Source organism: Streptomyces sp. NPDC055189 (assembly GCF_053606765.1).
Genome location: NZ_JBSGSG010000023.1, coordinates 59,316 through 104,247 on the forward strand (window position 1 = coordinate 59,316; position 44,932 = coordinate 104,247).

The 44,932-nt window shown below is 71.1% G+C and carries 37 protein-coding genes, 1 tRNA gene and 1 pseudogene; 23 read left to right on the plus strand and 16 right to left on the minus strand.

Annotation, left to right across the window (positions count from 1 at the left end; translation table 11 throughout):
• Positions 1–177: 177 nt before the first annotated feature.
• The 3 genes from ACWFR3_RS19085 to ACWFR3_RS19095 all read right to left on the minus strand — a co-directional run bounded on the left by ACWFR3_RS19085 (position 178) and on the right by ACWFR3_RS19095 (position 2,491).
• Positions 178–465, minus strand: coding sequence for a DUF4190 domain-containing protein (locus ACWFR3_RS19085; protein WP_453735758.1), 288 nt, complete (start codon positions 463–465; stop codon positions 178–180).
• Between the two features lie 123 nt (positions 466–588).
• Positions 589–1,830: a glycosyltransferase gene (locus tag ACWFR3_RS19090; RefSeq protein ID WP_453735759.1), complete on the minus strand. Its 1,242-nt coding sequence runs from the start codon at positions 1,828–1,830 to the stop codon at positions 589–591.
• Between the two features lie 28 nt (positions 1,831–1,858).
• Positions 1,859–2,491 (minus strand): TetR/AcrR family transcriptional regulator, encoded by a 633-nt coding sequence (locus tag ACWFR3_RS19095; RefSeq protein ID WP_453735760.1) that lies wholly within the window; start codon positions 2,489–2,491, stop codon positions 1,859–1,861.
• An 82-nt stretch (positions 2,492–2,573) separates the two neighbouring features.
• Between ACWFR3_RS19095 and ACWFR3_RS19100 the strand changes: the two genes are divergently transcribed.
• From ACWFR3_RS19100 to ACWFR3_RS19120, 5 genes and pseudogenes are all read left to right on the plus strand, one after another.
• The gene (locus ACWFR3_RS19100; RefSeq protein ID WP_453735761.1) at positions 2,574–3,650 is read left to right on the plus strand and encodes a saccharopine dehydrogenase NADP-binding domain-containing protein; all 1,077 of its coding nucleotides are present in this window, start codon (positions 2,574–2,576) and stop codon (positions 3,648–3,650) included.
• A gap of 2 nt (positions 3,651–3,652) precedes the next feature.
• Positions 3,653–4,030 (plus strand): annotated as a pseudogene (locus ACWFR3_RS19105) (NAD(P)H-binding protein); the annotation flags it as partial.
• 169 nt (positions 4,031–4,199) lie between these two features.
• The gene (locus ACWFR3_RS19110; protein WP_453735762.1) at positions 4,200–4,532 is read left to right on the plus strand and encodes a hypothetical protein; all 333 of its coding nucleotides are present in this window, start codon (positions 4,200–4,202) and stop codon (positions 4,530–4,532) included.
• Between the two features lie 135 nt (positions 4,533–4,667).
• Complete coding sequence (locus ACWFR3_RS19115) at positions 4,668–5,402, plus strand: SDR family oxidoreductase (protein ID WP_453735763.1); 735 nt, start codon at positions 4,668–4,670, stop codon at positions 5,400–5,402.
• Between the two features lie 387 nt (positions 5,403–5,789).
• The gene (locus tag ACWFR3_RS19120) at positions 5,790–6,344 is read left to right on the plus strand and encodes a GNAT family N-acetyltransferase (protein ID WP_453735764.1); all 555 of its coding nucleotides are present in this window, start codon (positions 5,790–5,792) and stop codon (positions 6,342–6,344) included.
• 44 nt (positions 6,345–6,388) lie between these two features.
• On the opposite strand, the gene ACWFR3_RS19125 is transcribed toward ACWFR3_RS19120, so the two are convergent.
• Positions 6,389–7,918 carry an amino acid permease gene (locus ACWFR3_RS19125; RefSeq protein ID WP_453735765.1) on the minus strand — a complete coding sequence of 510 codons (1,530 nt, stop codon included), beginning with the start codon at positions 7,916–7,918 and terminating at the stop codon, positions 6,389–6,391.
• Positions 7,919–8,024: 106 nt separating this feature from the next.
• Positions 8,025–9,017, minus strand: a complete 993-nt coding sequence (locus tag ACWFR3_RS19130) for a hypothetical protein (protein ID WP_453735766.1) — start codon at positions 9,015–9,017, stop codon at positions 8,025–8,027.
• 244 nt (positions 9,018–9,261) lie between these two features.
• On the opposite strand from ACWFR3_RS19130, the gene ACWFR3_RS19135 reads away from it, so the two are divergent.
• The 6 genes from ACWFR3_RS19135 to ACWFR3_RS19160 all read left to right on the plus strand — a co-directional run bounded on the left by ACWFR3_RS19135 (position 9,262) and on the right by ACWFR3_RS19160 (position 17,314).
• Positions 9,262–10,731, plus strand: coding sequence for an FGGY family carbohydrate kinase (locus tag ACWFR3_RS19135; RefSeq protein WP_453735767.1), 1,470 nt, complete (start codon positions 9,262–9,264; stop codon positions 10,729–10,731).
• Complete coding sequence (locus ACWFR3_RS19140) at positions 10,728–12,173, plus strand: FAD-dependent oxidoreductase (protein WP_453735768.1); 1,446 nt, start codon at positions 10,728–10,730, stop codon at positions 12,171–12,173. Before ACWFR3_RS19135 ends, ACWFR3_RS19140 begins: the two co-directional genes overlap by 4 nt.
• Positions 12,170–13,405, plus strand: coding sequence for an FAD-dependent oxidoreductase (locus tag ACWFR3_RS19145; RefSeq protein WP_453735769.1), 1,236 nt, complete (start codon positions 12,170–12,172; stop codon positions 13,403–13,405). Before ACWFR3_RS19140 ends, ACWFR3_RS19145 begins: the two co-directional genes overlap by 4 nt.
• A 269-nt stretch (positions 13,406–13,674) precedes the next feature.
• Positions 13,675–14,862: a thiolase family protein gene (locus tag ACWFR3_RS19150; RefSeq protein ID WP_453735770.1), complete on the plus strand. Its 1,188-nt coding sequence runs from the start codon at positions 13,675–13,677 to the stop codon at positions 14,860–14,862.
• An 80-nt stretch (positions 14,863–14,942) separates the two neighbouring features.
• A complete protein-coding gene (locus ACWFR3_RS19155) occupies positions 14,943–16,460 on the plus strand; it encodes a long-chain-fatty-acid--CoA ligase (protein WP_453735771.1) in 1,518 nt (505 codons plus the stop codon).
• Positions 16,461–16,537: 77 nt separating this feature from the next.
• Positions 16,538–17,314 (plus strand): sulfite exporter TauE/SafE family protein, encoded by a 777-nt coding sequence (locus ACWFR3_RS19160; RefSeq protein WP_453735772.1) that lies wholly within the window; start codon positions 16,538–16,540, stop codon positions 17,312–17,314.
• 30 nt (positions 17,315–17,344) lie between these two features.
• Here the strand turns inward: ACWFR3_RS19160 and ACWFR3_RS19165 are convergent, their stop codons facing one another.
• The 3 genes from ACWFR3_RS19165 to ACWFR3_RS19175 form a co-directional block, all read right to left on the minus strand.
• Entirely contained in the window at positions 17,345–19,429 is a 2,085-nt protein-coding gene (locus ACWFR3_RS19165; protein ID WP_453735773.1) for an MDR family MFS transporter, read from the minus strand.
• Positions 19,430–19,522: 93 nt separating this feature from the next.
• Positions 19,523–20,314, minus strand: coding sequence for a precorrin-6A synthase (deacetylating) (gene cobF / locus ACWFR3_RS19170; RefSeq protein WP_453735774.1), 792 nt, complete (start codon positions 20,312–20,314; stop codon positions 19,523–19,525).
• Positions 20,315–20,411: 97 nt separating this feature from the next.
• A complete protein-coding gene (locus tag ACWFR3_RS19175) occupies positions 20,412–20,924 on the minus strand; it encodes a DUF309 domain-containing protein (RefSeq protein WP_453735775.1) in 513 nt (170 codons plus the stop codon).
• Between the two features lie 108 nt (positions 20,925–21,032).
• Between ACWFR3_RS19175 and ACWFR3_RS19180 the strand changes: the two genes are divergently transcribed.
• Positions 21,033–21,106 (plus strand) — tRNA-Pro (locus ACWFR3_RS19180).
• A gap of 158 nt (positions 21,107–21,264) precedes the next feature.
• Here ACWFR3_RS19180 and ACWFR3_RS19185 read toward each other — a convergent pair.
• Positions 21,265–22,875, minus strand: coding sequence for an MBL fold metallo-hydrolase (locus ACWFR3_RS19185; protein ID WP_453735776.1), 1,611 nt, complete (start codon positions 22,873–22,875; stop codon positions 21,265–21,267).
• Between the two features lie 489 nt (positions 22,876–23,364).
• Between ACWFR3_RS19185 and ACWFR3_RS19190 the strand changes: the two genes are divergently transcribed.
• Together ACWFR3_RS19190 and ACWFR3_RS19195 are read left to right on the plus strand one after the other, a co-directional pair.
• Positions 23,365–24,030, plus strand: a complete 666-nt coding sequence (locus tag ACWFR3_RS19190) for a Pr6Pr family membrane protein (protein ID WP_453735777.1) — start codon at positions 23,365–23,367, stop codon at positions 24,028–24,030.
• A 241-nt stretch (positions 24,031–24,271) separates the two neighbouring features.
• Positions 24,272–25,573: a hypothetical protein gene (locus tag ACWFR3_RS19195; protein WP_453735778.1), complete on the plus strand. Its 1,302-nt coding sequence runs from the start codon at positions 24,272–24,274 to the stop codon at positions 25,571–25,573.
• A gap of 34 nt (positions 25,574–25,607) precedes the next feature.
• Here the strand turns inward: ACWFR3_RS19195 and ACWFR3_RS19200 are convergent, their stop codons facing one another.
• Positions 25,608–26,252, minus strand: a complete 645-nt coding sequence (locus tag ACWFR3_RS19200) for a TetR/AcrR family transcriptional regulator (protein WP_453735779.1) — start codon at positions 26,250–26,252, stop codon at positions 25,608–25,610.
• 296 nt (positions 26,253–26,548) lie between these two features.
• Positions 26,549–26,821, minus strand: coding sequence for a hypothetical protein (locus ACWFR3_RS19205; RefSeq protein WP_453735780.1), 273 nt, complete (start codon positions 26,819–26,821; stop codon positions 26,549–26,551).
• 237 nt (positions 26,822–27,058) lie between these two features.
• Between ACWFR3_RS19205 and ACWFR3_RS19210 the strand changes: the two genes are divergently transcribed.
• Both ACWFR3_RS19210 and ACWFR3_RS19215 read left to right on the plus strand, forming a co-directional pair.
• Entirely contained in the window at positions 27,059–27,427 is a 369-nt protein-coding gene (locus ACWFR3_RS19210; RefSeq protein WP_453735781.1) for a hypothetical protein, read from the plus strand.
• A gap of 20 nt (positions 27,428–27,447) precedes the next feature.
• The gene (locus tag ACWFR3_RS19215; RefSeq protein ID WP_453735782.1) at positions 27,448–28,122 is read left to right on the plus strand and encodes a class I SAM-dependent methyltransferase; all 675 of its coding nucleotides are present in this window, start codon (positions 27,448–27,450) and stop codon (positions 28,120–28,122) included.
• A gap of 61 nt (positions 28,123–28,183) precedes the next feature.
• Here ACWFR3_RS19215 and ACWFR3_RS19220 read toward each other — a convergent pair whose 3' ends face one another.
• The 3 genes from ACWFR3_RS19220 to ACWFR3_RS19230 all read right to left on the minus strand — a co-directional run bounded on the left by ACWFR3_RS19220 (position 28,184) and on the right by ACWFR3_RS19230 (position 33,193).
• Positions 28,184–28,936, minus strand: a complete 753-nt coding sequence (locus ACWFR3_RS19220) for a VOC family protein (protein ID WP_453735783.1) — start codon at positions 28,934–28,936, stop codon at positions 28,184–28,186.
• Positions 28,937–29,028: 92 nt separating this feature from the next.
• Positions 29,029–30,936 carry a sulfatase-like hydrolase/transferase gene (locus ACWFR3_RS19225; protein WP_453735784.1) on the minus strand — a complete coding sequence of 636 codons (1,908 nt, stop codon included), beginning with the start codon at positions 30,934–30,936 and terminating at the stop codon, positions 29,029–29,031.
• A gap of 49 nt (positions 30,937–30,985) precedes the next feature.
• Positions 30,986–33,193 (minus strand): sulfatase-like hydrolase/transferase, encoded by a 2,208-nt coding sequence (locus ACWFR3_RS19230; protein ID WP_453735785.1) that lies wholly within the window; start codon positions 33,191–33,193, stop codon positions 30,986–30,988.
• 116 nt (positions 33,194–33,309) lie between these two features.
• On the opposite strand from ACWFR3_RS19230, the gene ACWFR3_RS19235 reads away from it, so the two are divergent.
• The 3 genes from ACWFR3_RS19235 (at position 33,310) to ACWFR3_RS19245 (ending at position 35,436) form a co-directional block, all read left to right on the plus strand.
• Positions 33,310–34,290: a formylglycine-generating enzyme family protein gene (locus tag ACWFR3_RS19235; RefSeq protein ID WP_453735786.1), complete on the plus strand. Its 981-nt coding sequence runs from the start codon at positions 33,310–33,312 to the stop codon at positions 34,288–34,290.
• Positions 34,291–34,380: 90 nt separating this feature from the next.
• Positions 34,381–35,028 (plus strand): TetR/AcrR family transcriptional regulator, encoded by a 648-nt coding sequence (locus ACWFR3_RS19240; RefSeq protein ID WP_453735787.1) that lies wholly within the window; start codon positions 34,381–34,383, stop codon positions 35,026–35,028.
• 42 nt (positions 35,029–35,070) lie between these two features.
• A complete protein-coding gene (locus ACWFR3_RS19245; protein WP_453735788.1) occupies positions 35,071–35,436 on the plus strand; it encodes a VOC family protein in 366 nt (121 codons plus the stop codon).
• Positions 35,437–35,457: 21 nt separating this feature from the next.
• Here the strand turns inward: ACWFR3_RS19245 and ACWFR3_RS19250 are convergent, their stop codons facing one another.
• Complete coding sequence (locus ACWFR3_RS19250; RefSeq protein ID WP_453735789.1) at positions 35,458–36,375, minus strand: hypothetical protein; 918 nt, start codon at positions 36,373–36,375, stop codon at positions 35,458–35,460.
• A 67-nt stretch (positions 36,376–36,442) separates the two neighbouring features.
• On the minus strand, positions 36,443–37,639 hold the full coding sequence (locus ACWFR3_RS19255; protein WP_453735790.1) for a mannose-binding protein: 1,197 nt from the start codon (positions 37,637–37,639) through the stop codon (positions 36,443–36,445).
• A gap of 537 nt (positions 37,640–38,176) precedes the next feature.
• On the opposite strand from ACWFR3_RS19255, the gene ACWFR3_RS19260 reads away from it, so the two are divergent.
• The 4 genes from ACWFR3_RS19260 to ACWFR3_RS19275 all read left to right on the plus strand — a co-directional run bounded on the left by ACWFR3_RS19260 (position 38,177) and on the right by ACWFR3_RS19275 (position 44,864).
• Positions 38,177–38,935, plus strand: coding sequence for a type VII secretion system-associated protein (locus ACWFR3_RS19260; protein WP_453735799.1), 759 nt, complete (start codon positions 38,177–38,179; stop codon positions 38,933–38,935).
• Entirely contained in the window at positions 38,932–40,146 is a 1,215-nt protein-coding gene (locus ACWFR3_RS19265) for a ricin-type beta-trefoil lectin domain protein (protein ID WP_453735791.1), read from the plus strand. The genes ACWFR3_RS19260 and ACWFR3_RS19265 overlap by 4 nt, the downstream gene beginning before the upstream one ends.
• Positions 40,147–40,302: 156 nt before the next feature.
• A complete protein-coding gene (locus ACWFR3_RS19270) occupies positions 40,303–43,620 on the plus strand; it encodes a right-handed parallel beta-helix repeat-containing protein (protein ID WP_453735792.1) in 3,318 nt (1,105 codons plus the stop codon).
• Entirely contained in the window at positions 43,617–44,864 is a 1,248-nt protein-coding gene (locus ACWFR3_RS19275) for a S8 family serine peptidase (RefSeq protein WP_453735793.1), read from the plus strand. The genes ACWFR3_RS19270 and ACWFR3_RS19275 overlap by 4 nt, the downstream gene beginning before the upstream one ends.
• Positions 44,865–44,932: the final 68 nt, after the last annotated feature.

The following is a 44,932-nucleotide window of genomic DNA, read 5'->3' on the forward strand; positions in this document are numbered from 1 at the left end:
GCGCGCGATTTGTGTTTTTCCACCCAGTAACGCTTAATTCGGTCGGGGGAAATTCCAATCAACAAGCTGCGGTGGCCGCCCCCCACACGCGGGTGGGTAATGCGCGTGCCGCGATTTCCCCACCGGTGAAACCTCCCGACCCGCCCTTACTTCTCTTCGTGCCGACCGCTCTTCGCGTCAACCGCCGACGTACCAGGTGAATCCGCCGGAAGAAGCGGCGATGGCCATCAGCACGATGAACAGGATGACGTCGACGATGCCCAGGATGACGGCCGCCTTGGCCATGCCCCCGTTGCCCTTGACCGCCTTCTGACGCAGGGCGACAGCACCGAAGATGATCGCGAGCGGTCCAAGGATGATGTTGAGGAAGAACACCCCGACGATGCCGCATACGAGACCGGCTACTGCGAAGCCATTCGTCCTGGAGGCGGAAGAAGCCGCTGACGAACTACCGAAAGCCGACATGATCACACTCCTTGGAGATCGCTTTTCAGCCTTACGTGACGCAACTCCGAGTGCCCCGGCATTCAGTACGTAATCAGCGGACCGGATTTGTCGTTGCGGATTCACACGGGGGCGATACCCGGATCACCCGAGTTTTTCGATCACCGCGAGGACCTGGCGCATGCCGTCCTCCCTGGCCAGGGTCGCGGAGATGTCACGGGCGCGGGCGCGCAGGGCGGGGCTGTGGACGGCATCGGTGAGCGCCGAAGAAAGGCGCTCGGCGGTGAGGCGCTGGTAGCGCAGCGGACGCGGCGCGACGCCCAGGCCATGCAGTCGGGCGGCCCAGAAGTGCTGGTCCAGTTGGACCGGGACCGGAACGGAGGGGACCCCGGCGCGCAGCCCGGCCGCGGTGGTGCCCGCGCCGGCGTGGTGGATGACCGCGGCGGTCCTGGGGAACAGCCAGGCGTGCGGCACTTCCTGCACGGTGATCAGGTCGTCGTTCTCGGCGTGCAGGCCGCTCCAGCCGGCCTGGATGATTCCGCGCACCTTCGCGCGGCGCATGGCGTCGGCTAGCAGGGTGCTCAGCCGCTGTGCGTCGGCGGTGACGCAGCTACCGAAGCCGGCGAAGACCGGGGGCGGGCCCGCGTCGAGGAAGTCGAGTAGCCGCGGCTCGGGCTTCCAGCCCGGCGGGGTCCGCGGCCACCAGTAGCCGCAGACCTCGTGCCCTTCGGGCCAGTCCGCAGGGCGCGGGACGACGCGCGGGCTGAATCCGTGCAGGACGCTCCGTCCGGGCGGCAGGCCCAGCATGCCGCCGAACCTCCGCCGCGGCAGCCCCAGTTCGCGGCGCAGCCCGGTGACGGAGGGGGCGAAGATGCGGTCGCTGCCGGCCCACAGGGCATAGCCGGCAAGGCGGTTGCCGTGCGACCCGAACGAGCGGGCGCCCGTCACCATCGGCGGAAAGGCGCGCGTGGGCCGCACCGGCTGGAGGTAGACGCCGATGCTCGGCAGCCGCAGTGCCTCGCCGAGCACCGCGCACACCGGGTCCGTGACCGTGGAACTCAGCACGACATCGGTGCCTTGCCGCACGGCGTCCGCGACGCCCCGGGTAAGACGGGGCATGAACGCCCGCGCCATACGCGCCACTCGCGCCATCTCCACGGGCGGACTCGTCGCCCTGGCCAGACCCTGGCCGCCCTGCGAGGCCAGCTCCTGGCGCGGATCGACGGGCAGGGCGCGGAACCCGAGACCGTGGGCGGTCACCTCCTGCTCGAAGCGCTCATGGGTGGCCAGGGCCACCTCGTGACCCGCGGAGCGCAGCCGCACGCCGAGTCCGGTGTACGGAGCGACATCGCCCCAGCTGCCTGCCGTAACGATCAGTACTCGCACCGCGACAGGATGTCAGACGGCGGCGGCCTCAGGGCCCCTCCGACGCGGCGAGCGCCGAGAGAAGGCGGTCGGCCTCAGCCGTCACCGAAGCGAGCGCGGACGCGGGGTGGGGTGAGCGGGCGAGCAGCATGCCCGCCTCGCACAGTGCGCCGAACATCAGCTGGCAGCGCACGTTCAGGTCCCCCTCGCCGATGTGGCCCGCGGCCGCCGCGGCGCGCATGCCGCCCGTGAGGACCCGCAGCGTATGGGCGTACTCGATCTCGCGGACGGTCTCCCAGCCGAGGACCGCGGGCGCGTCAAGGAGCACGATCCGGCGGAATCCGGGGTCGAGGCAGTGCTCCAGGAAACGGTGGCAGCCGCGCCGCAGCGCGGACCAGGCGTCGGCCTTCTCGGCCGCGGCGCGCTCCAACTCCGCGGCGATCTCCTCCTGCTCGCGGACGAAGACCGCGTGGAAGAGGGCCGCCTTGCCCTCGAAGTGGTGATAGGCCGCGCCCTTGGTGACTCCGGCTGCGGCCGCCACGGCGACGATCGAGGTCGTCGCGTACCCGTCCCGGCCGAAGAGCCGCTGTGCGGCGGCGATCAGCTGCGCGGTGGTCGCGTCGGAGCGTTCCGCCTGCGTACGGCGGGCAGTTGGTCGCGCTGACGGGCCTTGCGGGATCACGGTCGGCTCCTCTTGACGAACATACTCAGGGTACGTAGGTTCCGCACCAGTTGCATACCTTCGGTATGAAAGCGAGTTGAGCATGACAAAGCCGCTCTTCGCAATCTACGGAGCCTACGGCCACACCGGGCAACTCGTTGCCCGCGAACTCCTCGCCAGAGAAGCGCAGTTACTGCTGGTCGGCCGCGATGCCGAGGCGCTGGAAGCGATGGCTGACGATCTCGGTGATCTCGGCGACCTCGGTGAACCCGGTGAACCCGGTGCGGGGGAGCGGGTACGCACCCGCACGGCCCCCGTGGACGACGCCGAGGCGCTGCGCGAGGTGATGACCGAGGCCGACGTCCTCATCCAGTGCGCGGGCCCCTTCGCCGTCACCGGCGCACCCCTCGCCACCGCCGCCGCGGAAGCGGGCTGCCACTACATCGACCACGCCCTCGAACCCCACCACGTAAAAGGGGTCTTCGACACCGCGCAGGCCACGGCCCAGCGCACCGGCACCGTCATGATCCCGAGTCTCAGCTTCTACGGCGGCCTGGGCGACCTTCTGGCGGGGGCGGTCTCTGACGGCATCGCGGACATCGACCGGATCGTCGTCGCGTACGCCGTGAACGGCTGGCGGCTGACCACCGGCGCCAAGAACACGGCGACCCTCCTCTTCGCGGCCACCGAACGTCTCACCTTCAGCGACGGCGCCCTGCACGCGGGCTACATCGAACCCCGCAACGCCGTCTTCCCCTTCCCGCCGCCGCTCGGACCGCGCACGATGATCGCGCCGTTCCCGTCCAGCGAGGTCGTGACGGTGCCCCGCCACGTCCCCGTACGCAACATCGACCTGATGCTGAGCACCAGCACCTTCGAGGCCAAGGACGCCTTCGAGAGCGAGAACATCGGCGCGCAGGAGCGGGCGGCGACCGACTTCACCATCGCCGTGCAGGCGATGTGGGAAGGGGGCAGCGTGGCAGGACAGTTGAGCGGCCACGACCTGTGGCGGGCCGCGGCGCTCGCCTCGGTGGAGGCGGCGGTGCGGATCGCCGAGGGGAGGGGCCCGGCGAAGGCCGGGGTCCTCGCACCCGGTGAGGCGTTCGCGGCGGAGCCGTTCCTGCGGGCACTGGAGCGGCGGGGCGCGTTCACGCTCACGCTGCGGGGCGGGGAGGAGTGAGGATGCCTACGGACGAACCGGTCCTCGTCACCGGAGCAGCGGGCGGACAGCAGGGTTCCACCGGCCGCCACGTGGTGCGGCTGCTTCTTGAGCGCGGTCAGGCCGTACGCGCCTTCGTGCGCACCGACGACGACCGGGCCGCCGAACTGCGGGGGATGGGCGCGGAAGTGGTCGTCGGCGACCTCCGTGAGATCACGGACGTGAGCGCGGCGGTGCGGGGCGTGCGGCGTGCCTTCTTCACCTACCCGGTGACCGACGGCCTGCTGGAGGCGACCGGCGCGTTCGCGGCGGCGGCCCGGCGGGAGGGGCTCGAGCGTGTCGTCGAGGTGTCGCAGCTGGCGGCGGCGCCGGATGCGGGGACACCCCGGATGCGGCAGCACTGGGTCTCCGAGGAGGTCTTCGACTGGGCGGGGATCGGGGCGGTGCATCTGCGGGCCGGGGTCTTCTTCGAGAACCTGGACTTCCTGGTACGGGCGGGCGCCGGCCGCGAGCTCGCGATGCCGCTGGGGTCCCTGGACACGGTGCTTCCGCTGATCGCGGGGGGAGGACGTGGCCCGCGTGGGGGCCGGTCTCCTCGCGGATCCCGTGCCGCCGTGCCCCGATCCCGTGGTGCTCCTGACGGGGCAGGTGCTTTCCGTCGCCGGGATCGTGGAGACGTTCGGCGGCGGCCTGAAGTACGTGGACGTCTCGCCGCAGGACTGGCGGGAGCGGGCGATGTCCCTGTACGGGGACGCGCACGTGGTGGCCCACCTGGACAAACTGTGGGAACTGTTCCGCCTGATCGGTGCGCATCACGAGCTGTATCAGGTGACGGAGGCGATCGAGCGGTTCGGGGGGAGGGGGCCGGGGACGCTGGCGGAGTTCGTGCGGGGGAGGAGCTGAGCGCGTTCAGCCCGTCCTGCGCCACAGAGCCACGGCCCGCGCGCCGGCGGGTTTCCGGGAAGGGACGGGGTTGGGGAATGATCGATCAAACGGCAACCCCGTCCACCCCGTCCCACCCCTCCGGAGGAGCAACACGTGAACCACCCCGTCACAGTCGTAACCGGCGGCAGCCGCGGCATCGGCGCGGCCATCTCCACCCGCCTCGCCGCGGACGGCCACCACATCGCCCTCGGCTACCACTCCGACGCGGACGCCGCGGAAAAGGCGGCCGCGGAAGTCCGCGCGACAGGCGCGGAGTGCGTCACCGTCCGCATGGACACCGCCGACGAGGCGGACGTCGACCGCCTCTTCGAGACCGCCGCCGCGGAACTCGGCCCGGTCACGGGCCTGGTGAACAACGCCGGGATCGGCGCCCCGGTGGGCCCCCTCGCGGAAGCCGACCCCACAGCCATGCGCCGCGCCCTTGACGTGAACGTACTGGGCTACCTCCTCTGCGCCCGCCGCGCGGTCCGTGACATGACACGAACTGGCACCGGCGGCGGCATCGTGAACATCTCCTCCGCGGCGGCGACCCTCGGCGCCCCCGGCGAGTACGTCCACTACGCCGCAGCCAAGGGAGCCGTCGACACGATGACGATCGGCCTGTCGAAGGAGGTCGCGGCGGACGGCATCCGCGTCAACGCCGTAGCCCCCGGCGTGATCTGGACCGAGTTCCACGCCGACCCCCAGCGCCCGGCGAAGCAGGCCGCGGGCATTCCCCTGGGACGCTCGGGCCAGCCGCAGGAGATCGCGGCGGCCGTCTCCTGGCTGCTCTCGGAGGAGGCTTCTTACGCGACGGGCACGATCCTACGCGTCGCGGGCGGAAGGTGAACCGATCGCCGGGTGGAAGGTGAGCTGATCGCCGGGTGGAGGCCAGGACGATCGCCGGGTGGAAGGTGAGCTGATCGCCGGGTGGAGGGCAGGAGGATCGCCGCGCGGAAGGTGAGCCGACCGCGGGGTGCAGGGCAGGACGATCGCCGGGTGGAAGGTGAGCTGATCGCCGGGTGCGGGGCAGGACGACCGCCGGGCGCAGGGCAAGCCAACCGCCGGGCGCAAGGCGAGCCAACCGCCCGGTGCAAGGCAAAAAAGCCGCCGGACGCAAAGCCAGCCGACCGCCTGACGCAAAGCCAGACCACCGCCGGGCGCAAAGCCAGACCACCGCCGCACAATGGTGCGCGGACCCGCACGCGCGCCGGCCGAAGTCCTTACGCTAGGCGCATGATCACCGAATCCGCCCGCATCACCCCGGACGTCGTCATGCGCCCCGCAACCCTTGAGGACGCGGGCGGTCTCGCCCGCGCCCGGCTGCGCAGCCGCGCCCACCTGGAGCCATGGGAGCCCACCAGACCCGAGGACTACTTCACCACGCAGGCGCAGGCCGCCCGGCTCCGGGCCCAGCTGGAGGACTGCCGGGCCGGGCGGACGGCGCTGTGGGTGCTCGACCGCGAAGGGGACATCGTCGGCTCGGTCACCCTGAGCGCCATCGTGCTCGGCCCCTTGCGCAGCGGAAACCTCGGTTACTGGATCGACGTGGACCACGCCGGTCGGGGCCTGGGCACCGCCGCGGTGACGTACGCCTGCGCGGCGGCCGACGCCGAGCTCGGCCTGCACCGCATCGAGGCGGGCACCCTCCTGGACAACGTGCCCTCGCAGCGGGTCCTGGCCAAGTGCGGCTTCGAGGAGTTCGGTGTCGCGCCGGAGTTCCTGCACATCAACGGCGCCTGGCGCGACCACCGGCTCTTCCAGCGGATCCTCAACGACCGCACCCCGTAACGAGGTTACGGGGTCCGGTCGTACGAATGGGCCTTGCCGGCCTGCTAGATGATGTCCTCCGCGATCTCCGCCTGCTCCCGCTCCGACCCGTACGCCGACGGCGTGCTGTAGGAGCGCCGGGCCACGAACCACCACACCGTGGCGAGGGTAAGGACCACGGCGAGCGCGATCGACGCGTAGTTCATCGAGTCGACCGTCACCGGCGAGACCTGGGGCAGGCAGAACAGGACCGTCACGAACGCCACCCAGATCACCGCGATCCAGCCGACGGGCTTGCTCCAGCGGCCCAGGTTCCACGGACCCTTCTCGAAGCGGTCACCCGCCCGGAGCCGCAGGAAGATCGGGATGGCGTACGCGGGCGTGATCCCGATGACGTTGATGGCGGTCACGGCCGTGTACGCGGTCGTCGAGTACAGGGACGGCAGGGCGATCACCGCGGCGAGACCGACCGACAGCCAGACCGCCGGCACCGGCACCTGGGTGCGCGAGCTGACCTTGCGCCACACCTTCGAGCCGGGCAGCGCGTTGTCGCGGCTGAAGGCGAACACCATGCGGCTGGCCGCGGCGGTCTCGGCGTTGCCGCAGAACAGCTGCGCCACGATCACGATGAGCAGCAGGGCCGTGGCGCCGGACTCGCCGATCGCGTCGATCATGATCTGGGCCGGCGGCACACCGGTCTCGGTGGCCTGGGTGCCCGCGTAGTCCTGGATCGCGAACGTCAGACCGGCGAGCAGGATGAAACCGGCGATCCACGACGCCCAGATGGCACGCACGATGCCGCGCGCCGCGGTCACCGAGGCGTTGGAGGTCTCCTCCGACAGGTGCGCGGAGGCGTCGTACCCGCAGAAGGTGTACTGCGCGAGGAGCAGACCGATCGCCGTGACGTAGAGCGGGTTGTCCCACCCGGTGTCGTTGACGAACTCACCGAAGACGAACCCCGGCGACTGGTGGTGGTCCGGCACGATCGCCAGGACGCCCACGATCACGGCGACACCGGCCACGTGCCACCACACGCTGATGGAGTTGAGCAGACTCACCAGGCGCACGTTGAACAGGTTGAGGACCGCGTGCAGGAGCAGGATGCACAGGAAGATCACAAAGGTCTTCTCGGGCGTGGGCGTGAACCCGAACTTGAGATTCAGGAACGCCCCGGTAAAGAGCGCGGCGCCGTAGTCGATGCCCGCTATCGCACCGAGCAGGCCGAGCAGGTTCAGCCAGCCCGTGTACCAGCCCCAGCGGCGCCCGCCGAGCCGGTCGGCCATGTAGTAGAGCGCTCCCGACGTCGGGTAGGCGCTGGTGACCTCGGCGAGTGCCATGCCCACGAAGAGCACGAAGAGGCCGACGCCCGCCCAGCCCCAGAGCATCACGGCCGGGCCGCCGGTGCCGAGCCCGAAGCCGTAGAGGGTCATGCAGCCGGAGAGGATGGAGATGACGGAGAAGCTGATGGCGAAGTTGCCGAAGCCGCCCATCCGGCGGGCGAGGACCGGCTGGTAGCCGAGTTCCCTGAGCCTCTGTTCCTCGTCGGGCAGCGGAGCTTTGGCCGATGCGGGGCTCGACCAGGTGGTGCGGGACACGGATGTACCTCCGTCGGGAGCGGTCGTACGGGGAGCGGTCGTGCGGTCGAGCGGGTGGTGCCGATTCAGCGGGTGGTGCCGGTCGGGGAGGCCGTGGCCAACGGGCTCAGCCCGAATCTCGTACGGCCGTCAGACAGCGCGTCCGTGCCTGCATGAATGACTCGGCCGCCGCGTCCGCGTCACCGGGCGAGCGGGTGCGGTACGTCCACGGAGCCACGGTGTAGAAGGGGTCGAGCACCTCGAACACCCGCCCGGCGTCCTGGAACTGGTGGGCGCCCCACAATGCGTGGGCCAGGTAGTTGAGGTCGAGGAGCGAGGTCGCCGCGGGCAGCGCGTGCTCGAACCACAGGTGCAGCGCGCGCAGCGCGGAGCGGGTCGCGTCCTCCCCTATCCAGTGCAGGTCCAGGGCGTGCTCGCTGCCGCCGTCCTTGCGGTACCGCTCGACACGCACATACAGCGGCAGTACGTGCAGTGCCGAGCCCGCGTGCGCCGAACCGGACGCCCAGTGGGCGAAGTTGACCGCTTCGGTGAGCGGGCCGCCGGGGCGGCGCGTGTAGGCGAACTGCAGCATCCGGTGGTAGGCCTCGCGGTTGCCCGGGTCGCGCTTGTCGGCCTCGGCCAGGAGGTGCCAGGGGCCGGGGAACAGCATCGGCTCGGGGGCGGGCACCCGGTGCTCGTCCCACCGCTGTCCCTTGTCGAGCTGGGCGAGGGCGAGCAGGCAGACCCAGGGCACGGGGTCCTCGGGAGAGGCGTCGATGGCGGCTCCGCACGCGGCTGCCGCCTCGCGCCACAACTCGTTGGTGTGGCGGTGCCCGGCGCGATGGGCGCGCAGGGTCCGCTCGACCAGGACCCTGGTGTGCAGAACGGATGCCGCGGCGCTGTGCGGCTCCTCGGCCTGCCAGGCCCTGACCACGTCCGAACCGGCGACGGCGGCCGCCAGGATCTGCGTGCGTTGCGTCCATAGACCCCAGTCGGGCGTGGAGTCGAGCAGGTTGCGCGTCGACACCCAGCGACCCGTCTTCAGGTCCTGGAGCACGGCGCGCAACTGATCGTCGTGGCCCGCCGGGTGGTATACGGGGCGGCCTGACGGATTGGGCATGAATCCTCTGTGGGGGAGGAGAGGGCGGAGGGCAGAGTGTGTGAACTGGCCTTTGACGAGATGATGTTGTTCGGCGGTCAGTGTAGATCTGGAACTACCGTTTTCTGGCCAGTTCTTGGATCTTTTGAGATTGACTTGAGCTCAACTCGGCGCGCCGGTTGGCAATTTGAGAAATAGTCAAGACGGTATCGGCCCGAGATGGGGGCTCTTGACGCATTCCCGGCCGCTGTAGCAGGCTTCCGCGGTGATCACGAATGGCATAGGACCGCGCGGCGAGGCAGTCCTCGCCATCGACCAGGGCACCTCCGGCACGAAGGCTCTCGTCCTCTGCCCGGAACGCGGAGTGATCGGTTCCGGCGTCGCGCCCGTACGCCCGCGCCACCTCCCCGGAGGCCTGGTGGAGGTCGACCCGGAGGCCCTGTTCGCCTCGGTCGTCGACGCCGGACGCCGCGCCCTCGCCGACGCGGGGGAGCCGGTCGCCGCGGTCGGTCTCGCCAACCAGGGAGAGACGGTGCTCGCCTGGGACCCCGTGTCCGGCCGCCCGCTCACCGAGGCGATCGTGTGGCAGGACCGGCGCGCGGAGCCGCTGTGCACGGAACTCGCGCCGTACTCGGAAGAGCTCAGGCACCTGACGGGGCTGCCCCTCGACCCCTACTTCGCCGCGCCCAAGATGGCGTGGATCCGCCGCCACCTCACCCGGGAAGGCGTCGTCACCACCAGCGACGCCTGGCTGGTCCACCGGCTCACCGGCGAGTTCGTCACCGACGCCGCGACCGCCGGGCGCACCCAGCTCCTCGACCTGGACGACGTCACATGGTCACGGCGCGCGCTCGACATCTTCGGCCTCGCCGACGAGCGGCTGCCGCGTGTCGTGGACGCGGCGGGCCCGGTCGGCACGACGAAAGCCTTCGGCCCCGGACTCCCGCTGACCGGCCTCCTCGTCGACCAGCAGGCCGCGCTGCTCGCCCAGGACGTGACCGAGCCCGGCACCGCCAAGTGCACCTACGGCACCGGCGCGTTCCTGCTCGCCCAGACCGGCTCCCGCCCGCGCCGGGGCGACTCCGGCCTGGTCAGCTGTGTCGCCTGGCGCCTGGCGGGGGAGAGCAGCTACTGCCTCGACGGGCAGGTCTACACCGCCGCCTCCGCCGTCCGCTGGCTCACGGACCTCGGCGTCATCGAAGGGGCGGCGGACCTCGACCTGGTGGGGTCGTCCGTACCCGACGCGGGCGGCGTCACCTTCGTCCCCGCGCTCGCCGGGCTCGCGGCGCCCTGGTGGCGCGGTGACCTGCGCGGCTCGATCACCGGCCTGGGGCTCGACACATCCCCCGGCCACCTCGTCCGCGCCCTGTGCGAGGGCATCGCGGCCCAGGTCGCCTCGCTCGCCGACGCCGTGGCCGCCGACCTGGGCGAGCCCCTGACGAGCCTGCGCGTCGACGGAGGCCTGACCCGCTCGGCCCTCCTGATGCAGACCCAGGCGGATCTGCTCCAGATCCCCGTTGAGGTATCGGCGCTGCCCGACGTCACCGCCCTCGGCGTGGGCGCCGTCGCCCGCATGGGCCTCGACGAGAAGCTCACGGTGCGGGAGGCGGTCCCCCGGTGGCGGCCCGCCGCCGTGTACGAGCCGAAGATCGACGCCAATCGGGCCGCCGAGCGCCTCGGCGGCTTCCGCTCGGCGGTCGACGCCCTCCTCGACCGCGCGACCGTACCGTCATGACCGTCACCACCAAGGGCCCGCTGCCCTCCGAGCCCTATGACGTGACCGTCGTCGGGGCCGGTGTGGTCGGCTGCGCCATCGCCCGCGAACTGGCCGGACACCATCCCCTGCGCGTCGCCCTGGTCGAAGCGTCCGGCGATGTAGGCGACGGCACGTCCAAGGCCAACACCGCCATCCTGCACACCGGTTTCGACGCCGTGCCGGGTTCCCTGGAGGCCCGTCTCGTACGAGAGGGCCGCCGCCTGCTCGCCGCGTACGCCATGGAGTCGGGTATCCCCGTCGAACCGGTCGGGGCACTCCTTGTCGCCTGGGACGAAGAGCAACTGGCCGCCCTGCCGGCCCTGTTGAAGAAGGCGGAGGCCAACGACTACCACGAGGCCCGGATCATCGGCGCCGACGAGGTCCGTTCCCGCGAACCGCACCTGGGCGAAGGCGCCCTGGGCGCGCTCGAAGTCCCCGGCGAGTCCATCATCTGCCCCTGGACGACGACACTCGCGTACGCCACCCAAGCCGTGCGCGCGGGCGTGGACCTGCACCTCAACTGCAAGGTGGAGGGCGCGGCGTCACCTACGTCACCGGACGGCGACGACCACCACGAACTGACCACGCCCCGCGGTGTCCTGCGCACCCGCCACCTCATCAACGCCGCGGGCCTGCACGCGGACGCGCTCGACCAACTCCTCCTCGGAGGGGGCAAGTTCACGGTCACCCCGCGCCGCGGCCAGCTCATCGTCTTCGACAAGCTCGCCCGCGACCTGGTCCGTCACATCCTCCTTCCGGTGCCGACGGCGCTCGGCAAGGGCGTCCTCGTGGCTCCCACCGTGTACGGCAACGTCCTCCTAGGCCCCACAGCCGAGGAACTGGACGACAAGAGGGCGACGGACACGACACAGGACGGCCTGGAGGGACTGCGCGACAAGGGCCGGCGCATCCTGCCCGCCCTCCTCGACGAGGAAGTCACCGCGGTCTACGCCGGGCTGCGGGCGGCGACGGAGCACGACGACTACCAGATCCACGGCGCACCGGAGAAGCGGTACATCACCGTCGGCGGCATCCGGTCCACGGGCCTCACCGCGTCGATGGCGATCGCGGAGCACGTCGTCGGACTGCTCGCCGACGCCGCGGGCCCCGACCTGGACCTGACGGTGCCCGGGAACCTGGAGCCCGTGCGCATGCCGAATCTCGGCGAATCGTTCCCGCGCCCCTACCAGCGCGCCGACCTCATCGCGACCGACTCCGCGTACGGCAGCATCGTCTGCCACTGCGAGCGCGTGACCCGCGGAGAGATCAGGGACGCCCTCATCAGCACGGTCCCGCCAGGCTCGCTCGACGGCCTGCGGCGCCGGACCCGGGCGCGGGGCGGGCGATGTCAGGGGTTCTACTGCGGGGCGGCCGTACGTGAACTCTTCGAAGGCTGGGGCGAGTCGGGGGCGGCGCGATGAGGCGGCAACGGCATGTGGACGTCCTGGTCGTCGGCGCGGGCCCCGCGGGACTCGCCGCCGCCGCAGGGCTCTCCGCATCGGGCGCGGGCACCGTGGAGGTCCTCGAACGGGAGGCGCGGGCAGGCGGAGTGCCGCGCCACTGCCACCACCGGGGATTCGGGCGCTGGGGGGTGACAGGACCGCAGTACGCGGAGGGCCTCGTCGAAGCCGCGCTCGGCGCCGGAGCGGCGGTACGAACCGGGGTGACCGCCACCGGATGGGACGGCCCGCTCACCCTGGACACGACGGGACCACACGGCCTGGAGCGGATCACCGCCCGCGCCGTGGTCCTGGCCACGGGCGCGCGGGAAAGGCCGCGGACGGCACGACTCGTGCCGGGCACGCGACCGGCGGGCGTGTTCACCACCGGGGAACTGCAGCAGGCGATCCACGTCTACGGGCAGGAGATCGGGAGCCGGGCACTCGTCGTGGGGGCGGAGCCGGTCAGCTACGAGGCGCTGTCCGCGCTGCGGCGCGCGGGGGTGCGGGTCACCGCGCTCGTCACCGAGGAGACGCGGGCCCAGGTCGGCCGGGCGCGGGCGGCGGCGGCCCGGCTCGGGGTCGCCAGGGTGCCGCTGGTGACCGGGGCGGTGGTGGCCGAACTCCTGGGACGCGGGCGGCTCTCGGGGGTGCGGCTGCGGCACCGCGACGGGCGGCAGGGGGTACTCGCCTGCGACACGGTGGTGTTCACCGGGAACTTCGTACCCGACCACGAACTGGCGCGCCGCGGAGGCGTACTCCTCGACCCCGGAACACGAGGCCCCGCGGTGGACGGCTCCTTCCGCACGGCCACCCCTGGTGTCTTCGCGGCGGGCAGCGGAGTCCACGCGGTGGAGCCGGCGCGGGTGGCCGCGGGGGAGGGCGAGCGGGTCGCTGAGTCGGTACGGGCGTGGCTGGAGGGCAGGGGATGGCCTTCGGACGCCGTACCGCTACTGGCCGACTCCCCCCTGAGCTGGGTGGCCCCGAACCGCCTCGCACCGGGCGCTCCGGAGCCCCGCTTCATCCTGCGCACGACGCAACCGCTGACCCGCCCGGTCCTGGAGGTAACCCAGGACGGCCGGACCCTGCACCGCCAGCGGGTACGACGGAGGGTCATGCCCAACCAGGGGTTGTATCTGGCGGGGGGCTGGGCGGGGAGCGTGGACGCGGAGGGCGGTGCGGTGCGGGTGGCTGTGGGCCAGGGGCACGCGTGACCTGTGGTGGTTCAGCCCGTCCGGTGGTGGTTCAGCCCGTCCGGCGTTTGAGGACGAACTCGGCGAAGCCGGTGACAACGGCAACCAAGACCCCGAGGCCCCCGCGCCGGCGGGTTTTCGGGAAGGGGCGGGGTTGGGGAAAAAGACCACCCTTCCGCCCAGCGCAAGCGCCCCGTACACTCCAAAACTAGCAGTGCTAATTAACGTCAGTACCAACGTCAAGCGCGCCCCACCCCAAACGCTGACCGCAAACGATCCGGAGCCGTATCGTGCGCCCAGTCCACTTCGCCGCAGCCCGCCGCACCCCCATCGGCAAACTCCGCGGCACCCTCTCCACCGTCCGCCCGGACGACCTCGCCGCCACGGTCGTACGCGGCCTCCTCGCAGGCACCCCCGCGCTGGACCCCGCCCGGATCGACGACATCTACTGGGGCGCCGCCAACCAGGCGGGCGAGGACAACCGCAACGTGGCTCGCATGGCCGCCCTCCTCGCCGGCCTCCCCGAATCCGTCCCCGGCGCCACCGTGAACCGGCTCTGCGCCTCCGGCATGGAAGCCGTCACCGCAGCCGCCCGCACCATCGCCTCCGGCGAAGCCGACATCGTCCTGGCGGGCGGCTCCGAGTCGATGAGCCGCGCCCCCTTCGTCATGCCCCGCCCCGACGAAGCGCTGCCCCACAAAATGGAGACCGTGGACACCCGCCTCGGGTGGCGCCTGGTCAACCCCGCGATGAAGGACCTGCACGGCGTCCTCGCGATGGGAGAGACCGCCGAAGAAGTAGCGGAGCGCTACGGCGTCACCCGCGAGCGCCAGGACAATTTCGCCCTCCGAAGCCACCAGCGCGCCACGGAGGCCCGCAAGAACGGCCATTTCGACGACGAGATCCTCCCCGTCACACGGCCCGACGGCACCACGGTGGACCTCGACGAATGCATCCGCGAGGACACCTCGTACGAGAAGCTCAGCGGTCTGCGCCCCGTCTTCCGCAAGGACGGCACCGTCACCGCGGGCAACGCGTCGCCGATGAACGACGGCGCGGCCGGACTCCTCCTCGTCAGCGAGGAAGCCCTGAACGACCTCGGCCTCGAATCCCTGGGCCGGTACGTCGCCGGCGCCTCCGCCGGTGTGTACCCGGACGTCATGGGCATCGGCCCCGTCCCCGCCACCCGCAAGGCGCTGGCCCGCGTCGGCTGGACGATCGCGGATCTTGAGGAGGCCGAGTTCAACGAGGCGTTCGCGGCCCAGGCGCTCGCCTGCGTCGACGCCCTCGGCATCGACCCGGAGCTGGTGAACCCGACCGGCGGCGCCATCGCCATCGGCCACCCCCTCGGCTGCTCGGGCGCCCGCATCCTCACCACCCTCCTGCACCGCATGCGCCGCACCGGCGCGGCCCGCGGCCTCGCCACGATGTGCGTGGGCGTCGGCCAGGGCAGCGCGCTGCTCGTCGAACGCGGCTGACAAAAAGCGCGTAAAGCGCGTAAAGCCCAAAAAGTACAAAAAGCACAAAGCAAGGAACGCACGGAAACGGAGCACCACCCATGGCCACGCTGTCCCTCGCCGCGATCCTCGCCGAGCCCGCCCGCCGCCGTCCGGACCACACCGCCCTTGTCGAGGGCGAACTGCGGCTCACCTTCGGTGAGTTGTGGCAGCAGGCCCGCGCACAGGCGGCGGCGCTCGTGGACCTCGGGGTCAGGCCGGGGGACAGGGTGGCCCTGATGGCACCCAACACCGCCGAGTTCCCGCGCGCCTACTACGCGATCCTCGCCGCGGGCGGCGTCGTCGTCCCCGTACACCTCCTGCTCTCCGCCGAAGAGGTCGAGCACGTCCTGCGGGACAGCGGCGCCACCCTGCTTCTCTGCCACCCCGCGCAGGCCGCGACGGGCAAGGCCGCTGCCGCTGCCACCAACGTAAGGATGCTGACCCTCGGCGGAGACGGCGAGCTCGAAACCCTGGCGCACACGGCCCAACCGCTCCCCGGCTATGTCTCACGTGACGCCGACGACCCCGCCGTCGTCTTCTACACCAGCGGCACCACCGGCGTCCCCAAGGGCGCCGTGCTCAGCCACCTCAACCTGGTGATGAACGCGACGGTCTGTGCCTTCGACGCCCACGACGTGCACCGCGACGACATCGCACTCGGCGCGCTGCCGCTCTTCCACGCGTTCGGCCAGACGGTCTCCATGAACGCCACCTGGCGCGCGGGCGCGACGCTCGTGCTGCTGCCGCGCTTCGACGCGGCGCGGGCCGTCGAACTGATGGCGGCGGAGGGCGTCAACACCTTCCACGGGGTGCCGACGATGTACGTGAACCTCGTGGCCGCGGCGACCGCCGCCGCCGAGCTGCCCGAGCTGCGGCTCGCGGTCTCCGGCGGCGCCTCGCTGCCCGTGGCCGTACTGGAGCGCTTCGAGGAGGCCTTCGGCGTACCGGTCTACGAGGGCTACGGGCTCTCCGAGACCTCGCCCACCGCCTCCGTCAACCAGCCGGTCTTCGGCACCAGGGCGGGCACCATCGGCCACCCGCTGTGGGGCGTCGACGTGGAGATCGCCCGCTCCGACGTCGAGGGCCGGATCGAGCTCCTGCCCGCCGGTGAGCTGGGCGAGGTCGTGGTCCGCGGCCACAACGTCTTCTCCGGCTATCTGGGGCGCCCGGAGGCCACCGCCGAGGCCGTCGTAGAGGGCTGGTTCCGCACCGGCGACCTCGGCACCAAGGACGCCGACGGGTTCCTGGCCATCGTCGACCGCAAGAAGGACGTCATCATCCGCGGCGGCTTCAACGTCTACCCGCGCGAGGTCGAGGAGGTGCTCATGCGCCACCCGGACATCGCGCACGTCGCCGTGATCGGCCTGCCCGACGACGTGCACGGCGAGGAGATCTGCGCCGTCGTCGTCGCATCGCCCGGCTCTACGCCCGACCCCTCGCAGATCACCGAGTGGTCCAAGGAACACCTGGGCCGCCACAAGTACCCGCGCCGCGTGGAGCTCACCGGCGAGCTGCCGCTCGGCCCCAGCATGAAGGTCCTCAAGAGGGAGCTGCGCGTCACGTACAGCGGGACCTGACCCGTTCGACCCGGGCGTCCAGGATGTGGCCGCCCCTGACGGCGCGCAGATAGTTGGGCCTAGCATCTGTTCCCGGCATGGACATATCTCTCGACGCAACTCTCGACGTATCTCTCTGGGAATTCGTCGCGCTCGCCGCGGCCGCGCTGCTCGTCGGCTTCTCGAAGACCGCCGTCAGCGGGGCCAACACGGTCTCCCTCGCCGTCTTCGCCGCGGTCCTGCCGGCCCGCGAGTCCACCGGTGTCCTGCTGCCCATCCTCATCGCGGGCGACGTACTGGCCGTCCTCACCTACCGCAGACACGCCCACTGGCCCACGCTGTGGCGCCTGTTCCCCGCCGTCGCGGGCGGCGTGGTGGTGGGCACGGTCTTCCTGATGTGGGCCGACGACGCCGCCGTACGTACGTCGATCGGGGCGATCCTCCTGCTGATGGCGGCGGTCACGGTGTGGCGCCGCCGGGCCGCGGGGGAGGAGCCGGAACCCTCGCGATCCTCGCGCGGCGCCCGGCTGAAGGCCCCCTCGTACGGCGTGCTCGGCGGCTTCACCACGATGGTCGCCAATGCGGGCGGCCCGGTGATGTCGATGTATCTGCTGTCCGCGGGCTTCCGGAAGCTGAGCTTCCTGGGCACGTCGGCGTGGTTCTTCCTCATCGTCAACACGTCCAAGGTGCCGTTCAGCGTGGGCCTCGGCCTGATCGACCGGCGCTCGCTGCTGCTCGACGCGGCGCTCGTGCTCTTCGTCGTGCCGGGCGCCCTCATCGGCAAGGCGGCCGTGCACCGCATCAACCAGCGTCTCTTCGAGCAGCTGGTGATCGGAGCCACGGTCCTGGGCGGCCTCCAGCTGCTCCTGCGCTGAAGCTGAGGTTGTGGCCGGGACGCGGCCGGCCTAGGCCTTGCTCAACGGAACAGGCTGCCTCGCCTCGGGCGCCAGACCATGCTCCAGATCTTCGACGAGAAGTCGCTTGGCGATCGCGTCCACGGCCTTGACCAGATCCTGGTCCGCCGGCCGGCCGCTGTCCTTCTCCACCTGCTCGCCCAGCCACTTCGACCACGCCTTGCCGATCACGTCGGCCTCGCGTGCACCGGCCGGGGTGTGCGAGAAGAGCAGGCCGGAGCGGGTGAGGAAGCCCTCCTCGACCATGCGGTCGAAGACCGGCACCAGGACTTCGGACGGCAGCTGACGCCGCGCCGCGATCAGGCCGAGACTCGCGTGACCGACCATCCGGTCGAAGAGCGAGACCTGCATGACGGCCCACGCCCCGGCGATGTCGAGCCGGGTGTCGGAATCGCGGATGACACGGCGAGCGGTGTCCATACCGGTACTGCGGATGATGTTGCCGACCGCCAGTTCGAGCACCCGGTCCGGGCTGCCGCCCGACGACGGTGACGCGAAGCCCTCGCCCATGTCGGAAGAGCTCATCCGCGCACTGTCCCGCAGCCGCACCTGCTTGAGGAAGAGCGCCACCACGAACCCGAGCAGCGCCACGGGCACCGTCCACAGGAACACCGTGTGCAGCGTGTCGGCGTACGCCTTGATGACGGGCGCGGCCGCTTCCGGTGGCAGGCCGTGCAGCCCTTGCGGACTCTGCGCGGCCTTGGCCGCCACGGCGGGATCCACGCCCCCGGCCTTGGCCGCCGCGGCGACGCCGTCCGCCAGATTCGGCTTGAGGGTGTTGGCGTAGATGGTCCCGAACACGGCGGTGCCGAAGGAGCTGCCGAGCGTACGGAAGAAGGTGACCCCGGAGGTCGCCGTGCCCAGGTCCGCATAGACGACGGTGTTCTGCACGGCGATCGTCAGGACCTGCATGCAGAGCCCGATACCGGTGCCCAGCACGAACATGTACAGCGACTCCAGCCAGGTGCTGGTCTCAGCACCCATGAGGGACAGCAGATAGAGCCCGAGCGCCATGACCAACGCACCCACGATGGGAAAGATCCGGTACTGCCCGGTCTTGCTCACCACATTGCCGCTGAAGATCGACGCGATGAGCAGCCCGATCACCATGGGCAGCGTCCGTACGCCCGAGATGGTGGCCGAGTCCCCGTCCACGTACTGCAGATAGGTCGGCAGGAACGTCATCGCGCCCAGCATCGCGAAGCCCACGATGAAGCTGAGGATCGAGCAGACCGTGAAGACGGGATTGGCGAACAGGCGCATCGGCAGCATCGGTTCGGCGGCCCGCGTCTCGACCACGCAGAACAGCGCGAGGGAGATCGCACCGCCGACGAGCAGCGCGATGATGGTGCCCGACCCCCACGCGTACTGGTTGCCGCCCCAACTCGTGGCCAGGATGAGCGCGCTGGCGCCGATCGCGACGAACGCGATGCCGAGATAGTCGATGACGGGCCGCACCGCCGACTTCACGACGGGGATGTTCCGCGCCGCGGCGATCACCACGACGATCGCGATGGGCACGTTGACGTAGAAGGCCCAGCGCCAGGTCAGATGGTCCGTGAAGAGCCCGCCGAGCAGCGGCCCGATGACGGTGGACACCCCGAACACGGCACCGATCGCACCCTGGTACTTGCCGCGCTCGCGCAGCGGGATGACATCGGCGATCAACGCCATCGAGGTCACCATGAGACCGCCCGCGCCGATGCCCTGCAGGGCGCGCCAGGCGATGAGCAGCGTCATGTTCGTCGACAGACCGCACAGGAACGAGCCGGTGATGAAGACGATCGCCGAAACCTGAAAGACGATCTTCCGCCCGAAGAGATCGCCGAACTTCCCGACGAGCACCGTGGCGACGGTCTCCGCGAGCAGATACGACGTCACCACCCACGACATGTGCTCGGCGCCGCCCAGATCCGCCACGATCGTGGGCAGCGCGGTGCCCACGATGGTCTGGTCGAGAGCGGCGAGCAGCATGCCCAGCATGATCGTCACGAAGACGATGTTCCGGCGGCGCTTGTCGAGGACGGGCGGCCCCTGAGCTGGGGCCTCGGCGGCGGGCTCGGCGGTGGTGGTCACACGGTCACCCTCACACCGCGTGTGTGCCTGTGCATGCGGGGCCGGTCCGGTCCGGTGAAAGCGATCCACTCATACGTTCACCTGTTCACGCACTCACTCCGGGTTGCGGCGCAGAAGATAGGTGTCCATGATCCATCCCTTGCGCTCGCGCGCCTCGGCCCGCAGGGCCTCGATGCGGGGCGCGGCCTCGTCGAGCGGCCCGGAGACGAGGATTTCGTCGGCGGTCCCGATATAGGCCCCCCAATAGATGTACATGTCACCCCCGTCCCCGTTCTCGCTTTGGTACCGCAGGAACGCCTGCCGGGCATCAAGCATGACCACGACATCATCGACACCCTCGGGAAAACCCTCGTCGGCGAGGCGGCGCCCGGTGGTGATCTGGACGGGACGACCGACGCGGCTCAGCCCGGTGCGGTGCCGCGCGGCGAGCGAGGAGACACTGCTGATACCGGGCACGACGTCGTACGAAAAGGCCACCGCACCCCGCCCCAGCACCTCCTCCAGAACCCCGATGGTGCCGTCGTACAGCGAGGGATCGCCCCACACGAGGAAGGCGCCGCTCTCGTCCTCGCCAAGCTCGTCGGCGATCAGCCGCTCATAGATCTCCGCACGACGGCTGCGCCAGTCCCCGACGGCGGGGGAGTAGTCCGCACCGCCCGCCTTCCGGTCCCGCGCGGGGTCCCGCGCCTCGACCACGCGGTAGGCGCCGTCGGCAGCGGCCCGGTGCTCGTCGAGGAGATCCCGCCGCAGCCGGACGAGATCGTCCTTCTCCTCGCCCTTGTCGAGAATGAAGAACACGTCGGTGCTCTTGAGAGCCTTGACGGCCTGCAGGGTCAACTGGTCGGGATCGCCGGCGCCGATACCGATGACATGAATTTCGCGCACACCGAAAGTCTGCCGTACGGGCGCGGCGAGGATTCTGGCGGCGCCCAGCGAAGTGATGCGCTCCCCATGCCAGACGCCACCATGACAGACACCGCCACTACCGCGCCGCTCCCCGCAGCCGGGGGGCGTGCTGGGCCGCATCCACAGTCGGACCGTCCTCTTCCAAGAACTCCGCCAACTGCCGCGCCCACTCCACAAGTCCATCCACATCGATCCCGTACGGCCGCTCCCCCCACTTCCCCTGGCCGATCGCGCCGGCCCCCCTGAGCAGCAGCCGCGCCCCGCCCGTGAGGTTGCCGCGGGCCGAGTGGGTCAGCCCAACGGCAAGCTGCGCGAGCCCTTTCCACAGGTCACGCTCGTCATCGGGCCCCGACTTCCAGGCGTCCTCGAAGACCTCGTGCGCATGAAAGGGCCGCCCCGCGTCGAGCAGGGCCTGCGCCTGAGCGACCGTCTCCCCGGGCGTACGCGTGACCCCTTCGGGCTGCCGCTCCACCCCCTCGGTCCCGTACGGCAACGGCCGCCCGAGCCCGTCCCGCGGCCGCGCATTGCGGGCCCGCCCCTCGGCGTCACGGTCACGGCCACGGTCATCGGGTCGAGGTGCGGTGCTCATAAGCCGATTGTCCCTCTCCGGACGTCCGCCGGGGGGCGCGGACCACTCCCGAACGTGCGGTAAAGTTCTGTCTGCGCGATCACGCAGAACACCGCGGGACACGCGCACCGGGACGTGGCGCAGCTTGGTAGCGCACTTGACTGGGGGTCAAGGGGTCGCAGGTTCAAATCCTGTCGTCCCGACGGAAACGTCGCAGGTAGGGGCCATCTTCGGATGGCCCCTACTTCGTTTTTTTGGGAGCAATTCTGGGAGCGACGTCAACCTGTGAGGTGGGCTTGTTGGGCTGCGCAACTGCCGGTCGGATGGGCGGTGACGGGCACCCACAGGGTGTCAGAGCGGGTTACCCGACCGGGTTGGCGGCAGCGGCCAAGTCGGCGATGTTCTGTGGGAAGCGGGTCAGGATCGAGCCGGGCTTCAGGACGTCGGCGGCGGCGGTGAGCAGAGCGTTTCGCAAGCGGCAGTGGGTGGCGAGGTAGCCGAGCTGGGTGAGGGCGTTGGACTGGAGGGCGCGGGCCTGCTGTTCGGTCTTGGAGTTGATGGCGAGGGGGATGGAGGCGGCGGAGATGATCGGGTCGAGGAGCAGGGCCGCCTGAGAGTAGTCGGGGGTGGTGGAGTCGTAGGCACGCTGGGCGGCCTCGATGGCCTTGGAGGCCCCGCCCCGGGTGAGGAGGGTGGCCTTGGCGGTTACGGCGAGCTGGGCGGTGCCCGGGTCGGTGCCGGCCAGACGTGCCCAGACCTCGCGGACGGTACGGGCCGGGGTGTCGGCGTAACCGGGGGTGGACAGCAGCGCCGCCGCCGCGCCGGCGTCGGGTACGGCACTGGCGGCGTCGCGGTGTGCGGTCAGCCACTGCCGCACCCGGTCCTTGGACTGGTCGGAGTACCAGACGGGTGCTCCGTAGGCGGACGATCCGAGATCGGAGTCTGCAGCGAAGGCGGTGAGTGTGGCGTCCAGGAAGGCGGCGCGGGCCCGGCTGGGGCCGCCGAGCAGCCCGGGGCCCGCGAGGTGGACGAGGCGGTGTTCGGGCAGGTAGAGGTTCAGCTCGGCGGGGGAGGCGTGTCCGCTCGCGGGCTGCAGCACCAGCTTCACGCCGTCGATCTCCACGGCGTACAAGCCCTCTCGCCAGGGGATGCTCGCCCAGGCGGGCCACTTGTCCCGGGCGGTGGCCGCGGGCAGGAGGCCGCCGACCGTGTCAGTGGGGGGCACGAAGGCCGGGTCGCCGAGGGAGACGGTCCGCCCCAGGTCTGAATCGACCAGCCCGACCGGGCTCGTCTCCAGACGGGTGCCGTACGCGTAGTCGACCAGGCGGGCGGTGCGCGCCCCCTGGGTGATCTGCCGCAGCAGCGCGTCCGCGAGTAACCCCTCGGGTGCGTACACCCTCAGATCTTTGGGGAGCGTGTCGCCCGCCTCCGCGAACAGCCCGCGCACGCCGCCGAAGTGGTCCACCCCGCTCTGGGTGTAGATCACCGCCTTCACCGGCAGGGCCGGACGACCCCGGCTTGCCTCGACGGTGTCGCGGTAGCGCTTCAGCGCCGCCCGGGCGGTCTCGTAGGAGCCGAGCGCATCGATCACCACCAAGCCGCTCGCCCCGGTCACGATGGTCATGTTGGCCAGGTCGTAGCCGCGCACCTGGTGCACCTGGCTCTGCTGATTGGTGATGACCTCGAACACGCCCGCGGAGGAGTTCAACTGGCCCTGCCGCCACACCGGTGCCGCGACCGAGTCGGGAGCCGGGCCCCCGTCTGCCAGGAAGTCGAAGGCGGCGAAGTCCCACACCTTCGTGCCGCTCTTGCTGCCCCGGGACTCCAGAGCCTGCTCGACCGGCGGCGCGATCAATTGCCGCGTGGCCTCCGTGAAGAGCCTTTCGGTGTCGGGCAGCTCGGCCCCGCCCTGGTTCACGCGCGTGACGTACGCGCTCGGCTCCAGGGGCTCGACGTACTCATCCGCGGTCATCGTGCGCCTCCTCGGAACGGGGAACGCCGCACGCCCCTGATACTGCGCACGGCGGCCACCGACGCTAGGCACGCCTCCACAGGCGCACAACAACACCACGAACGAGGTGACCTGAACCCATCACCGCACCGTATCCGCGGGCAACCCGGGCATCCCCAGCTCCTGTCGAGCCCCGGCTCCGGAGCCCGCCCCATTCGCGCCCGTGATCGGCTGGCCGAAACCCCGGCTCCGTACGGGCACCCGCAGCAAAGCGACGGCAGGCGAAGGCTGCGTGAAGCCCGGGTGCGGGACGCCCTGGTGATCGCAGAGCCCGGGTTCAGCCGGGCGAAGTCTCCACCGCTTTGGATAGCGCGGGTCTTGGCGCTGCAAGCGGGGGCAACGCGTGGGTGGTGTTGTACTGACCCGATGGAACAAAAGGCTCAAAAAGGAGTAGATGCGTACAGTGGGATCTCGTCCGGCGAGAGTCGGGAGACACGTTCTGGATGCCTGATGGCGTCGAGGGCGTGGCACGGCGTTCTGGCCGCGGTGATCATTGCGGCGCTGGCGACGCAGATTGTTCTGCTGGTCTCGGGCGGAGCGGATGCCAACTCGGGCCGGGTGGACCCGGAGTCCAGCGTCGCCTCACGTCTGGTGCGGGCGTTCTCCTTCTTCACGGTGGATTCGAATGTGCTGGTCGCGGTCGCGTGCGTGGGGCTGGTGCTTGATCCGGGCCGGGAAGGCCGGGTCTGGCGGGTGCTGCGGTTGACGTCGCTGCTCGGCATTCTGATCACGGGGCTGGTATTCGTGACCGTGCTGGCCTCGAAGGTGCATGTGTCGGGTGCGGCGCTTTGGTGCACGATCGCGTTCCACTACGTGGCGCCGCCGGCGACATTGGCGGGCTGGCTCCTGTTCGGCCCGCGAAGGCAGACCGATCGGCGCACGCTCGTGTGCTCGTTCGCCTGGCCGTTGGCGTGGATCGGCTACACCCTGGTGCGCGGGGCAACGACAGGCTGGTACCCGTACCCGTTTCTCGACGTCGGTGACCTGGGTTACCCGGTGGTCTTGCGGAACGTCGCCGCAGTGCTGGTGATCGGCGCGGTGCTCGCGCTGACCCTGCGGTGGATTGACCGTCACTTGCCTGCGCAGCGTGCTGTCACGACGGGAGGAGGCGCGTGAGCGCCGCATCGCCGTCACGCCTTTGTGCAAGCATTCTCGACATATCTGTGCAGCTCAGGGGCCTATGGTTGCGTAGATCATTGACGTAACGCTAAACGCTGTCTAGATTCGCGCCACCGTCGGACCGGCTGCAGGCCGGCCCCCGTCCTCCATGCTGGGAGTGTTCATGCCCACCTTCCGATCGTGGCCTGCAGGCCGTCGCAGCGTGGTCGCTCTCGCTGTCACCGTGCTAGGGGGTGCTTTGCTGACCTCCACGGCCGCAGGTTCCGAGCCGCCTTCCGGCAACCCGCGCCACCAGACGCCGGACTCCTCGTGTTTTTGGACCGGCCCGTTCACCTCGGACGTCGACAAGTTCAACTTCGCCTACCTGGACACCAAGGCCCTGTACTGGGCCAGCCACTACTCGCTTCCCGACGGTGCGAAGCTCTCCCTGGACGGGCGCTACGCACACGCCCGCTATCAGTCCCTTAACTCCTACGACGCCACCACCGCGGCACCACTGACCGCGCTCAACGACCAGCAGATCAAGCCGGACCGCGGCTCACGCAACCCGTTCCTGACGGGGGCAAACCGCAACTTCCCCAAACGTTCCTGGACCGTCGAGGTCTCTCCCAAGGCCCCGCCGTCCGACCCGGCCCGGGCGGCACCGAACACCCTCTACGGCGGACAGCCCGGAAGTACCGAGCAGTCGCTGATCTACCGCGTGTACGTGCCCGATCGTGGCAGGGACGCGACGGGTGGGGTGGGCCTGCCCGACCCGGTCCTGACCCTGGCCGACGGCAAGCAGCTGCGCGGGAAGGCGCTGTGCGACGCCATCGACCCGGGGCAAGGCCCGTTGGGGCCGCGGGTCACGCCCATCGACCAGTACCTGGCCGACTACGAGCAGCCGGACAAGCCGGCCGGTTTCCCCGCCGAGAACCCCGTCGAATGGCACACCTCTTACACGACGGCTTGGCTGCGTCAGTGCGAGTACCACGACCGGTGCACCCCGGCGCCGCCCCGCGGCGGCGGGCAGTACCCGAACATCGACAACTCCTACGTCTCCACCCGCCTGAACCGCAAGCTGGGGCCGGTCGTGGTGATGCGTGCCAAGATGCCGACCACGCCCGCCACCCATGACGGCGAGCACCGCATGACGTCCGGGCAGCTGCGCTACTGGTCGATGTGCACCTACGAGGCATGGAGCTCGAAAGTCGACGGACCACAGAGCTGCCTGTACGACGAGCGGATGCACACCGACCGCAAGGGCTACTTCACCGTGGTCGTCTCCCGGCCCCGGGACCGCCCCCGCAACGCGACCACGGCGTGCGGCGTCAATTGGCTCCCGTGGCCCGCGAAGGGGGACGGAGCCGGTCACCCGGACGACGCGCTGGTGCTGATGCGGAACATGCTGCCCGCCGACACCTTTACCCAGACCCCGAAGAACACCCGCACCGGCGACGACGAAGCCAAGGTCATGGGCTCCTACCTGCCCACCGGCATTCACATGAGCACCCGCCAAGCCCAACAGCAGCTGGGCTGCAGCACGGACAGCAGTCACTGACCCTCCGAACGCGCTCACCTCGCACGCGAGTAACTCAGGGCTGCTGCTCCGCATCCGCGGAAACCGCATCCGCAGAAACCGCATCCGCGGAAGCCGGATCCGCAGCAGCAGCCCCAGAGCCGTCCAGGCTCGCGCACATCCGCTCCAGGAGCTGCTCGAAGCGTGCGTCCAGCTCACGCACCGGCAGGCCGAACTCCCTGGCCAGAGCATTGCGGGACGTCACGTACCCGTAGTTGACCGACTTCAGGAACGTATGCAGGGCGACCGGGTCCGCATCCGCGGCGACATGGCCGGTCTCGATGTCCTCCCGCAGCCGTTCCTGCGTGACCTCCAGCTGTGGCATCACGGTCAGGTCGGGATCCTTGTCGAGCAGCAGCAACACGACGAGCCGGACCGTGGAAGCGTGCCGCACACACCCGCGCACCGACCGGGTGACACGGTGGGCGAACCGGGCCGGCCCCTTCTTGACCAGCAGCTGCGAGCGGCGCGGTTCCGCCTGGCGGGACAGAGCGGCGCGCAGCAGCTCCCGGCGAGAGCCGAAATAGTGGTAGACCAGCCCCCGGTTCACTCCCGCGACGTCTGCGACCTCCCGCAGATTCAGCCCGGCCAGAACCCCGTCTCGCTCGATCAGTTGCAGGGCTGCCTGCTCCAGCAGCCTCGCCGTAGCATCCGCGTCCATCGCAGCCCGGCTCCCGCCGCCCCGGCCGCCGACACTGATCTGATCAGCCTGTTGGTCCGTCTCGCGGCCCACGTCTAGCCTCCGCATCCTCACACCTGCAGCGCTGGTGACCCTACTGCGCCGGCATCATCCGCACCCGCGTCAGGGTGCAGACCGGCGTACGGGTTGCGCCGTCCCGCGCGTACGGCCGCGCTCCTCGTGTCGGGAGCACGGTTTCGGGGAGCACGACGAAAAGGGCCCGCTCCTGGCGGGCCCCCTTCGGGGTGGTGCTGGGTGTTCAGCCGGCGACTGGTGGGTCAGTCGTCGAAGCCGCCTTCGCCGTGACCGGCGCCCTTGGTGATGCCGGCCGGGCCGCCGAGGTTCTCGTAGGCGAAGCCGGCCTTCCAGCCCATGTCGTCGTCGCCTGAGCGGTAGCCGGCGCCCTCGGTGATGCCGGCGGGGCCGCCGAGGTTCTCGTAGGCGTAGCCGCCGTGCCAGCCCTCGTCGTCGTTGGCGAGGGCGGTGCCGCTGGCGCCCAACACGGCACCGGCGGCGAGAGCGGTGGCGGCCAGGGCGGTACGAATACGCATGGGGTCCCTTTCAGGTACGCGATCATGGGGGTGTGTCCGGGTCCTCCCCTTTTCGTCCACTGCACAGACGTGCCCAGCCGCATTTCACCCGTACAGCGGCACCAATAATCGGTAGTAATAACAAGCCCATCGGCTCGTCCGCGCATCCGACTCCAGAGCCAGCTCGCCCGGCTCCGTCAGCGAAAGTTGGCTTGCCCGGAACCCCGGAACGGAGCGGCAGGAGGGCAGGATGGCCTCATGACAAAGCTGTCCGTACGGTCGGTCCGTCGTGCTTCCTCCGGTTCGACGCTGTCGTTGTGGTCGCAGGATTCTGTGTTGTCGATCGGATCAGTGGGTTCGGTGCTGTCCGTGGGCTCCGTCGGTTCGGCCTTGTCGGTCGGTTCGATCGGAAGTGCCCTTTCGGTCGGCTCGATCGGGTCCTCCCTGTCGCTGATCTCGACCGGGTCGTGGCTGAGCACGGGGTCGTTGTTCTCCGCCCAGTCGCGGTGGTCGGTTCTGTCGTGGCGTGCCTCCGGCGGCTTCCTGGCCGCGGGGGCGGCCGGAGCAGCGGCCGGAGGTGTCCTGATGCTGGCCCGGGTGCTGCACAAGGGCGAAGGCGGGCGCTGAACAGCCGGGAGGAGGGGCGCATGCCCAGTACCGTCATCGAGCGTGACGCCGCGTTCAACCGCAAGGCCTGGGACACGCTCACCACCACCCGAACCGCCCAAGTGCCCGTTCTGTACTGGCACTTTCGCGATGCGCCCGGGCCCGGTGTCGAGCTCCTGGGCCGGCTGGAGGGCGCGACGGTCGCCGAGTTGGGGTGCGGTACCGGTCAGCACCTCGCCCATCTCGCCGCGTACGGTCTCGTCCGCGGGATCGGCAACGATGTCTCGCCCGTGCGCATCCGTCAGGCCGCCACGCAGCATGCCGTTCACGAGACGTTGGAGTGGTGGCTGGGGGACGCCGTGCGTATCGCCCCGCACCTGCCGCCGCTGGATGCCGTGTTCTCGGTGTTCGGCGGCCTCTGGTTCGCCGATCCCCACCAACTCCTGCCCGCCCTCCACCAGCGGCTCAAGCCCGGCGGGCGGCTCGTCTTCTCGTGCATGACCCGTGCTCCCGGCGCCCCCGAAGGGCGTCGCCAGATGGTCGTCTACACCCCGGCCACCGGACGCGTTCCCGTCGTGCGGTGGATGTATTCGATCCAGGGCTGGCTGCGGGTCTTGGCCGAGCACGGGTACCGCGTCGGGACGGTCGATCAATCCCCTGACCCGCGCAACCAGCAGGTCCGCAGCACGGTGTTCGCCGCCCGTACCGTCCGGTGATCGCGGCGATGGTACTACCGTGTGGAAGCCGGGGCGCCGCGTCTGAAGTCGAGGCTTCGCGTCAGGATGTGCGGCGGGGGGCGAGGACGCAGAACTCGTGGTCTTCCGGGTCGGTCAGGCACTTCCACGGGACGTCGCCCTGGCCGAGGTCGAGGTCGTGGGCGCCGAGGGCGCGCAGCCGGGACACCTCCGCCTCTTGATCGTCGTCGGTGTACGGCATCAGGTCGACATGGACACGGTCCGGCACGGTCTTCGCGTCGGGTGTGCGGAGGAACTCGATGTACGGGCCGACGTCCTTGGCGGAGCGGAGCCGGGCGTGATCGTCGGTGACCTCGTGCACCGTCCAGTCCGTTGCCCCGCCCCAGAAGCGGGCCATGGCACGTGGCTCCGCGCAGTCGATCACCACCGCGGCGATCGGGCCGGTGTCCCTGTACATCTCGCGGGGTTCCAGCACGCAGAACTCGTTGCCCTCCGGGTCGGCGAGGACCGTCCACGGCGCGTCGCCCTGGCCGATGTCGACGGGCGTCGCGCCGTGTGCCTTCAGGCGGGCGACCAGCTCCGCCTGATGGTCTGTCGAGGTGGTGGCGAGGTCGATGTGTGTACGGTTCTTGGCCGGTGTCTTGGCTTCCTGGACGGTGACGACGTCGATGCGGACGGCGGCCGGGTCGGGCCAGACGAAGTCGCCGCCGGGTTCGACGTTGGTCATGCCGGGCCCTTCGCCGGCAACGCCCCAGCCGAGGGCTTCCGCCCAGAATTGGCCGACCAGCGCGTCGTCGAGTGCCTTCATGTTCACGTTTACCGGTCGCAGTGCCATGTCCGTGACCTTATGCACCCTGGTACGGCATCCGCAGCTTCCGTCATCGAAGGGAGATCAACTGGCTCGGTACCGGCAAGGGGCCGGCGGAGTCAGCCCGAGGGCACCGGTTCGAAGACCGGTGACGACGGGGTGTACGTCCCGTCGAGCACGAACCTCAGGTAGCGGCCCGCGTTGTGCAGGTACTCGTCTTTGCTGGTGGCGGCCGCCTCGATCGCCGCACGGGCCGGGCGGGCGAGTTCGGGGTCGATGAAGGTGAGGGCGTTGATGGCTTGAAGGCGGACCCGGGCGTTGGGGTGTTCGGTGAGGGTGCGGCTCAGGAAGCGGATGGCTTCGGTGGCGTGGTGTCCGTGGTGGATGAGTGTCTCGGCGGTGCTGATCCGGACCTGGGGGGAGTCGTCCCTGCGCAGGGTGCGGGTCAGGTGGGGGAGTGCGGGGGCGGCGGCCCGGCCGAGGATCAGCAGGCCCTGCGCGGCCCAGTACCGTACGACCTCGTTGTCGTCGGCCAACTCCTGTATGAAGTGGGGGAGATGACGCCTCTGGCGTTCAATGGCGTGACCCGCCAGACGCATCACGCGGCGCAGGGGGTAGGCCCCGGCGCGGCGGCTCTCCTGCCAGCCTTCCAGGGGGCTGCCCTCGGGGATGAAGCCGTTGTCGTGGACGGTGATGATGTGCCCGTCCAGGGCGTGCGAGAGGCGGGCCAGGGTGCGGGCGTGGGCCGGATCGGCGGCCAGGTTGTGGATCTCGTCCGGGTCGGCGTGCAGGTCATACAGTTCTTCGGCGGGCTTGGGGCCCCAGAACCTTTCCTGTACGGGGTCGAGTGTGCCGTCCAGGTGGGCCTGCTGCCAGGACTGGTAGCCGCGGGCGAGCCAGGCGTAGGCGCCGTGCTGGCCCCGGGGGCGGTGGGGTGCGTAGTTGCGCAGATAGCGGTAGCGCGCGTCGCGGACCGTGCGGACCATGTCGTAGCGCTCGTCCATGCGGTCGCGCCCGCCGAACGCGTAGGGGGCGGGAGGAAGCCGGTGTGCGCCGAGGAAGGGGCGGCCCTGGATGTGGTCCGGTATGTCGACTCCGGCGAGGGCGAGTACGGTCGGCCCGTAGTCGACGGAGGTGACCGCGCGGCTCTCCGCGGAGCCGGCCGGGCGTGGTGCGAGGTGGGCCCACTTGGCGGGGAGGCGCACGATCAGGGCGGTGCGCAGGCCTTCGTCGTAGCAGTGGCGTTTGCTGCGGGGCAGGACGCCGCCGTTGTCGGAGTAGAAGAAGACGATGGTGTCGTCGGCGAGGCCTGCCGCCTCCAGCTCGCCGAGTTGCGCGGCGACATGGGCGTCCATCTTCCCCATGGCGTCGTAGTAGTGGGCGAAGTCGCCGCGGATGTCGTCGGTGTCGGGCAGGTAGGTGGGCAGCCGGATCTCGTCGCGCCGGGTGGTGCCGTCCTCGGCGCTGAACAGGGACGACTCGTGGGTCGTCGCGTCGTTGAAGACGGCGAAGAACGGGGCTCCGGCCGGGCGGTCGCGGTAGTGCGCGGTCGTGCTGGAGGCGTCCCAGGTCGCCGGCAGGTCGATGGTGGTGTTGTAGTCGGTCTTGGCATTGTTGGTGGTGTAGTAGCCGGCCTCGCGCAGGTATTGGGGGAAGCCCTTGAGGAATGCGGGGATGTGGCCGAGGGCTCTCATGTGGTGGGCGGGTCCGGCGCTCTGCGGGGCGACGCCGGTCAGCAGCGCGAAGCGGGAGGGGGCGCAGACCGGGGCCGTGGAGTACGAGTTGTCGTAGCGGATGCCCTCGCGGGCCAGGCGGTCCAGGGTGGGGGTGCGGGCGAGGGGGTCTCCGTATGTGCCGACGAACGGGTAGTGGTCCTCGGCGACCAGCCAGAGGATGTTGGGGCGCTCGGGCGGCTCGGGGCGTGCAGCGGCCCTGGCGGTGGGGGCCGCGGCGGCGGTCGTCAGGGCCGCTCCGGCGAGCGTGCCGAAGGTGCGGCGGGTGACGGCGGGGTCAAGGGATGCGGGCATAAGGGCAACTCCCGTACGACGGTGGAGGGCAGGGCGGGGGCCGGTTCATTCAGACCTTCACATGTGCCGCCGCCCATGATGTGTGGTCGTAGGAGCCGTTGCCGTTCGCGTCCTCGACGACGAGTCGCAGCAGTCGCACCCCGCTGATGTCCACGTCGACGCCCTTGGGGCCTCCCGCGGCGGTGAGGGTACCGCTGTCGAAGAGTTGCACGCCGTCGCCGAAGACCCGGGCGCGGGTGCCGCCCGTGCTGCTCTGCTGCGCCGAGAAGTCGTCGATGCCGACGACCGCGGTGAGTTGTGAGGCCAGTCCGCCCAGGTAGTAGACGATCTCCGATGGCGCGTGCACCCCGAGCCCCTTGGCGTACACGGTCCCGCCGAAGCTGATCGGGGTGCCGTCTCCCGCGGGCTTCTTGCCGTTGGAGGTGTCGCGTTCGACGAGTCCCCAGCCGTTGGCCGCCGAGACCCAGTCGAGGTCGCTGAGGTAGCTGTCGGCGGTGGGTGGCGGGGGAGGTGTGTTGATGATGCGGGTGCTCGTGTGGTGCAGCTTTTTGCCGTTGTACGTCGCCGTGGCCTCGCCGCGCAGCGGGAACCGGGCGCCCGGCGCGGCGTTCGCGGGGGCCGTGACCTCCCAGGTCGCCTTGAGGGTGCTGCCGGGTCTGAGGCGGTCCACCGCGCGCGGCGATGCGGGCCGTGCGCGCCAGCCGTCGGGCACGTCGAGCCGCAGGCGGGCGTCGTTCCAGGTCTGCGCGGAGGAGTTGCCGAAGGTGACGGTGACCGTGAACTGGCCTCCGGGCAGGCTGAGTTCGGGGCTCTGGATGCTGAGGCCGAAGGCTTCGCGGTCGTACGACTGGGTCCATGAGGAACGCAGCAGGGCGGTCAGTTCGGTGACGGTTGCCGGGTGTGCGGCGGCGATGTCGTTGGTTTCGCCGGGGTCGGTGGCGAGGTCGTAGAGCTCCAGTTGCCACTGGTCGTCGGGGGCGGTGCGGTCGCGTGCGGGTGCGAAGCGGACCGCTTTGAGGTCGCCCTTGCGGACGGACTCGGCGAGCTTGAGGATGCGGCCCTTGTCGACGGCGTTGGCGCGCTTGGTGGATCCCGGGTCGTTGCGCGACCAGTAGAGGTGGGAGTGCAGCGGGGGCTTCCCGGCGGGGGCCCTGGTGAGCAGGGCGGCCGCGGAGAGGCCGTCGATGTCGCGCGGCGCCGGTGCGCCGCCGAGCTCGGCGAAGGTGGGCAGCAGATCGATCAGCGGTGTGGGCCGGTCGGTGGTGCCGCGCCGGACGGTGCCGGGCTGCCAGGCGATGAGCGGGACCCGTACTCCGCCCTCGTAGAGATTGCGCTTGTAGCCGCGCAGCGGGCCGTTGGCGTCGAAGAGGTCGGGGTTGAGTCCGCCCTCTTCGTGCGGGCCGTTGTCGCTGGTGGCCAGGACGAGGGTGTGCCGGTCGATGCCGTGTTCCGCGAGCCGGTCCACGACGTTGCCGACGAGTGTGTCGAGGCGGCTGACCTGCGCGGCGTGCCCCTTGTCGGCGGCGGGCCAGGGCCGGTCGTCGTACTGGCCGGTGTCCGTGATGTCGGAGGGGGCGTGCGGGATGTTGGGGGTGAGGAAGAGCAGGAACGGCTCGTCGGAGTGGGCGTCGATGAAGTCGAGGGCGTGCTCCTCGATGAGGTCGATGGCGTAGGCCCCCTTCTTGCCGTCCTGGTTCTGCGGCAGCTCGGTCTTCTCGCCGTTGTGCCAGAGGTAGGCGGGGAAGTACTCGTGGGCGTGGCCGTGCCCGATGTAGCCGAAGAATTCCTCGAAGCCGCGGGCGTTGGGGTGGCTGGGCTGGTCCGCCTCGTCGGGCCCGAAGCCCCACTTGCCGATGCACGCGGTGCGGTAGCCGCGCGCCCGCAGTACCTCGGCGAAGGTCGTGTCGTCGTCGCCGATGGAACCCTGCGGGCCGTCGAACGGGTTCTGCCGTACGGCCGCGTGGCCGCCGTGCAGGCCGGTCAGGAGCGAGCAGCGTGAGGGGGCGCAGACGGCGGCGGCCGCGTAGGCCTGGCTGAAGCGCAGGCCTGTGGCGGAGAGCTGGTCGAGTCTGGGCGTCGCGATGAGTTTTTGCCCGTACGCCCCGAGCTCGCTGTATCCGAGGTCGTCGGCCAGGATCACCACGATGTTCGGGGCCCGGCCGGACGTGCCAGGATCGGCGGAGGCCGGTCGTGCGGGGAGGGTGGCCATGCCGAGCGCTGCGGCGGAGCCGGTGAGGAACTGGCGGCGGTTGGGCATGGGGCTCCTTCACGGGCGGCGGATCGGACGGGATGACTAGCGGAGGATCGGGTCGGACGACCACGATCATCTGTGTGCGGACGAGGTGGAGACCATTGACTGCGTATGACATTTCTGTGACAGCCGGCGAGGGCGCGGCGGAGGTGTCGGCGTGCTGCGCGGCGAGCCGGGGCGCGGGCGGCTCACAGCAGGCCCCGCTGTCCGCGCCTGCTGTCCCTGCCCCCCTTCCCGCGGCCCGTCGTGCCTCAGGCCGGGGCATGGTGGCGCTGCCCGGCGGGACGTTCCGGATGGGCAACGAGGACGGGTATGCCAATCCCGGCGACGGGGAGGGGCCGGTGCGTGAAGTGACCGTATCGGCGTTCCGCATCGATGAACATGCCGTCACCAACGCGCAGTTCGCCGCTTTCGTGAAGGAGACGGGCTTCGTGACGGCCGCCGAGCGGTTCGGTTGGTCGTACGTCTTTGCGGGTTTCCTTGCGCCCGAGCAGGTGCGCGCGACGCCCGCGCCCGGCGGTACGCCCTGGTGGCGCGGGGTGCAGGGCGCCACTTGGCGGGCGCCGGAGGGGCCGGGCTCCGGGGTCGGGGACCGTGCGCGGCACCCGGTGACGCATGTGAGCTGGGACGACGCGAGCGCGTATGCCGCCTGGGCGGGAAAGCGGCTGCCCACCGAGGCGGAGTGGGAGTTCGCCGCGCGGGGCGGCCTCGACCAGGCGCGCTACCCCTGGGGCGATGAGCTGACGCCGCGGGGCCGGTGGCGGTGCAACATCTGGCAGGGCAGGTTCCCGGTGGTGAACACCGGCGAGGACGGCCACACGGGGACGGCGCCGGTGGACGCCTATCGGCCCAATGCGTACGGGCTTTTCAATGTGGTGGGCAATGTGTGGGAGTGGGTCGGCGACCGCTTCACGGCCGTGCACGACGCGGCCGGCGCGGTGGACCCGCGCGGGCCCGGGGAGGGTGAGGGGCGGGTGATGCGGGGTGGCTCGTACATGTGCCACGACTCGTACTGCAACCGCTACCGGGTGGCGGCGCGGACCTCCAATACCCCGGATTCGAGCAGCGGGAACTGCGGGTTCCGCTGCGCGGCGGATGCGTAGACCGGAGAACTCGCAGGCCAACGGCCTATATACGGCGGGTATACGGCGGGCGGGTTGACGGAGTGAGTGCTCACTCCGATACTTTTCCGCATGGTCACGGAATCGAGCCGGCGCCGGGCGCCGGCGATGGGCCCCGAGCAGCGGCGGGAGATGATCGTCCGCGCCGCCCTGCCTCTGGTGATCGAGCACGGCAGTGCGGTGACGACCCGCCAGGTCGCGCAGGCCGCCGGCATCGGGGAAGGCACGATCTTCCGTGTCTTCGCGGACAAGGACGAACTCCTGGACGCCTGTGTGTCCGAGGCGCTCAGCCCGGACAGCGCCGTCGCGGAACTGGCCGCCGTGTCCCTGGAGCAGCCGCTGACCGCCCGGCTCACCGAGGCGGTCTCGGCGCTGCACGCCCATGTGGACCGGATCGGCGCGCTGGTCGGCGCACTCCACGCGACGGGCGGGCGCAGCCGCGGTGACCGTCCCGGCGGCGCGGGCGGTGCGCCCGACCGCGCGGCCGGTTCCGCGCGGGTGCGTGAGGCACTGTCCGAACTCTTCGAGCCGGAGCGGGCATCGCTGCGCCTGGCTCCCGAGCAGGCCGCGCTGATCTTCCTGGGCTTGCTGTTCGTCGGTGTCGGCAGACCGTCGTCACCACAAGCCGCTCAGGAGAAGGCAGGGGAGCCGCACGTGGACATCCCCGACCTGGTCCATGTCTTTCTGCACGGCGTCCTGTCCCGGCCGGGGGAGCCGTGAGCCGGCGTCCCGTCCCGGCCGCTCCAGCCCGAGAGGCGCATCATGCCCATCACGCTGAACCACACCATCGTCCCGGCCGTCGACAACGACGCGGCGGCGCGCTTCTTCGCCTCCGTCATGGGTTTGCACTACGCGGGCCCGGACCGGCATTTCGCCCCGGTGCGGGTCAACGACACCCTCACGCTGGACTTCATGACGGTCGAGAACCCGAGCGGGCATCACCTGGCCTTCGACGTCGCCCCCGCGGACATCGAGGCGATCCTGGCCCGTCTGCGCGCCGCCGGGGTGCCCTACGGCAATGACCCCGGCGAGCCCGACAACGGCCGGATCGACCACCCGCTGTGCGCCCGCGGCCTGTACTTCGTCGACGACGCCCGCAATCTCTACGAAGTCATGTCCCCGAGCTGAGAGCCACCTGCCGCGGGCCGGTCATGGTGCCTTCGCCCGAAGGACCGAGGGACGGGGTGTCTCGGCGACGACGGCCCGGCGCAGCTGTTCCGGCTTCGGCGGCAGCAGGGTGCTGAGGTTGTAGCGGGCACGGCCGCGGCGGTAGCTGGTGATCAGGCCGTTCTCCTCCAGGGGGAGTCCGGCCGGGCGGAGGGTGGCCAGGCCGTCGTCGTCGAGCAGTCCGGCGTGGTTGGGGCGCAGGCTCACCCACAGTTTGCTGGTGCCGTGGGCGCGTTCGACCAGTTCCCGGCGCAGCGGCAGCCAGCGCTCCAGCGCCGCCCGGCTCAGCGACGAGAGAGCCAGCCAGTCGCCTTGCTCCGGTTGGCTGCTGCCGTGCTGAGGGCGGCGTTCGACGTACACCGCGCGGTTGTCGGGGGCGAGGTGGGACAGGCGCAAGGCGACCAGTTCGCCGGAGCGCGGGGCGGCGTCCAGGATGAGGGCGAGTACGGCGGTCAGGCGGGTCCGGCCCGGCGACAGACGGCCGGTCCCGAGGTCCTGGTCGAGCTGGTTGCGCAGGGCCGCCAGGTCGCCGAACTCCGGTGTGGGCTGCAGCATCAACGCGCCGCCGGCGAGCCGCAGCGGCGGCAGGCCGATCGACTCGCGCAGCACGTCGACGCACTGCCTGCGGATCTCGTTGGTCGGCTCCGAGGTGGGCGGCCGCGCCCCCTTCACCAGCCGGGCGCGCAGGGCGCCGGACTCCGCGATGCGCAGGTAGGGGCCGAGCGCGTCGCGTTCGAGCAGCCGGCGCAGGGAGCGTCGCGCGCCGACGGGCAGCGCGTCACGCGACAGGGCCCGCAGCAGTTCGCCGCGGACCATGCCCAGCTGTCGGCGGCGGGCCTCGCCGACAGCCAGTTCGTCGAGGAGCCTGTCCAACGCGGTGATCGAGCGGTACTCCGGCACCCGCCGATTCTCGCTCACGCGGGCGCGGACCGGTGCCGAGCGTCGCCGAATGCCGCAGCCCGCGGTGTCAGGTCGACCAGATGACCCGGCCGTTGTGCACGATGACCACCTTGCCGTCGGCCCGCAGGACCAGCTGGGCGCCCTCGTGGCCGTGGCTCTTGGAGGCCCAGATGGGGCGGTCGTCGCCGTTGTGGATGACGAGGTTGCCGTCCTGCTGGAAGATCGCCCGGTGGTTCTCGCCGAAGGTCATGGCCGCCCAGATGGGCTTGCCCTTCTCGTTGTAGACGACGAGGTTGCCGTCGGTCTGCATGACCATGCGGATGCGGTTGGTGGTCCAGGCCTGCTTGACCTCGAGGACACTGGGGGCCGATACGGTCTCGGTGCTCCAGTTCGGCTTCGGGGCCGCCTTGGGCTTGGGCTTGGACGCGGGCTTCTTCTCGGGCGACTTGCTCGGGCTCGGCTGCGGGGCGGGCACGGCAACCTTGGGTACCGGGGCCTTGGGCTTCTCGGTCTTCTTCGGCTTCTTCTCGGACGGCGACGCACTGGGCTTCTTGGCCTTGTAGTCGGCCGCGGGCCCGGAATTCGGGTTCAGGACGGTGTCTCCCGCGGACAGCTCCTTGTTGCCCTGCGGGGGCTCGTCGTTCCGCGCGCTGCCGACCAGGAGCAGGGGTATCGCGATCAGGGCTGCACCGGCGATCGCGGCGCCCGCCAGGACCGGCTTGCGGGGGCGCCCCCTGTCGACGCCGGTGGCGGACTTGACGCCGGGCGGCGCCGTGCCGACGGCCGCCGCCACGGCGACGCGGCCCTCCTCGGGTGCCTCGGTGTTCCCGTCGGGCGCGGCGGCGGCCTTCCCGGCCGGGGAGGTGCGTGACTCTGCCTCGGGGGTGGCTGCGGGCGGGGTCGGTGTCTCTTCGCCGGGTGCCTCGGGGGCGGCGGTCTTCGCCTCCGGCGTGGTGGGGGTGGTCTTCCCGTCCGGGGTGGAGGTGGCCTTGGCCTCCGGGGCGGTGGGTGAGGCTTCCTCGCCGGATGGGGCTGGGGCCGGGACGGGGGCTGCCTTGTTGTCCGGGGCGGCAGGAGCGGCGTTCTCGTCCGGCGTGGAGGGCCCGGAACTTCCGTCCGGCTTGGAGGGTCCGGGACCCCCGTCCGGCGCGGGCGGCTCGGACCGTTCGTCCGGGGCGGAGGGCGTGGTCGGCGGTCCGGCCTCTCCTGTGGGGGTGGCGGCCGTCTCCGCGTTCGCGCCGGGGGTGCGGTGCTGGGGGGACATGCGGTACTCCTCGGGGGCGGAGCTGTCGGGGGTGAGCACAAGTCCGCGTGGCGGCCGGGGCGGTCGAGCGCCGGTCACCACACAGGTGTTGGGCGGGAGCCGCGTCGAAATGAGCCGGTTCGGCTCGGTGTTTGATGCCGGTCTCCGCGTGGTCGGTCGCGGTGGCGGCCGCAGGCCGGTCCGACGCCTTCCGGGCTGCGAGGTCTTCCCGTACGGCCCTGGCCTGGAGGTCCGGCCGGAACGCACTGCACGTCGGCGGGGCCGACAGCGTGCCCAACTTAGCCCGTCACGGGGCCCATGACCGCTTCTCCCGTCACAACGGTCCCTTCGCTTTGTCCCCTCACGCCTCACTGCTCCCAAAAAGTTCTCCACTCGGGCGTCAAACGGGCACGCCTGAGCCCGAAACGGATCTTCCCCAAAACCCAACGGGAGGGACGCGTGTGGCATTCTGGTGACTCCCGGACGTGATCAGTGTCGGCGTGCGCGCCTGTTGTCCGGCGCCCAACGATGCGTACGGACCGAAGAGTTCAGGTGAAGATGCGGCCCGGAGAACGGCAAGAGGGCAGGCGTGATGCCGTCGAGCCCGTGACGTCCGACGGGCCGGGCCCTGCCGCCACCCCCGCGCCATCCGCCGACGCAGCGCCCAAGGCCCCCGAAGAAGGCACCGTCACACCCGAGATACCCGAGGCCGTACGAGCCGCCGCCCGCCGAGCGCCGGGACACTGGATCGGTGTCGTCGACCCGGAGTGGACCGACGAACGGACGCCACCGGAATGGGCGGTGCTCGGGGAGTGGCAGTCCGACGAGAGCGGCGGCGTGGGCGACTACCGCGCCAACCCTGCCTACCGGCCGTCGGCCCGGGTGCTCGGCTGGCCCGAGCCCACCGACCCGGTGGACGCGGCGGCACAGCGGGCCGCCACCGGCTACGGCTCGGTGGACGAGGCGCTCGCGGCGCTCGCCGGTGCGGAGCTCACGGTGGTACGCGGACCGGACGGCGGCCCGCTCACGGCCGCCGGGCAGGACGGATCCCCGGTTGTGCTGTCGTTCACCTCCCCGGCACACGAGTTCATGTCCGCGGCACTTATGCATGACATGCTCCCGGCGCGGGAGCTGGCGCGTTCGCTGAGCGGATCGGGCACTTGGCTGTCGGTCAACGCCGGTGCCGCAGCCCCCTTGCTCATCCCCGCGGACAGCCTTCTCGATCCCGTTAGCGGGCCGGGGACCGAGCAGACGCCCGCAGCGGACGCTCCGGACTCCCCTGAACCCCGACCCCACACCACAGGGAGGACCTCGTGACGAGTTCGGCCCAGCAGCCCCCCACGCCCCAGAGGGCCGAGACCGGTTCCGACGGCGAAGAGACGATGACCGCGGCGGCCACCGTCGCCGAGTCGAAGTCGAAGACCGGGCCCCAGTCGAAGACGGAGCCCAAGACCGAGGCCAAGACCGGGACTGAGGCCAAGACCGAGGCCGAGGCCAAGCCCGAGCCCGTCAAGACCGAAGCCAAGCCCGAACCCGCCAAGTCCGAAGCAGCGGCCGGTCAGGGCAAGAGCGGCGCCGAACCCGGCGAAGGCGAAGCAGCCGCATCCGCGAGCGGGGCCAAGTCCGGTACGGAGCCCGAGGCCGACCCCGGAGCCGCAACCGCGGCCAAGAGCCGGCTGCCCGCGCTCGTACGGACCGTGTCCGCGACGGCGATCGGCAAGCCGCAGCAGCGGACCGGGCCGGTGGGCCGGCCGGGCAGGGCGGTGCTCGCCGGGGCCGCGGTCGCCGGGGCGCTGCTCGTGTCGGTGCCGTTGCTGACGCTCGGCGGGGACGACGACAAGGACCGCAAGACCTCGGCGTCGGCGGGCACCGTCCTCGGCGGCGACGAGCAGGAGGCACCGGGCGACTTCGCACAGACCGCGCCCGACACCGGCTCCAAGGACGACGAGAAGGACGACGGCAAGGCCGAGAAGCCGGAGAAGCCGGCCAAGGAAGCCGCCGAGTCCGCCCCGGCGAAGGACGCGGAAGAGAAGGCCGAGTCGAAGGACGACGGCAAGAAGACCCAGACGGAGAAGCAGCGCAGCGAGAAGAAGTCCGACGGGAAGAAGGACACGCCCAAGAAGGCCAACCCCGGCCTGACCCTCAGCGCCCCCGTCTCCTTCCGCAGTCACCTCTCGGGCCGCTGCATCGACGTACCGGGACACGACTTCAGCGACGGCAAGCAGCTGCACATGTGGGACTGCAACGGCGCTCCTGCGCAGAAGTTCCAGTTCGCCTCGGACGGCACCATCCGCATCCAGGGCAAGTGCCTGGACGTCGCCAACGCGAACTTCAACGACCGGACGGCCATCCAGATCGCCTGGTGCAACGGCGCCGACGCCCAGAAGTTCGCGCTGAACGCCAGCCACGACCTGGTCAACACCGTGGTCGGCAAGTGCGTCGACATCAACGGCAGCAACCGCGAGAACCGCGCTCCTCTGGAGCTGTGGGGCTGCACCGGCAGGGACAACCAGAAGTGGAGCGTCTGACCGGACGCCCCTGGCGCACCGGACCGGGAGCACATCACTCCCGGCGCCCGCCCGCCGCACGGGGCGAGGCATGATGGCACCGTCGGTTCGCCGACACCGCGCTCCCGGTGAGGGGGCGCCCCGTTGCAGAGGCCGCCATGGCAAGGAGGTTGGTGCGTGTCGCGCCAGGTACTGACGGTCGGTCAGGGAGGCCAGGACCGCTACCGGACGATCGGTGAGGCACTCGTGGCCGCCCGGACCGGCGCGCTCATCAGCGTCCGGCCGGGGACGTACGCGGAGAACCTCGTGATCCACACCCGGGTCACCCTCACCGCCGCCGAGGGGCGGGGCACCGTGGAGATCAGGCCGCGCTCGGGCAGTGTGCTCGCGCTGCGCGCCGACGCGGTGATGCTCTCCGAGCTGACATTGCGCGGCGGCGACGCGGAGTTGCCGGCCGTGGACGTGCGGCGCGGGCAGGCCGCACTCGACGGCTGCGAGATCGTCGGCGCCGCCTGGACCGCGATGCTGGCCGGGGGCACCGGCTCCCTGGCGCTGCGGGAGTGCCGGGTGAGCAACCCGCAGGGCGCGGGCATCGTGGTCACCTCGACCACGCCCACCACCGTGGAGTCCTGCAACTTCGAGCACCTGGGCACCAGCGGCCTGGTCATCGCGGAGGAGGGCGACGCGCGCGTGCGCGGCTGTACGGTGCGCGGCGCGCGCGGCAACGGCCTGCTCGCCAACGGCGAGGCCCGCGGCACCGTCGAGGACTGCGACTTCTCCTCCACCGACAAACCCTCCATCGCCCTGGAGGAGAACTCCGCCCTGACGGTAGTGCGCACCGTGGTGCACGACACCAGTACCGGCGTGCACCTGAGCAGCGCGGGCCGTACGACGCTCGAGGACGTCCGCGTCACCGGCGCGTCCGGCAACGGGATCGCGCTGGCCGGGGGCAGCGACCCGGTGCTTCGCCGCTGCCGGGTCTCGCGCACCCGCGGCCACGGCGTCCTGGTCACCGACCGGGCGCGCGGCACCTTCGAGGACTGCTGGGTGGACGGCGCGCAGGGCGCGGCGCTGCGGGTCGCCGGGGGAGCGTCGCCGGCGCTGACCGGTCTCACGGTCCGCGACTGCGACGGGACCGCGCTGCTCCTGGAGGAGGACTCGGCGCCCGAGCTCGATCGTCTGGAAGTGATCGGCGGCTCGCCGGCCATCGCGGTACGCAGCGGCGCCAACCCGCTGCTGCGCCGGGCCCGTCTGGTGGAGCCCGCCGGTGACGGCATCGCGGCCACCAAGGACGCCCGCGGCCGCGCCGAGGACTGCGAGGTCGTGCGGCCCAAGGGTGCGGGCGTGCGCGTGGCCTCGGGCAGCACCCTCTACCTGGCCGGCGGCGGCGTCTCCGACACGTCCGCCAACGGCCTGCTCGTGGAGGACGGCGGCAACGTCACCGTCCGCGACTTCCGCGTGGAGATATCCGGCGAGGAAGGGGTGGTCGTCGCCGCGGGCGGCGAACTGACCGCCAACCGCACCACGGTGCACGCCGCCAAGGGCCACGGCTTCCTGCTCCGCGAGGGCGCGCTCGCCTCGCTCAGCGGCTGCGAGGTCTCCGGCGGTGAACAGGACGGCTTCCGGGTGGAGTCCACCGCGCCGGTCTCCGTGGTGAACTGCCTCGCGAGGGAGAACGCGGGCGGCGGCCTGGTGCAGACCGCGCCCGGTGAACGGCTCGCCGTGGAGGGCCTCAGCAGCGTCAGCAACGGCAAGCGGGACGCCTGGGGCACCGGCAGCGCGGAGAACACCGACCCGGCGGGTTCCGGCTCGGGGGACGCGCCGCCGCCGGACCGCGAGGACGGCCCGCTCGGCGCCCTGAACGCGCTGATCGGCCTGGAGAACGTCAAGCAGCAGGTGGGCACCCTGGTCAATCTGACCCAGCTCGCCCAGCGCCGCGAACAACTCGGCATGTCGGCGCCGCCGATGAGCCGGCACCTGATCTTCGCCGGGCCGCCCGGCACCGGCAAGACCACCGTCGCCCGCCTCTACGGGTCGATCCTGGCCGAACTCGGCTCGCTGCGCAGCGGACACCTGGTGGAGGTCTCCCGCGCCGATCTGGTCGCGCAGGTCGTCGGCGGTACCGCCATCAAGACCACCGAGACCTTCCAGCGTGCTCTTGGCGGTGTGCTGTTCGTCGACGAGGCGTACACGCTCACCGCGGACAGCGGCAACGGCGGCGCCGACTTCGGCCGCGAGGCGGTGGACACCCTGCTCAAGCTGATGGAGGACCACCGCGACGACGTGGTGGTGGTCGCGGCCGGCTACTCCCGCGAGATGGACTCCTTCCTCGGCTCCAACCCGGGTCTTGCCTCGCGCTTCTCGCGGACCGTGGAGTTCGAGAACTACTCGGTGCCCGAACTGGTCGCGATCATGGGCAACATGTGTGCCCAGCACCAGTACGAGCTGGGCGAGGGCACCGCCGACGCGCTGGCCGCGCACTTCGAGGCCATGCCGCGCGACGCGGGCTTCGGCAACGGCCGTGCCGCGCGCGGGGTGTTCGAGGAGATGGTGGACAGACAGGCGGTACGTCTTGCCACCCTGCCGCAGGTCAGCGAGAGCGACCTGCGGCTGCTGCTGCCCGAGGACGTCTCCGTGGCCGCCGCGGCCACGGGCGCCGAGAGCGCGGCCCCGGCCGACGACCCGCTGACCCGCCTGGGCGACATGGTCGGCCTGGCCGAGGTGAAGCGCGAGGTCGCGGACCTGGTCAACCTCATCACCACCGCCCGCCACCGCGCGGCCGCAGGCCTTCCGGTGCCCTCGCTCAGCAACCACCTGGTCTTCACCGGGCCGCCCGGCACCGGCAAGACCACCGTCGCCCGCCTCTACGGCGAGATCCTGACCCAACTGGGCATCCTGAACCGGGGCCAGCTGGTCGAGGCGGCCCGCGCCGACCTGGTCGGCCGCTACATCGGCCACACCGCCCAGCTCACCCGCGAGGTCTTCGAACGGGCCCGCGGCGGCGTGCTGTTCATCGACGAGGCCTACACCCTCACCCCGGCCGGCGGCGGCGCCGACTTCGGCCAGGAGGCGGTGGACACCCTGCTCAAGCTCATGGAGGACCATCGCGACGAGGTGGTCGTCATCGTCGCCGGCTACACCGACGAGATGGAGCGCTTCCTCGCCTCCAACCCCGGCCTCTCCTCGCGCTTCCCGCGCCGGATCGGCTTCTCCGACTACTCCTCGGAAGAGCTGGTCACCATCGTGCGCGCCCAGGCCGCGGCCATGGGATACGAGTGCGGTCCCGGCACAGGACCGCTGCTCAGGGAGTACTTCGACTCGCTGCCGAGGGACCGCTCCTTCGGCAACGCACGCCTGGCCCGCCAGGTGGTCGAGTCGATGGTCACGCGCCAGGCGGGACGCCTCAGTTCACTGGCCGCACCCACCCTGGACGACCTGCGCATCCTGATCCCCGAGGACGTCGTGTCCGCGGCCCCGAAGGCGGCCCCCCGGTGAAGTCATCCGCCCGCGGGTCCGCCCGCCTGCTGTCCGGCGCCGGTCTCGCCGCCGCGCTGCTGCTCACCGTGTCCGCCCCTGCCGCCCTTGCGGGCCCCTTCGCGCAGCCTCCGGCGGCCGAGGGCAAGAAGGGCCAGGAACTGCCCGGCATGCCCACCGCGCTCGATCCGGACGCCGGGGACGCGCCCTGCACCCCCGCCTCCAGTGAGAAGGCCGAGAAACAGGACTGGTCGCGCCAGCGCCTGGATCTGGACCGGCTGCACAAGTACGGCACCGGTGCGGGCGTGACCGTCGCCCTGATCGGCACCGGTGTCGCCCCCGATGCCGCCGGGCTCAAGGGCCGGGTCACCGCCGGGGGCACGGCAGGTGAGGACTGCGTGGGCCACGGCACCTTCCTGGCCGGCCTCATCGCAGGCAACGGCGGGGACAGCCCGCGCCTGGCCGGGGTCGCCCCCGGCGCCGAGATCCTGGCCCTGCGCGGCACGGGAACGCGCGGGCAGGCCGACGCCGATCTGGTCACCCGGGCGGTGCGCGAGGCGACCGAGGCCCGCGCCGGAGTCATCGCGATCGCGGTGGCCCTGCCGCGCCGTGACAAGGAGTTGACCCGCGCGGTCGCCGAGGCCCGCCGCGCGGGCGCCGTGGTCATCGCCGCGGCCACCCCGGACGCGACAGGGCGCGGCGCCGATGAGGTCCCCTCCCGCACCTACTGGCCGGCCGGTGAACCCAGTGTCCTCTCGGTGGCCGACATGCTCCCCGCCGGTGTCCGCCCGGACGGCGCGCTTCCCACCGACGGCATCGACCTGGCCGCCCCCGGCGCCGGAGTGGTCTCCGGCGGGCCGCGCGGCGCGGGCCACTATCTCGGCGCGGGCGCCTCGGTGGCCGCCGCCCAGGCAGCCGGGGCCGCCGCCGTGGTCCGCGCCGCCCACCCCGGCGAGAAGCCCGATGTCGTCGCGCGCCGCCTGACCGCCACCGCCTACCCCGCGGACATCCCGCAGCTGGATGCCTACGCCGCCGTCACCACGGTCCTCGGCTCCTCGGGCCACTCCACCGGCTCCGAGCACGCGACGAACGCCGTGGCCGTGCGCGACACCTCCGGCGCCGATCGCGCGACGGACCGCGCCACCCTGTTCGTACTGCTGGGCTCGGCCGCCGTCTTCGCCCTTCTCTGGGGCGCTTTTGTGCTGCCCCGGGCCCGCGGCAGGGGCTGGCGCCCGGCCGAGGCGGGTGGACCGGCGAAGGACTGAGTCGAGGGCTGAGTCACGGACCGGGCGAAAGACCGGGCGCAACAGGAAGCGGGGGCCACCAAGAGTCG

Excerpts from the sequence above, each read along its gene's own strand:
- ACWFR3_RS19085 (WP_453735758.1), bottom strand. The coding sequence starts at position 465 with ATGTCGGCTTTCGGTAGTTCGTCAGCGGCTTCTTCCGCCTCCAGGACG.
- ACWFR3_RS19100 (WP_453735761.1), top strand. The coding sequence starts at position 2,574 with ATGACAAAGCCGCTCTTCGCAATCTACGGAGCCTACGGCCACACCGGG.
- ACWFR3_RS19120 (WP_453735764.1), top strand. The coding sequence starts at position 5,790 with ATGATCACCGAATCCGCCCGCATCACCCCGGACGTCGTCATGCGCCCC.
- ACWFR3_RS19130 (WP_453735766.1), bottom strand. The coding sequence starts at position 9,017 with ATGCCCAATCCGTCAGGCCGCCCCGTATACCACCCGGCGGGCCACGAC.
- ACWFR3_RS19140 (WP_453735768.1), top strand. The coding sequence starts at position 10,728 with ATGACCGTCACCACCAAGGGCCCGCTGCCCTCCGAGCCCTATGACGTG.
- ACWFR3_RS19145 (WP_453735769.1), top strand. The coding sequence starts at position 12,170 with ATGAGGCGGCAACGGCATGTGGACGTCCTGGTCGTCGGCGCGGGCCCC.
- ACWFR3_RS19155 (WP_453735771.1), top strand. The coding sequence starts at position 14,943 with ATGGCCACGCTGTCCCTCGCCGCGATCCTCGCCGAGCCCGCCCGCCGC.
- ACWFR3_RS19160 (WP_453735772.1), top strand. The coding sequence starts at position 16,538 with ATGGACATATCTCTCGACGCAACTCTCGACGTATCTCTCTGGGAATTC.
- ACWFR3_RS19175 (WP_453735775.1), bottom strand. The coding sequence starts at position 20,924 with ATGAGCACCGCACCTCGACCCGATGACCGTGGCCGTGACCGTGACGCC.
- ACWFR3_RS19185 (WP_453735776.1), bottom strand. The coding sequence starts at position 22,875 with ATGACCGCGGATGAGTACGTCGAGCCCCTGGAGCCGAGCGCGTACGTC.
- ACWFR3_RS19190 (WP_453735777.1), top strand. The coding sequence starts at position 23,365 with ATGGCGTCGAGGGCGTGGCACGGCGTTCTGGCCGCGGTGATCATTGCG.
- ACWFR3_RS19200 (WP_453735779.1), bottom strand. The coding sequence starts at position 26,252 with ATGGACGCGGATGCTACGGCGAGGCTGCTGGAGCAGGCAGCCCTGCAA.
- ACWFR3_RS19205 (WP_453735780.1), bottom strand. The coding sequence starts at position 26,821 with ATGCGTATTCGTACCGCCCTGGCCGCCACCGCTCTCGCCGCCGGTGCC.
- ACWFR3_RS19210 (WP_453735781.1), top strand. The coding sequence starts at position 27,059 with ATGACAAAGCTGTCCGTACGGTCGGTCCGTCGTGCTTCCTCCGGTTCG.
- ACWFR3_RS19215 (WP_453735782.1), top strand. The coding sequence starts at position 27,448 with ATGCCCAGTACCGTCATCGAGCGTGACGCCGCGTTCAACCGCAAGGCC.
- ACWFR3_RS19220 (WP_453735783.1), bottom strand. The coding sequence starts at position 28,936 with ATGGCACTGCGACCGGTAAACGTGAACATGAAGGCACTCGACGACGCG.
- ACWFR3_RS19225 (WP_453735784.1), bottom strand. The coding sequence starts at position 30,936 with ATGCCCGCATCCCTTGACCCCGCCGTCACCCGCCGCACCTTCGGCACG.
- ACWFR3_RS19230 (WP_453735785.1), bottom strand. The coding sequence starts at position 33,193 with ATGCCCAACCGCCGCCAGTTCCTCACCGGCTCCGCCGCAGCGCTCGGC.
- ACWFR3_RS19240 (WP_453735787.1), top strand. The coding sequence starts at position 34,381 with ATGGTCACGGAATCGAGCCGGCGCCGGGCGCCGGCGATGGGCCCCGAG.
- ACWFR3_RS19245 (WP_453735788.1), top strand. The coding sequence starts at position 35,071 with ATGCCCATCACGCTGAACCACACCATCGTCCCGGCCGTCGACAACGAC.
- ACWFR3_RS19255 (WP_453735790.1), bottom strand. The coding sequence starts at position 37,639 with ATGTCCCCCCAGCACCGCACCCCCGGCGCGAACGCGGAGACGGCCGCC.
- ACWFR3_RS19260 (WP_453735799.1), top strand. The coding sequence starts at position 38,177 with ATGCGGCCCGGAGAACGGCAAGAGGGCAGGCGTGATGCCGTCGAGCCC.